Below are 55,518 nucleotides of genomic sequence, written 5' to 3' on the forward strand. Positions count from 1 at the left end.
GCGGCGGTCACGGTGGCGACGGTCGCGGAGCCGGTGGCGACGCGGATCACGACGGCCACGAGCCAGGCGAGCAGCAGCGCCGAGGCGCCGCTCCCCTCCGCGAGCTGGGCGACCACCCCGCCGATCCCGGTGTCGACGAGGACCTGCTTGAAACCGCCGCCCGCGCCGACGATGAGCAGGATGCCCGCGATCGGCGGCAGCGAGCTCGAGAGCGAGGCCTGCAGCTCGGTGCGGTTCATCCGGCCGCCGCGGCCGAGCAGGACCAGACCGGCCAGGAGCGCGATCCCCAGCGCGATGGTCGGCGTGCCGAGGAAGTCGAGGGCCCCCTTCCAGGCGTCCGTGGAGCCCGGGGCCGCGATGTCGGCGATCGCCTTGCCCAGCATCAGCACGACCGGCAGCAGGATGCTCGCGACGGCGGCGGCGAAGCCCGGGCGGTGCTCGCGCGTCTCGCCCGCGCCCTCGCCGAAGAGCGGCGGCGTCTCCACCGGCGCCCAGCGGGCGGCGACCCGGCCGAAGAGCGGGCCGGCGACGACGACGGTGGGGATCGCGACCAGGACGCCGAACGCGAGGGTCACGCCGAGGTTCGCGCCGAGCGCGTCGATCGCGACCAGCGGTCCGGGGTGGGGCGGGACGAGGCCGTGCATCACCGAGAGGCCGGCGAGCGTCGGGATCGCCACCTTCATCAGCGGCAGACCGCTCCGGCGGGCGACCAGGATCACGACCGGGATCAGCAGCACGAGCCCGACCTCGAAGAACATCGGCAGCCCGATCAGCGCGCCGACGAAGCCCATCATCCAGGGCAGCGCGCGAGTGCTCGAGCGGGCGATGAGGGTGTCCACGATGCGGTCCGCGCCGCCCGAGTCGGCGAGGAGCTTGCCGTACATCGCGCCGAGGCCGATGAGGATGCCGACGCCGCCCATGGTGTTGCCGAACCCCAGCGCGAAGCTGGCGACCGCGTCCGCCGCCGCCAGCCCCGCGATCAGGCCCGTCGTCAGCGCTCCGATCAGCAGGGAGACGAAGGGGTGCAGCTTCAGCCAGGTGATCAGCACGACGATCACGGCGATGCCGACGACGGCGGCGAGGATCAGCTGCCCCTGCCCGGCGGTGGTGGCCGGCGCGTCCCCGGCGGCGGCGCGGAGGGCGGGGAGGAGGGTCGGTGTCATGAGCGTCCTTGGTCGAGCCGACGGCCAGCGGCCGGCTTTTGTCCGACATAACCTGCGTGTGTCCCGATCATGCCCGAAGATCGGCCAGGGCGCGACTCCGGCGATGGCAGGATGACCGCATGCCCGCGCCGACGCCCTCACTGCACCACTCGGTGCTGGACGAGCTCGGCTCGCAGATCGTGCGCGGCGAGCTCGCGCCGGGCACCACCTTCAGCGCCGACGAGCGTGCGGAGCGGCGCGGGGTCTCCCGCTCGGTGATGCGGGAGGCGGTGCGCGTCCTCGAGACGCTCGGGCTCGTGACGTCCCGCCGCCGCGCGGGGACGCAGGTCCAGCCTCCGGAGTGCTGGAACGCCCTGGACACGCGGGTCGTCGCGTGGGGACTGGACGGCCCGGACCGGCGGCGCCAGCTGCACCAGCTCAGCGAGCTCCGACTCGGGGTGGAGCCGCTCGCCGCAAGGCTCGCCGCGGCGAACGCGACCGAGGAGCAGCGGCGGGCGCTCACGGAGGCGGGCGACGCCCTCTCCACCCACTCCCGCGCAGCCGACCAGTCCGCCTACCTCGCCGCCGACACCGCCTTCCACCGCTCCCTCCTGGCCGCGTCCGGCAACCGGATGCTCGCGCAGCTGGGCGATCTGGTCGCCGAGGTCCTCGCCGGCCGCACCCGCAACGCGCTCATGCCGCGCGAGGCCGACTCCACCGCGGTGCGGCTGCACCGGGCGGTGGCCGCCGCCGTCGCCTCGGGCGACGCGGACGCTGCGGAGGCCGCGATGCGGGCGATCGTCGAGGAGTCGGACCGGGCGGTGCAGGAGAGCTGACGGGGTTGCACGCCCGCTGCGCCGCGCGCACAGTGGAGCGCATGGTCGAGGGATACACGTCCGCGCAGGTGCGGGCCGCCGAGGCTCCGCACCTGGCCCGGCGGGAGCCGCTGATGCAGCGCGCCGCCGACGGCCTGGCCCGCGAGCTGCGTCTCGTGCTCGCCGGGCGCTCCGACCGCTCCCGTCCGGGCTCGGTGCTCGTCCTGGTCGGTCCGGGCGACAACGGCGGTGACGCGCTCTACGCGGCCGCCGAGCTCTCCTCCTCCGGAACCGACGTCGTCCTCGTCCTCACGGCCGAGCGGGTGCACCGCCGGGGCCTGGCCGTGGCGCTCGACGAGGGCTGCGGGCAGGTGCCGGCCGACGACGCGCCCGGCCTCGCCGCGGCGGTGGCGCGGGCGGACGTCCTGGTCGACGGGATCCTCGGCATCGGAGCGACGGAGCCCGCGCTGCGGGGACGGCCGCGCGTCGTCGTCGAGGCGGTGCTCGACGCGCTGGAGCGGCGGGCCGAGCGCCCGGTGGTCGTCGCGGTCGACCTGCCGAGCGGCATCCATCCCGACGACGGGTCGGTCCCCGATCCCACCGTGCTGCGCGCCGATGTGACGGTCGCCTTCGGCGCGATCAAGGCCGGTCTGCTGCTGCCTCCGGGCGACTCCTACGCGGGCCGTCTGCGCCTGGTCGACCTCGGCCTCGGCCCGGACCTGGCCGGAGTGGAGCCCGCGGTCCGCGAGTGAGCGAGCGGCTCAGGAGGGAGCGAGCAGGTGCGCCTTCTCGGGGTGCTGCTCGAACCACTGCCCGACGTACCAGCACATCGGCACGACGCTCCGCCCGCCGGCGGCCTCGATGTCGTCGACGGCGAAGGAGACCAGCTCGCCGGCGAGCCCGCGGCCTCGGAAGGGCGGGGTCGTGAAGGAGCGGACGAGGGAGACGCTGCCGGGCGCCTCGCGGTAGTCGAGGACGCCCACCAGGGCGCCGTCGAGGTGGAGCTCGTAGCGCGACGCGTCGTCCGAACGGCGGAAGTCCTTGGCCATGCCTCCAGAGTAGGACGGCCCGGACGGATCAGGCCTCGTCGCCGAGCATCTCGCCGTCGACGTAGAGCCAGCGACCGTCCTCGCGCAGGAAGCGGCTGCGCTCGTGCACGAGGCCGGGGCCGGCGGGCGAGCGGTAGGAGGCGCGGAACTCGACCAGGCCCTCCTCGTCGCCCTCCCCGCCGAACGAGGTGTCGACGATCTGGAGCCGGCGCCACTGCACGTCGGGATCGAGGTCGATGCGGCGCGGCCGGGTCGAGGGGTGCCAGCTCGCGAGCAGGTAGGGAGCGCTGCCGAGGACGTTCGCGCTGTAGCGGCTGCGCATCAGGCGCTCCGCCGTCGGCGAGGGCTCCTCGCCGAGGTGGGCGGGGCGGCAGCAGTCGGCGTAGTGGCGGCGGCTTCCGCAGGGGCAGGAGTCGGCGGGGTGCATCCGGCCAGTGTGGCAGGCGATGCGGCGCCCCCGGCCCGGCGCGGCTCCGGCGAGCGCCGCGACTCCCCGGGCCGTCCAGGTGTGCATCCCCTCCACATCCGCTCCGCCGCCTTGAGGGTGCCGCCGGATCCCGGCAACGTGGCCCCCTCATCGACCACGGACGGAAGGAACGACCCGATGCTCACGCTCACCGACAACGCCAGCACCGTCGTCAAGACCATCACCGGGCAGACCGAGACCCCCGTCGAGGGAGGCCTGCGCATCAGCGGCACCGATCTCGACGCCCGCAACTTCGCTGTCGCGGTCGCCGCGGCCCCCGAGACGACGGACGCCGTCGTGGAGCAGGACGGAGCGCGCGTGTTCCTCGACGTCGCCGCCTCCGTCGCTCTCGGCGACAAGGTCCTCGACGCGCAGGTGGACGAGGGCGGCTCCGTCAGCTTCGGGATCGCTCCCCAGGACTGACCCCGTCGACATCGGAGGCCGCCCCCACCGCAGTGCGGGAGGGCGGCCTCCGTCGTCCCAGGATCAGGAGAGGATGTCGCGGGTGGTGAAGCGGCCGATCGCGAGGGACCCGAACACGGCGACGTAGGCGAGCTGGAGCAGCGCGTTCTCGCCGAAGGAGCTCCACGCGATCGGGTCGCGCAGGAGGTCGGCGAAGTCGAACCACCGGTCGGTCAGCAGGAACGGGTGGAGGGCGTCCAGCTGCGAGAGCGAGCCGACGATCTGCGCCGCGATGGAGACGACGACGGTGGCCGCCATGGCGCCGACCGGCACATCGGTCAGCGTCGAGATGAAGAGGCCGATCGCCGAGAGCCCGACCAGCGAGAGCGCCGCGTACACGGCGATCGCCAGGGCCCGGCCGATCGCGTCGCCGAGCGGGACGGTGCTGCCGGAGAGGAGCGTCACCGGTCCCGCCGGGAAGAGCGCCAGGCCGATCAGGATCCCGACCACCATGACAGTGAGTGCTGCGGCGAGGCAGAAGGCGAGGGAGGCGGCGAACTTCACCGCGAGCAGCCGCACGCGGCCGACGGGGCTGACCAGCAGGTAGCGCAGCGTCCCGAGCGAGGCCTCGCCCGCGATCGCGTCGCCGGCGACGACCCCGACCGTGAGCGGGAGGAACAGCGGGACGGCGACCGTGATGGCCGCGAAGCCGGTGAAGAGGCCGTTGCCGGCGATCGCTCCCACGAAGGAGGGCCCGCCTCCGTCGCCGCCCGAGAGCCGCACCGCGACGGCGAGCAGGATCGGGATGGCGGCCAGGGCCGCGAGCAGCGCCCAGGTGCGGCGCCGGCGGAAGAGCAGGGCGAGCTCGGAGGCGAGCAGGGACCCGATCCCCGCGCGGCGGACGGTCGCGTCAGCGCTCGACATCGAAGCCCTCCCCGGTCAGCTCGACGAAGCGCTCCTCGAGCGAGGGGCGGCGGACGGCGAACCCGCGGACGCGGACGTCGGCCCGCACGAGGTCGGCGACCAGCGTCTCGGCCTCGAGCCCGGGCGGCAGAGCGGCGACGACCAGCGGCGGATCGGCGGGGTGCGGGCCCGGCGCGGTGCGCGGCTCCAGACCCCGGGTGTGCAGGGCCACGATCGCGCGCTCGCGGTCGGGCGTCAGCAGCTCGACCGAGGCGGCGTCCCCGCGCAGCTCGTCGAGCCCGCCCTGGGCGACGAGGCGCCCGGTGCGCATGACGGCGGCGTGGGTGCAGAGCTGCTCGATCTCGGCGAGGAGGTGGCTGGAGACGAGGACGGTCGTGCCGTCCTGGTTCAGTCCGCGCACGAGGGCGCGGACCTCGCGGGTGCCCTGCGGGTCGAGGCCGTTCGTGGGCTCGTCCAGCACGATCAGGTCGCGCGGCGAGAGGAGGGCGACCGCGATGCCGAGCCGCTGCTTCATGCCCAGGGAGTAGGAGCCGACCTTCTTGCGCGCCGCGGCCGAGAGGCCGACGCGGGCGAGGGCCTCCTTCGCGCGGGTGTCGCGGGTGCGGGACGAGGTGCCCGCCTCCGCGGCGTCGAAGCGCCGGAGGTTGGCCGCTCCAGAGAGGAACGGGTAGAAGCCCGGCCCCTCGACCAGCGCCCCCACCCGGGGCAGGACCTCGGCCGCGCGCCGGGGCATGGCCTGCCCGAGGACGGTGATGCTGCCCGCGGTCGGCGCGGCGAGGGCGAGCAGCATCCGGATCGTCGTGGTCTTGCCCGAGCCGTTCGGGCCGAGGAAGCCGAAGACGGCGCCGCGGGGAACGGCGAGGTCGAGACCGGAGACCGCCTCCTGGCGCCCGAAGCGCTTGGTGAGGCCCCGCGTCTCGACGGCGAGCTCGCCCGCCGTCACCGAGCGGAGGCCGCGTCGCGGAGCGTCTCGGCCGGGACCGCTCCGGCGAGGACGCGTCCGTCGTCGGTGACGAGAACGGTCAGCAGGGCGGAGGAGAGGACGCGGCCGCCGTCGACCGGCGTGGTGACCGCGTCGAGCGAGGAGAGCGCGTCGGCGTCACCGGCGGGCAGCTCGACGACGCTCGTCCAGCCGGAGCCCGTGGTGACGACGTCGGAGTGCTCGGCCGTGCCCGCGGCGGGCGCGTCGGAGGCGTCCGCCGCGTCGTCGACCGGAGCGGCCTGCTCCGTCACCTCGGCGCCGGCCGGGGGCGTGAAGGAGAAGAGGGACGCGTCGGGCGTCGAGAAGTCGATGCTCGTGTACGCGACGCTGAACGCGGGCGCGGTGCCCCCGCGGGCGGTCACGGCTACCCCGAGCGGGAGGCCCGTCTCGCCGTCGACCGAGACGGTCACGGAGCCCACGAGGGTGCCGCCGTCGCGGGGCGTGAGCACGAGCTCGTACGCATCGCGCCCGGCGACGCTGACGTCCGAGCCGACCGCGACCGTGGTCGTCGGGTCGATCGCGGCGAGCAGCCGCTCGGCGGCCGACGACGGCGTCACGACCTGATCGCCCGGCGAGGCCTCGGGGGCTCCGCCCGCGGGAGGCGCGAGGTGGGTGGCGGTGTTCGCGCTCGAGTCGTAGATCCAGACTCCGTCGGTCGTCGAGGCGACGACGTCGCGCTCGGCCAGCCGGTCGAGCACCTGGAGGCGCGCGCCCTTCTCGGCGTCGACGTACACGCGCGCCTGGTGCGAGCCCGTGGCGAGCTCGACGAGGGAGTCGGCGGGGTCGGCGGACGCCGAGCCGGCCGAGCCGCCGAGCGCCGAGAGGTCGGGCAGGCCGAGGTCCGAGGTCTGCCGGATCTCGCCGGAGAACGCCGTGGCGTCGCTCTCGGCGACGAAGGCGAGGAGGTCGGCGGCGGACTTCTCGGGGAGGTCCCCCGCGGCGCTCGCCGAGAGGGGGAGGGCGACGGCCGCGGCGACGACGACCGCGGGGACGACGGCGACGGGCGTCCAGCGCTTCCAGTCAATGCTCATGCCGGGAACGCTACGCCTCGAACCTCCGCGGCGGGCCCGGAACGTGCCGGTCCACAGCCTTCCGGAAGGGGGTGCGGTCGGAGTCCGCGGCCGGGATGATCAGGGCATGGACCTCCCGTTCGCGCTCCCCCTCGCCCCGATGCTCGCCAAGGCCGTTCCGGCGGTGCCGGAGCAGACCGCCGTCGCGGGCGGATACTCCTACGAGCCGAAGTGGGACGGGTTCCGCGCGATCGTCTCGGTCTCCGGCGGCGAGTGCGAGATCGGGAGCCGCGGCTCCAAGCCGCTGACCCGGTACTTCCCCGAGCTCGTCGAGGCCTTCCTCCGGCTGCTCCCCGACGGCTGCGTGCTCGACGGCGAGATCGTCCTGGCGACCGGCGAGCCGGGAGCGCAGCGGCTCGACTGGGACCTGCTCTCGCAACGCATCCATCCGGCCGCGAGCCGCGTGAGGATGCTGGCGGAGACCACCCCGGCGATGCTCGTCGCCTTCGACCTGCTCGCCGTGGACGGGCGCAGCATGCTCGAGGAGCCGTACTCGGCGCGGCGGGAGGCGCTCGCCGCCGTGATGGCCGGCGTCCCGCATCCGCTGCACCTCGGCCGCGCCACCGACGACGAGGCCCTGGCGCGCGACTGGCTGGAGCGCTTCGAGGGCGCAGGACTGGACGGCGTCGTGGCGAAGCCCCTGGCCGCGCCCTACTCCCCCGGGAAGCGCGCCGTGCTCAAGGTCAAGCACCACCGCACGGCCGACGTGATCGCGATCGGGTACCGCGAGCACGCCTCCAAGCCGGGCGTGGGCTCGATCCTGCTCGGCCTGCACGGCGACGACGGAGAGGTCCGCCAGGTCGGCGGGGTCTCGGCCTTCAGCGACGAGCGTCGCGTGCAGCTGCTGGAGGAGCTCGCACCCGCGGTCGAGCGCGACGCGGGGGGAGCGCCGGTGCGCGGCGAGGGCGAGCGGAGCCGGTTCTCGAGCGGCCGCGACACCTCCTTCGTGCACCTGCGTCCCGAGCTCGTGCTCGAGGTCCGCTACGACCAGCGCGAGGGCGACCGCTTCCGGCACACCGTGCAGTTCGAGCGCTGGCGCCCTGACCGCGACGCCGCCTCCTGCACCATGGAGCAGCTGGAGCAGCCGACCGCGTACGACCTCGGCGACGTCCTCGGCTAGGCCTTCTTCGCGCGGCTGGGCTGCACGCGGGGCGGCTCGCCCGGCATCTTGGGGAAGTCGGGCGGGAACGGCAGCTCGCCGAGGCCGGCGGCGACATCGCGCTCCCACCAGCCGAGCAGGGCGTCGAGGTGACCGGGGGCGTCGTGCATCCGGGCCCACGGATCACCGCGCTCGGCGAGGCGCGCCGGGACCGTGCGGATCGTGAAGGCCCGCGGGTCGACGCCGTCGAGCTCGTCCCAGTCCAGCGGAGTGGAGACGGGAGCGTGCGCGAGCGGCCGCGGGCTGTAGGCACCGGCGATCGTCCGGTCGCGGTTGGCCTGGTTGAAGTCGACGAAGATCCGCTCGCCGCGCTCCTCCTTCCACCACGCCGTCGTGACCTGCTCGGGCATCCGCCGCTCCAGCTCGCGCGCCGCGGCGATCACCGCGTGGCGGACGTCGAGGAACTCGTGCTCGGCGACGATCGGCGCGAAGACGTGCAGGCCGCGGTTGCCGGACGTCTTCACGAACGGGTCGAGGCCGGCCTCCCGCAGGACCTCCCGCAGCGCGTGCGCGGCGACGACCGCGTCGGCGACGTCGGTGCCGGGCTGCGGGTCGAGGTCGATCCGGAGCTGGTCGGGCAGGTCGGGCGCATCGGCGCGAGACGCCCACGGGTGGAAGACGACGGTGTTCATCTGCGCCGCCCAGACGGCGGCCGCGGGCTCGTCGATCACGAGCTGCGGATGCACCCGCCCGCTCGGGTACGTCACCGGGACGGACCGGACGTACTCGGGCGCGCCCTTGGGCGGGTTCTTCGAGAAGAACTGCTCGCCCTCGATCCCGGAGGAGAACCGCTGCAGCGAGACGGGGCGGCCGCCGTTCGCCGCGACGAACGGCTCGCCGACGGCGATCAGGTACTCCGCGACCTCGCGCTTGGTGATGCCCGGCTCCGGGAAGAGCACTCGCTCAGGGCTCGAGATCCGCACCTCCCGGTCGCCGTGCGATCCGGGGACGGTGAGGACGACGGCGTCGCTGCTGGGCATCTGCTGAGGCTAGCCCGCGGCGCCGCCCGGCGACAGGGGTCCGCCGGGGCGCCGCCGCAGCCGGATCGGGCCCTTCGCCCGCGACGGGTCGACGACCTGTCCGCCCTGCACGATGTCGATCTCGCCCCGGTCGACCAGGCGGCGCGCGGCCCGGCGCACGGGCTCCATCAGCGGCCGCCACTCCTCGCCGCCGACTCGGCGCGCGACCTCGGACGGGCACGCCGTCGACGACGCCGCTCGCGCGAGCAGGACGGTGCGGATCTCCTCCTCGAGGCGCGCCTCCTCCGGACCGACTCCGCGACGGCGGCAGGCGTCCGAGCAGTAGCGGACGTCCTCCCAGTCGCGCGCCCACTTCGCGCGCCACTCGATCTCGCGACCGCAGGAGGCGCAGGTCTTGCTCTCGGGATGCGCGGTGGACGTGCGCTGACGGTGGGCCATGCCCTCGAGTCTGCGCGCAGACCGCGGCCGCAGCGACGGGTTGCGCTGAGGGCGAGCGACGGGTGCGCGGACGCCGGCGCCGACGACGCGCACCCGATCCGGCGTGATCGGGAACAGGGAGCGGCGGATCGGCGTTCCCCGAGGTGGCGGCGTCATACTCCGCAATGGGGCGGCCCTCCCCCGGCCGGTGCGCCAGTCTGGAGGAGCCGTGCTGCGGCGCGACGGCGGGCCACCACCCCGTGCCGCACCCTCGATCGATCAGGAGTCTCCGATGAGCCGCGAGAACCTCGCCACCACCCCGGACCGCGAGCCGGAGCACCGCGCCTTCGCCGGACTCTCCCCGGAGGACTTCAAGCTCGCGTTCCGCAACCACGCCGCCGGAGTCGCGCTGATCACCGCCGACCCGGGCACCGGCCCGGTCGCCCTGACCGCGACCTCCGTCTTCTCGGTGAGCGCCGAGCCGCCGCTGTTCGTCTTCTCGCTCTCGTCCGCCTCGTCCAGCTCTCCGGCCATCCAGGCGTCCGAGACGCTGGTCGTGCACCTGCTCGGGGCGGAGCAGCTCGACCTGGCGCGCCTGGGCTCGACCAGCGGCATCGACCGCTTCGCCGACACGTCGCTCTGGTCGCGGCTGCCCACGGGCGAGCCGTTCTTCCCGGGCGCCGCCGCCTGGATCCGCGGCACGGTGATCAACCGCATGGAGGCGGGATCGTCCACCATCGTCGCCGTGCACGCCCTCGAGGCCCACGTGCCCGAGGACTCCGAGACCACGGCGCCGCTCGTCTACCACAACCGCACCTGGCACCACCTCGGCGAGCACTCGCGCCTGAGCTGAGCTCCGCGCGCGATCCGAAGAAGGCGCTTCAGGCCTTCGGGCCGGTCGCCACCGTCCGGCCCGGCGTGCTCGACCACTGCGACCAGGAGCCCGGGTAGAGCGCCGATGCGAAGCCCGCGAGCGTGAGCGCGACGACGTCGACCGCGGCCGAGACGCCGCTGCCGCAGTACACGCCGACGGGGGCGTCCTCCCGCACGCCGAGCGCCTCGAATCCGGCGCGCAGGTCGGAGGCGGGCCGGAACCGCCCCTCGGAGTCGAGCGCCGCGGACACGGGAGCGTTCCGAGCGCCGGGGATGTGGCCCGCCCGCGGGTCGATCGGCTCGACCTCGCCGCGGTACCGCTCAGGGGCGCGGGCGTCGAGCAGGACGCCCGCCGAGGGCAGCGCCGCCGCCTCGTCGATGTCCAGCACCGGGAGCCGACCGTAGGCCAGCTCGACGTCGCCCCGCTCGCGCGGGACGTCGCCCGTCTCGAGCTCCCGCCCCGAGCGGATCCAGCCGGCGAGCGACCCGTCGAGCAGGCGGACGTCCTCCACTCCCGTCGCCCGCAGCAGCCACCAGGCCCGCGCGGCCGGGACGCTCTGCGCGTCGTCGTACACGACGACGGACCGGCCCCGGCGGAGCCCCCAGCCGCGCGCCGCCTCCTGCAGCACCTCGATCGGAGGCAGCGGGTGGCGCCCCTCCTCCGGCTCGCCGTGGGCGGCCAGCTCGTGATCGAGGTCGACGTGCACCGCGCCGGGCAGGTGGCCCGCGAGGTACTCCGGGCGGCCGTCGGGCCGGTCGAGGCGCCAGCGCACGTCGAGGACGAGCGGCGGCTCGGTGGAGGCCATGAGCTCGGCGAGCTCGTCAGGGGTGACCAGCAGGCTCTTGCGGCTGGAGGGGGTCGTCGGGGTCATGGCGTCCTTCCGATCCGCGTCGTCGGCGGAGTCCTGCCCCAGCATGCCGGGTCGCCCGGTGGCGCGGGAGCGGCCGGTGCACCGACCGGCCCCGACCGCCACAGAGGAGGAAAGGAGAGACTCGGAACTCCCGCCCTCTCGATGGGCACGGGTCAGTTCCGGCGGGGTGCGCCTGGAAGATCCTGACAGGGGACGCCGTCCCCGTCCCCATCCAGGTTGCCGGCGTTGGCGTAGGTCTGGAACCAGGCGTTCGCTTCTGCCCAGTTCGAGAATGACCGGCACGTCCTGATCGGCCCATTCGGTCGCGGACCCGGCGCCGGCGCCACGGCCTGCGTGCTCGCCCAGAGTGCGCGGCCCTGCGGCGAGTAGATCACCAGGTTGCCGTCGTTCTGCATGACCATCCGGGAGCCCGGGCTGCCCGCCGTGCCGGACTGCCAGCGCGCTCCGCCGGAGCCCGCGTAGACCACGGCGTTGCCGTCGGACTGCATCTCGAGCCGGTTGCCGCCTCCGGACGTGCCGGCCGCCCAGCGGGCCGAGCCGCGCGAGTAGACGACGAGGTTGCCGTCGCCCTGCATGACCGCCTCGCTTCCTCCGTCGGAGGAGCGCAGCAGCTGACCGGCGGTCAGCCGGTTTCCGGAGGAGAGGGTGTCCCGGACGGCGGGCGCGGGCGGCGCCGGAGGAGTGTCGCTCGCCCACAGCGCGCGGCCCGAGGCGGAGTAGACGACCAGGTTGCCGTCGTTCTGCATCTGCAGGCGGGATCCCGGGTTGCCCGCCGTACCCGAGGCCCAGAGGGGTCGGCCCGAGGCGGAGGTGACCACGGCGTTGCCGTCGGACTGCATCGAGAGCGTCTCGCCCTCGCCCTGGGTGCCGGCGCCCCAGCGGACGTCCCCCCGCGAGTAGACCGCGAGATTGCCGTCGCCCTGCAGGGAGGCACGGGACCGGCCGTCCGGCGATGTGAGCTGCTGTCCCCGGCTGAGCCGCGAGCCGGAGGAGAGGACGTCGCGGATCTCGGGCGCGCGCGAGGTCGAGGTCGCCCAGAGCGGCCGTCCGGAGGCGGCGGTGATCACCAGGTTGCCGTCGTTCTGCATCCGCATCCGCGCGCCCGGGTTCCCGGGCGTTCCCGCCTGCCAGCGCACGCCGGACCCGGGGGCCGAGACCACCGCGTTCCCGTCGGTCTGCATCGCGAGGCGGTTGCCCGCTCCGGAGGTGACGGAGCTCCAGCGCGGCGATCCGTCCACGTAGACGACAAGATTGCCGTCGCTCTGCATCGCGGCGCGCGAGCGGCCGTCGGAGGCGGTCAGCTGCTGTCCCGGAGAGAGCTCGCGCCCGCTGTCGAGGACGTCGGCGATCGGCTCCGGCTCGGGCTCCTGCTCATCGGCCGAGGACCAGGCCGTGTCCCCGTTCGGGCGGACGAGCACGAGCTGCCCGTCGTCCTGGATGAGGGCGAGCGCGCCGGTCTCTCCCGCGGTCCCGGACGCCCAGACGGGCGTGCCGGAGCCGGTCACGACGACGAGGTTGCCGTCCTCCTGCATCCGCACCGTGGTCGCACCGGTGCCCTGGGTCCTGGTGCTCCAGACGGGGCGGCGCCCGGCGTCGTAGATCACGGCGTTGCCGTCCGCCTGCATCTCGAAGCTCGCGGAGTCTCCGTTCGAGAAGATGCGCTCGCCCGCGTCGAGCGAGTCGCCGCCGAGGAGGGCGTTCGTGTAGGTCTGCGATCCGCGCGCCTCTGCGGGCGGAGTCTCCCCCGGGACGAAGGCGGTCGGAGTCTCGGCGACGGCCTGCGTCGCGAGGGCGGACGGCGCCAGAGCGGCGGAACCGCCCGCGGCGAGCAGGCAGGCGAGGGCCATCGCCGCGAGGCGATGAGGAGGTCGTGGCACGGAGAGCCCTTTCGGAGGCGGCGGCGGCGGAAGCCGGGGTCGAGCGGAGCCTGGCACGCGCTCGCCACGGCCGTCCATCCGGGCCGCGCGGAACTACTCAGCCGGAGCGGGCGATCCGCGCCGGGGGCGCGGGCGCCGCCTCCGGGCCACGGAGCCTCCGGCCGGCTCGCGCGCCCCGGTCGGGGGCGGCGGCGATCGACGCGGATCGACGGAGGACGTGCTCCCACGGCCGGAGCGCACCCCGCGCGGGCGCCCCGGGAGGCGGCTCGGACCTCCCGCGGCACGGAGGAGGTCCCCGTTCCTCCTAAAATCGGAGGCATGTCGAAAGTGTTGAGCAGTCTGCCCGTGGGCGAGCGTGTCGGAATCGCATTCTCGGGAGGCCTCGACACATCCGTCGCCGTCGCCTGGATGCGCGAGAAGGGCGCGGTGCCCTGCACGTACACGGCCGACATCGGCCAGTACGACGAGCCCGACATCGAGAGCGTCCCGTCCCGCGCGGCCCAGTACGGCGCCGAGATCTCGCGCCTCGTCGACGCGAAGAGCGCGCTGGTCGAGGAGGGGCTCGTCGCCCTGCAGTGCGGCGCCTTCCACATCCGCTCCGGCGGCAAGACCTACTTCAACACCACCCCCCTCGGCCGCGCCGTGACCGGCACCCTCCTCGTCCGCGCCATGCGCGAGGACGGCGTCGACATCTGGGGCGACGGCTCGACCTACAAGGGCAACGACATCGAGCGGTTCTACCGCTACGGCCTGCTCGCCAACCCCCGCCTGCGCATCTACAAGCCCTGGCTCGACGTGCAGTTCGTCAACGAGCTCGGCGGCCGCACCGAGATGTCGGAGTGGCTGGTCGCCCGCGGCTTCCCCTACCGCGACGCCACCGAGAAGGCCTACTCGACCGACGCCAACATCTGGGGCGCCACCCACGAGGCCAAGCGCCTCGAGGAGCTCTCCAGCGGCCTCGAGCTCGTCGAGCCGATCATGGGGGTCGCGTCGTGGCGCGACGAGGTCGAGATCGCCTCCGAGGTCGTCTCGGTGCGCTTCGAGGCCGGCCGTCCCGTCGCGCTGAACGGCGTCGAGTTCTCGGACGCCGTCGCGCTCGTGCTCGAGGCGAACGCGATCGGCGGACGCCACGGGCTCGGCGTCTCGGACCAGATCGAGAACCGGATCATCGAGGCCAAGAGCCGCGGCATCTACGAGGCCCCCGGCATGGCGCTGCTGCACATCGCCTACGAGCGCCTGCTGAACGCTATCCACAACGAGGACACCGTCGCCCAGTACCACTCGGAGGGCCGCCGTCTCGGCCGCCTGATGTACGAGGGCCGCTGGCTCGACCCGCAGTCGCTGATGCTGCGCGAGTCCATCCAGCGCTGGGTCGGCTCGGCCGTCTCCGGGGAGGTCACCCTGCGCCTGCGTCGCGGCGACGACTACACGATCCTCGACACGACCGGCCTCGCGCTGAGCTACCACCCCGACAAGCTCTCGATGGAGCGGGTCGGCGACGCCGCCTTCGGCCCCGAGGACCGCATCGGGCAGCTCACGATGCGCAACCTCGACATCGCCGACTCCCGCTCGCGGCTCGAGCAGTACGCGGCCGCCGGCCTCGTCGGCGGTCCGACCGCCGAGCTCGTCGGCGAGCTCGAGATCGGCGAGGCCGACGCGATCACCGAGGGCGGCGGGTCCGCAGCGGCCGATGCGCTCGGACGCGCCACCGACCTGGCCTCGGAGGGTGCGGCGTTCGACGCCGGAACCGACTGACCCCGCCCGTCCGACGCACCCGCGCGCATCCCTCCCACCGGGACGCGAGGCGCACGGGGGCGTCGTGCTGTGCGGGCCGACCCGGCGCGCCGGGTGCGAGGGCGGGCCCGGCGCGAGAGCAGTGCTCCGGCGTTCGTCGCGCCGGCCGTCAGGGCGCGGAGGACCGGACGAGCGCGAGCGCGGCGTCCACGGTGGCGAGCGACTGCGCCGGATCGACGCGGGCCAGCACGAGCGCGGCCACCAGGAGCGACACGAGGACGTCCGCCTGAGCCGACGCCCACGCCTGCGCGTCGGGCCAGCGGGCCAGCGCTCCGGCGCGCAGTGCGCCCAGCAGCTCGGCCCGGTAGTCGGCGATCACCTCGCGCACGGCGTCGTCGCGCGCGATCGGCGCGCACGCGGCGTTGAGCAGCAGACAGCCGCTCCTCGCGGAGAGCGTGCGGGAGTCGGCAAGCGCCGCCCGCAGCCCGGTGAAGTACACCTCGAGCGCCGTCGGCGACGCCCCTCCCGGATCGACGAGCGGGGCGAGCCGGGGCCGCACCACCTCGTCGAGGTAGCTCTGCACGGCGGCGTCGAAGAGCCCGCGCTTGCTGCCGAAGGCGTGGTAGAGGCTGGAGCGGCGCAGTCCGGTCGCGGACTCCAGGTCCGGGAGCGACGCCTCCTCGAAGCCGCTCTCCCAGAAGACGGCGCGGGCGGCGCGGACGACCTGCTCGGTGTCGAAGCCCTGCGTGCGACCCACGGTGCTCCTCCTGAGGGGTGACAGCTGCGGCGCCGCACTGGCGCGGACCGCTCGCTCCAGTATATTGTGGACTGGTCGTTACACAATCGGTGCGGAGCCCTCCGCATCACGACCATCGCCTGGAGGCCCGCCGTGATCGTTCTCGGACTGGTGCTCGCCGCTCTCGCCGCGGCGCTGCACGTCTACATCTTCGTGCTCGAGTCGGTCCTCTGGACGACCTCGCGCGCCCGATCGACGTTCGGCACGACCGCCGGCGAGGCGGAGGCGACGAAGGAGATGGCCTACAACCAGGGCTTCTACAACCTCTTCCTCGCCGTCGTCACCGTGGCGGGCATCGTCGCCGTCGCGATCGGCGCCACCGCCGTCGGCGCGGCCCTCGTGTTCGCCGGCGCCGGATCGATGGTCGCCGCAGCACTCGTCCTGCTCCTCTCCGCTCCGACCAAGCGCCGCGCCGCGCTGACCCAGATGACCCCGGGTCTGCTCGCGGTGATCGCGCTCGCCGTCGGCCTCTCACTCTGATCCCCTCCGCTCCACCACCACGAAAGGTCCTATGAGCACCGTCACCAGCACCCAGATCCAGCTCGTCCGCCGCCCCGACGGCTGGCCCGTCGCCGAGGACTTCCGGACCGCGACCGTCGAGTACGGCGACCCGGCCGCGGGCGAGATCCGCGTCGAGAACGCCTTCCTCTCGGTCGACCCCTACATGCGCGGCCGCATGAACGACGTGAAGAGCTACACCCCGCCCTTCGCCCTCGGCGAGACCATGACCGGCGGTGCCGTCGGCCGGGTGACCGTCTCCGACGACCCCGCGTTCCCTGTCGGCAGCGCGGTCCTGCACCAGCTCGGCTGGCGCGACGTCGTGCAGGCCGAGTCGTCGCAGTTCCGCGTCGTCCCCGAGATCCCCGGAGTGCCGCTCTCGCTCCGCCTCGGCATCCTCGGGATGACCGGACTCACCGCGTACGTCGGGCTCACCGCCATCGCGGGCATGAAGGAGGGCGACACCGTCTTCGTCTCGGGCGCCGCGGGAGCCGTCGGCTCGGCCGCCGGTCAGATCGCGCGCCTTCTCGGAGCCGAGCGGGTCGTCGGATCCGCGGGCTCGGCCGAGAAGGTCGCCCTGCTGACCGAGAAGTACGGCTACGACGCCGCCTTCGACTACCACTCCGGCCCGGTCCGCGAGCAGCTGGCCGAGGCAGCGCCCGACGGGATCGACGTGTACTTCGACAACGTCGGCGGCGACCACCTCGAGGCGGCCCTCGACGCCTTCCGCGACGGCGGCCGCGCGGCGCTCTGCGGAGCGATCGCCGGCTACAACAGCACCGAGAAGACGCCCGGCCCCGACAACATGGCGAACATCATCACCCGCGGTCTCACGCTGCGCGGATTCACGCTGTCCGGCTACCTCGACCACGCGCCGGAGTTCAACCGGCTGATGGCCGGCTGGTTCGCCGACGGAGAGATCGCCTACGACGAGACCGTCGTCGACGGCATCGACCACGCCGTGGACGCGTTCCTCTCGATGATGCGCGGCGGCAACACCGGGAAGATGGTCGTCCGCGTCTAGCGCCGACCCCGGTGCGGCGGGCGCGAGGAGGGGCACCTCCGGACGCCCGCCGCATCCGTCCTCCGCCTCCCTGTCCGGGATCTCCGAGCATGCTCGCGCATCCACGGGGCCGATCGGTCCGGGCGGTGGCAGACTGCGGACATGAGCACGTTCTCGCACCGGACCGGCGCCTCCGCGCTGGCAGCAGCAGCACTCGTCCTCGTCCTCACCGGCTGCGCAGGCAGCGGCGGAGCCCCGTCCGCGCGGACGCCGCTCCCGACGCCGACCGCGACCGCGACCTCTTCGCCGACTCCCGCTCCGACGCCGACTCCCACCGTGACCGTGACGGTCACGGCGACCCCCGAGCCCTCGTCGACCGGTTCTCCCGCCGCGGATCCGGCGGCGGCGCGCTGCACGGGCTCCGACCTGACGATGGAGTACCGCCCCGACCCCGACGCGTCGGGTGCCGGGAACAGCGCCTTCGACCTCGTGCTCACCAGCACCTCCTCCTCCGACTGCGCTCTCGCGGGAATCCCCGGCGTCTACGCGACCGACGCCGACGGGAACCGGATCAGCGCGGTCGCCGACGCGTCCGGCCCGAACCCCGACGCTCCCGTGATCCTCGTCCCGGGCGCCCGGGCGGACGTCCGGGTCGCCTGGCACTCCCCCGGCGCCTACGGCTGCACGGTCGGGACCTCCGCGTACCTCGTCGCCGAGGTCCTCGACGCCCCGGACGGCGCGGTCCGCGCCCCCGCCGAGCTCCAGGTGTGCACCGACGGCACCGTGATGATGGACGCCTCCGCCTACACGCTGCTCTGAGCCCTCCCCGAGCGCGCACACCTCCCGCGCGGCCCGCTCGCCGGGCGCGACCCCTTGACCGGGCGCGGCGCAACCGGGACCCTCGCACTACACGTCCCCACCCCACCCCGGAGGTCACCATGAAGGTCGGCTCACTCGTTCTCCGTCTCGCCGTCGGCGGGCTCTTCGTCGGACACGGTCTGCAGAAGCTGCGGGGCTCGTTCGACGGCCCCGGCCTCGACGGCACCGAGCAGATGATGTCGAGCCTGGAGATGCACCCGGCCCGGCGCAACGCCGTCGCCGCAGCGGTGACCGAGACGGCCGGAGGCGCCGCTCTCGCCCTCGGCGCCGCGACTCCGCTCGCCGCCGCCGGACTCGTCGCCACGATGGTCACCGCCGTGCGCAAGGTGCACTGGAGCAACGGCCTGTGGAACGCGGGCGGCGGGTGGGAGTACAACGCCGTCCTCGTCGCGGCGACGGCCGCGATCGTCGCGGACGGCCCCGGCGCGCTCTCGTTCGACGCCCTGATCGGCAAGCGCAAGTGGGGAGCCGGCTGGGCGCTGTTCGCCCTGATCGGCGGAGCGGCTGCGTCGACCGCCCTGATCGAGGCCGGGCGACGCGCCGCGCCGATCGGAGCGGCCACCTCCGGCTCCGACGACGGCGGGTCGGACGACGACGGCGCCGACTCGACCGCCTCGTAGCCCCGCTCCGCCGCACTGTGCGGGCGCGGTAGCGTCGGAGGCGTGATCGAGACACGCGCCTCCGACCCCGACCGCCCCGAGACCGACGCGCTCGCCCTCTGGCTCGCGGCGGTCGAGCGCCTCGACGCTCAGGACGACCCGGACGGCGTCGTCGAGCGGATGCGCGTCCTCGCAGCCCGCTACCCGGGACACGACGGAGTCGCCGCTTTCGAGCTGGGCGGCGCCCTCGACAGCGCGGGACACGAGGCGGAGGCGGCGGTCGAGTACGAGCGCGCCCTCGCAGCCGGCCTGGATGACGAGCGGCGGGCGCGGTTGACGATCCAGTACGCCTCGACACTCCGGAACCTCGGCCGCACCGATGAGGCGATCGACCTCCTCGCCGGCGCTGCTGCGCACCCCGCGGTGGGCTCCGCGCGGGAGGTGTTCCTCGCGCTCGCCCTGCACAGCGCCGGGCGCGTCGACGAGGCCCTGCGGATCGCGCTGGAGGCGCTGGCTCCGGGGCTCCCCCGGTACCAGCGCTCCGTCCGCGCCTACGCCGCCGCCCTCACCGACCCCGAGCAGTAGCGCGGACGGCTCCTCCACATGGAGGCTCGGCGCGGCGAGCGCCGAGCCTCCATGGGCGCCGACTCAGTCCTCGAGCAGGATCGCGTCGATCTGCCCCATCGCCTGGCGGAGTCCCTCCTCCATGCCCATCTGGACCATCTGCTCGAGCTGCTCGACCGACTCGAAACGGCTGCTGAGGACCATCCGCGTGCGCCCCGGCTCGATCTCGTCGAGGGTGACCGTGGCCCGGGTGATCCCCAGCGCGTCGACCGGGTCGCCGCGCTCGTCGGCGAAGCCGTCCTCGAACTCGAACCGCGTCGGCTCCTCCACCCGGGTCACGCGCCACCAGCCGCGCGACTGCTCGCCGTCCGGTCCCGTCATGACGTAGGCGCTCCGTCCGCCCTCGACCGGCTCGTGCCGCTCGAAGGTCGCCGGCCAGGTCGGCGGCCCCCACCAGCGCTCGAGGCGGCGCGGATCCGTCCAGAGGAGCCAGACGCGCTCGATCCCCGCGTCGAACTCGGCGGTCACGGTCAGGGTCAGTTCCTCGATGTCCTTCACGGACTGCAGCACGCTCATCGCGCCTCTCCCTCCAGCAGATCCCGCGCGCCGGTCGGCTCGCGGGTGTCACTCCTCGTCGAGGAGGTCCGACATGCGGTCGATCCTCCCCGCCCACAGCTGCTCGTAGGCGTCGAGCAGGCGCGACGCCCGCCGCACTGCGGCGACCTCGCCCTGCACCAGCTGCTCCCGCCCCCTCCTCCGCTTGCGGACGAGTGCCGCCCGCTCGAGGACGGCCACGTGCTTCTGCACCGCCGCGAACGACATCTCGTAGCGCGCCGCGAGTGCGGAGACGGACTGCTCGCCGACCAGCACCCGGGCGACGATGTCGCGGCGGGTGCTGTCGGCCAGCGCCCGGAAGAGCAGGTCGATGTCGGCGTCCATTCGTACAACCATGTGGTTGCACATTAGGGCCGTCCCCTCCCCCGCGCAAGAGCATCCGTCTCCGGGGCGAGCGCACCGACCGGCGCCCGACCTCAGGCGCTCGCGGCATCGAGGGCCTCGGCAGCGGCCGCGAGCACCCAGTCCGGCAGGGGGCGGGCCGCGAACAGCGAGGCGTAGAGCCGGGCCATCGAGTCGTCGGGGTCGAGCCGCAGCGCCTCGTCGAGGTGGAGCCCGGCGAGGCTCGAGACTCCCCTCGCCCACCAGCACCACGCGAGAACGGTGAGCACGGAGGAGCGCGCCTCCTCCGGCGCCAGCGCGGCGGCACGGGCGAGGAGCCCGGTCGCCCGCGCCAGACGGGCGCGCTCCGGAGCGCGCCCGCTGCCGAGCAGCAGGGCCGACAGCTCGAGGTCGTGGTCGTCGTCCGTTCCGGCGCGGGCCTCGCCCACCGCGCCGGGCGGCACTCCCACTCCCGCCTGCGGGCTCCGCGCGATCTGCACGGTCACCCGGTCTCGGAGGGGCGGCGACTGCAGGGTCCGCACGATCAGTCCTTCGCGGCGGACGTCCCGCGGTCCGCTGAGCCAGCGCTCGACGAGCCGTTCCGTGTCGCCGACCAGGGGCGGCCGGCGGAGCACCTCCGCGACGAGCGCGCGATCCTCCTCGACGACCGGCGGCAGCACGGAGAGCGCGTCGATGTCCAGAGGCTCATCGGCCACCGCTCGGGCGAGGACGCCGGTCTCGCTCCGCTCGATCTCGAGGAGCGGACGTGGCCTGCGGCACTCCTCGGCGTCCGTGTAGCGCCCCCATCCGTCGGCAGCGATGCAGGCCACGGCGATGATGTCCAGGCGCGTGCGCTCCAGGCGCCGGAGCACCGCGCGGCCGAGGTCGAGATGCGGGATCCCCCGCTCCTCGGCGTAGCCCGCACGGGTGCAGACCACCACCAGCACACCGGTGGCCCGCGGCATCGTCTCCATCATGGCCGCGCAGCCGCCCGCCAGCGCCTCCGCCTCCATCCCGCGCAGCGTCTCCGGGAGCGGGATCCGGAAGCCTCCTCCGGCGCGCGTGCCGAGGAACGGCACCACCACGACGGACTCCTCCGGACGGATGCCGATGATGGAGGGGACGGCCGCCAGGAGGTCCTGGATCGCGCTCGCCCGCAGGACTTCGGGATCGCGGCGGCGGGACGGAGGAGCAGGGGTTCGCTGTGTGGATGTCATGTCCGACACCCTGCTCGCGTCGCCGGCGGCGCGAGATCCCGCCGGCCCGGACCGGGGAGAACCGGAGCGGATCGGCGCCTGTGGAGGAGCGCCCGGGGCCGGCGGCTCAGCCGGCCGCGGGAGCCCGCAGCACCTTCGCCATCGGCCGTCCCTTCGCGATCTCGTCGATCAGCTTGTCGAGGTACCGGATGCGCTGCATCAGCGGATCCTCGATCGTCTCGACCCGCACGCCGCAGATCACCCCCGTGATCGCCGAGGCCTGCGGAGGCAGGCGCGCCGCCGCGAAGAACTCCTCGAAGGTCGTCCTGCTCTCGAGGTGCCGGGCCAGCTCCTCGTCCGAGAAGCCGGTGAGCCAGCGGACCGCCTCGTCGACCTCCTCCCTCGTCCGGCCCTTGCGCTCCGCCTTCGCCACGTAGAGGGGGTGCACGTCGGCGAACGCCACGGAGAAGATCCTGCTCATGGCCGGGAAGCGTACTCGCGCGACGCCCGGCGCGGCAGAGGCGCCCGCCCCGCTATCCTCCCCAGTGGCCCTCGCGCCTCCACCCCGCAGCCCACAGAGAGAACCACCGTGAGCCTCCTCCGCACCAAGTCCGTCGAGCAGTCGATCGCCGACACCGATGAGCCCGAGTACAAGCTCAAGAAGTCGCTGACCGCGCTCGATCTCACGGTCTTCGGCGTCGGAGTCGTCATCGGCGCCGGCATCTTCACCCTCACCGGCCGCGCCGCCCATGACATCGCCGGACCGGCGATCGTCCTGAGCTTCGTCGTCGCCGCCTTCGCCTGCGCCCTCGCGGCCATGTGCTACGCCGAGTTCGCCTCCACGGTCCCGGTGTCGGGCTCCGCCTACACCTTCTCCTACGCCTCCCTCGGCGAGCTCTTCGCCTGGATCATCGGCTGGGACCTGATCCTCGAGCTGTTCCTCGGAGCGAGCGTGGTCGCGCAGGGGTGGAGCGCGTACCTCGGGTCGCTGCTGCAGCAGCTGGGAGTGACTCTCCCGCCGGCGCTCACCTACGGCGGCGTGGTCGACGTGCCGGCGATCCTGCTCGTCCTCGTGCTCGGCGCGCTGATGACCTTCGGGATCAAGGAATCGCTGCGCGTCAACCTGGTGCTCGTCGCGATCAAGCTGTTCATCGTCCTGTTCGTCATCATCGCGGGCCTGCAGTTCGTCAACACCGCCAACTACACGCCGTTCGTCCCCGCCGCCGAGCCCTCGCAGTCCGCGTCCGGTCTGACCCAGCCGCTGCTCCAGTTCCTCTCGGGCATCGAGCCGGCCACGTTCGGGGTCGGCGGCATCATCGCCGGCGCCTCCCTGGTGTTCTTCGCCTACATCGGGTTCGACGTCGTCGCGACGACCGCGGAGGAGACCCGCCGCCCCCAGCGCGACCTGCCCATCGGCATCATCGCCTCGCTGATCATCTGCACGGTCCTGTACTGCGCCGTCGCCCTCGTCGTGACCGGCATGGTCCCCTACCGCGAGCTCGACCCGTCGGCCGCGCTCGCCAACGCGTTCGCCTACCACGGGCAGACCTGGATGGCGACGGTCATCTCGGCCGGCGCCGTCGCCGGTCTGACCACCGTCGTGCTGACGCTGCTGATCGGAGCGACGCGCATCATCTTCGCGATGGCGCGCGACGGACTCCTCCCCCGGCGCCTGGCCACCGTCCACCCGCGCCTGCGCACGCCGTGGTTCACCTCCGTGGTCGTGACCATCGTCGTCGCGCTGCTCGCCGGGCTCACTCCGATCGGCGTGCTCGAGGAGATGGTCAACATCGGCACGCTCTCGGCGTTCGTGCTGGTCTCGGTCGGCGTCGTGGTGCTGCGCCGCAAGCGGCCCGACCTGAAGCGCGGCTTCCGGGTCCCGCTGAACCCGTGGCTCCCGCTCCTCTCCGCCCTGATCTGCACCTACCTGATGCTCAACCTCTCGATCGAGACCTGGCTGCGCTTCCTGATCTGGCTGGCAGTGGGCTTCGCGATCTACTTCGCCTACTCGCGCAGCCACGCGAAGATCGGCATGCAGCCCTAGGGGGCCAGGCCCACCTTCGGCCTGGCCCAGGAGCGTCCGCGCGTGTCCTTGAGGATGTCGTACTCCACCTCGACGTGCGGCTCGATCGCGCTGTACTTGTCGTTCGGGGCGCCGATCACGAGCTGGAAGCCGAGACCGCGCCACGCACCGATCGCCCGCTTGGTGAAGTGGGCGTCGGCCTTGATCAGCGCCTCGTCCATGAAGACCGGCGCGTACCGGGGGCGGTCTGCTCCCGCGTCGCCGAGCTGATAGCGCAACGCCGCTCCGACGATGAAGGCGATCAGCTCCTGCGACTCCCCGCCGGACTTCTCGCCGATGTGGTCGTACAGCGCCACGTGCGCTCGGGTGACGGCGTCCACGCGCTCGGCGCTGACCCGGACGTGGTTGCGGACGTCGACGAGGTCGCCGAAGTCGGGCGCGGTGCGCCGCAGCCGCTGGATGAGCCGGGACATCCGCCGGTAGACCTGCTCGCGCTCCTCCTCCGCGGACACGGCCTGGATCTGCGCGCGCACCTCGCGGAGCTCGCGGCGGAAGCGACGGCGCACCTCCGACTGGTTCTCGCGCGTCGTGATCTGCAGGCGGTGGCCGTCGTCGTAGAACGGCAGATCCTGCATGATCACGTTGATCGGCTCGATCCGCTCGCGGATCTCCCGCAGCGAGCGGCCGAGCGTGGAGTCGAAGCTCGTGAGGTCGTTGCCGGAGAGCGTGAGCAGGCTGTCGCGCCACTCGGTCTCGAGCCGGTGCAGGCCGCTGGTCTCGAGGGCGTCGAGCAGCCGCTCGAAGTCGCCCGCGGACGCCTCGGGGTCCGCGAGCAGGTTGGGGTTCGGCCAGCGGTCGAGGAAGCCGTCCATGATCCGGCCGGCGCTCTCGCGCTGCTGCTCGTGCGCCTCGGCCGCGGAGCGACGGTCCTCCGCCAGTCGCTGCGCCGCCGTGGCGAGCGCCGCGTCGAAGCGGACCAGGACGTCCGAGGCGCTGCCGGACGCCGCGGCCTCGGTCAGCGTGAACCGGGCGTCCAGGAAGGCGCGCTGGTCGTCGTCGAGCTCGCGTCCTGCGCGCTCCGCCGCATCGAGAACCGCCTGGCTCGCGTCGACGTCGTCGACCACGACGGCCCACTCCGCCTCGATCCGCTCGCGCTCCACACCGGCGCGCGCGATCTCCTGGCGGAGGCGCTCGAGGCGGCCGCGCAGCCCGTCGATCTGCTCCTGCAGCCCGGCGAGCTCGGGGTTCGCCTCCGCCGCCTCGGCGCCGACCGCCTCCCAGCGCTCCTGCTCGGCGAGCAGCGACTCGACGTCGACCGTCTCCCAGCTCACCAGCGCGAGGCGGGCGTGGCGCGTCATCCGGTCGTCGAGCGCATCGAGGGCCTCCTCCGCCGCCGACGCCGCCGAGACGGCCGCCGCGCTGCGGGCCCGGGCCGCCTCGACCAGGGCGTTCAGCTCGCGGAGACGACGGGTGTTGGAGAAGCCGAGGACGTTCGCGGCGCCGTGGCCGCCGTGCGCACCGCGCTGCCCCTGCGAGAGCTGACCGGTGAGGGTCAGGGCGAGCCGATGGCGTCCGAGCTCCGCAGCGCTGTCGACGCACACGTAGCCGAAGCGGTCCTCGAGCCGGTCCTGCAGCCAGCCGGTGAAGGCGGTGGCGCGGTAGTCGAGGCGCCCGGGCAGCGTCTGCGGGTCGAGGCCCCGCACCTCCTCGAGCCCGGTCTCCACGCCCTCGTAGCGGATCCGGACCGGGAGCCGGAGGGAGTCGATGGTGCGGCGGAAGCGGTCGAGGTGGGCGGAGTCGATCATCAGCGTCGTCGCGAAGCCGCCGAGGGCGAGCGTGAACGCCTCGCGCCAGGGCTCGAACTCGGCACGCACCTCGACCAGCTCGCCGACGAAGGGCAGGTCGTCGGCGGTGAGGCCGGCTGCCTCCGCGATCCGCTCGCGCGCCTCGTGCAGAGGCCGGGGGATGCTGTCCCGACGGTCCGAGGCCGAGCGCTGCTCCGCCTCGAGCTCGGCGAGATCGCGCGCCGCGGCCTTCCGCTCGGCGACCGCGTCCGACCAGGCCGCACGGGTGCTGCGCTTGGCGTCGGCCGCGCTCGCCGCCCGGGCGAGCACCGCCTCGAACCGCTCGCGGGTGGTCTCCGGCTCGCCGAGAGCGCGCAGGTCCTCCTCGAGCCGGGCGCGGTTCTCGCGCGCCGCGCCCAGCCGCCGCTCCACCTCGCGGAGCTCGCGCTGGGCCGTCTCGAGGCGGTCGCCGCCGGAGGCCCGCAGCACCTCGGCGAGCCCGTCCCGCTCCGACTCCGCCGCCTCGGCGAGGGCCCGCTTCTCGCGGAGCACGGCGTCGACGGCGCGGGTGCGCTCGCGCAGCTCGACCTCGACGTCGCGCAGCAGGCCGAGGCGCTGCTCAGCGCGCCACAGGGCCGCCGGCGACACCGGGGCGTCGAACTCCCCGAGCGCATCGATGAGGCGCACGCGCTCCGCTGACGCGGCGATGCGCAGGCGCAGGCCCCGCAACGGCTCGAGTGCCGCGACCTGCTGGCGCGCGGTGAGCATCCGCTGCCGGGTGCTCTCGAGCTCGTCGAAGTGGGCGACGACCGCGTCGGCGGAGGCCAGGGTCTCGGGCTCCTCAAGCACGAGCCGCTTGTAGAGGTCGTCGACGGTCGTGATCTGCTGACCGGCCTGGATGCGGGCGAGCAGGCTCATCGCCTTCGATCCGGCTCCCGCCGCTCCGATGCCGAGCACCGCGTGCAGACGCGCCGAGAACTCGCGGTCGGTGCCGAGCGGATCCAGGCCCGCCGCGCGCAGCGACGCGTCGGAGAAGCGGTGCGCCGCCGCCCGGTCGAGCGCGGCGAGGTCGACCGGGCCCTCGGCGCTCGCGCGGATCCGCACGGTCTCCTCGAGCACCCGGGAGCCGGCCGGGACGTACCAGGCGCGGACCGCGCTGAAGCGCGAGCCGTCGTGGTCGACCCAGGTCATCGCGACGGCGGTCCAAGTGTCGACTCCGTCGCCGCGCAGGACGCGCATGGTCGTGCCCTCGTCCGTGCGCGACTCGTCGAGCTTGCCGCGCGCGTAGGAGAGGATGTTGCGCTGGTCCTCGCCGCGCGGACGGCCCGTCACTCCGCCGTTCGAGGCGCCGTTGAACGGCGTGGTGTGCGGCATCATCAGGGCGATGTAGGCGTCCATCAGCGTGGACTTGCCGGAGCCGGAGCCGCCGCAGAGGAGCGTGGCGCCGGGCGAGAAGCGGACCCGGTGCGCGCCGTCGTAGCCGCCCCAGTTGACCAGCTGCAGGTCCTCGGCGAGCCACTGCTGACCGCGGGAGGCGGCGGGGATCAGGCCGAAGAGGGTGTCGAGCATCGTCATCGGGGGTCGTCCTCCGGGTCGGGGGTGTCGTCGTCGGTCGGCTCGTCGTCCAGCGGCTCGTCGTCCGTCGGCTCGTCGTCCGCGACATCGGCTCCGCGCAGGACGCCGTCCGTGGGCGGGTCCGCGTCCTCGTCGAGGCCGTCGTCCTCGAGCGCGTCGTCGTCCGCCTGCTCCGGATCGTCCGAGCCGGGCTCCTCGGCGAGCGCCGCGTCTGCGACCACCGAGGAAGCGGCCTCGCCCGCCCGCCCGCGCAGCCAGTCGCTCAGCTCCCGCAGCTTCGGCGCGCTGAGCACCATCTCCACGATCGGGCTGATCCGGTACCGCCCTGCGGACTCCTCGTCGACGATGCCGTCGCGGCCGAGCCGCTCCAGCGCCTTGCGGACCATGCGCTGCCGACGGGCGGTGTCGCGCTCGGCGTCGGCGAAGTAGCTGAGCACCGTCTGCTCGACCTCCTCGACGTCCACGCGCGCCGACGCCTCGCCGGCCGCCGACTCCCGCTGATGGACCGTGCGCAGGTGCACCAGCACCAGCGTCTCGGCGCGGGTGTAGGGGAGGTCGCGCAGCAGCACCGGCATCTCCACCTCGTCGGAGCGCACCTGCTGCTTGTAGGCGACCCCGCGCTCGTGGTCGACGACGAGCCGCACGAACAGGTCGTTCAGCCGCGACTCGATCAGCTGCCGGTGCTCCTGGAGCACGGCCCACTGCTCGCGGTGGCGGTCGGCGAGGAGGAAGCGGCGCTGCAGCACGTGCACGAGCACCCGGCGCACCTCGGTGTCGAGGACGCCGCGGTCGCCGGGGAAGAGCTCGTCGGGGTCCTCCTCCATCGACACGGACGCGATGAACGGATCGGCGGCGGTCCCGTCGGTCGCCAGGGTGTCACTCATCGTCGGTCTCCTCCTCGGTGCGGGCGGTCACGGATCCGAAGGCGAAGCGGCGCACGGTCCCGTCGGGTCGGCGCGTGCTCACGACGGAGTAGCCCTCGCGGTCGACGAGGCCCGTCCGGTGCGCGATCTCGAGCAGCCCGAGCAGGTCGACGGGCCGTCGCGTGTCCTCCGGAGCCGCGCTGAACGCGTCCGCCAGATCGAACTCGTCGCCGAGCTCCGCCACGTAGGCCTCCAGCTCCGCGTAGCGGGGACCGCCCCAGGCCCGGCTGTCGTCGCCGACGAACTCGGCGCCGCCGTCGTCTCCGGCCAGGGGCGCCGGCCCGCCGGCCGGGCGCACGTCGCCGAGGGTCTGGCGCAGGTGGCCGATCCCGGCGACGGGCAGGTGCCGCAGCGGCGTGACCGGCGCGTCCGGCGAGATCCCGCCCGTCCACTCCTGGAGCCCCGCCATCACGTCGCGCAGCAGCTCGTCCACCTGGCGGTCGCGAGCGGGATCGTGGGTGCGGACCTGGCCCGTGATGACGTGGGACGCGCGACGCTGCGCGGTCAGGACCTCCTGCACGCCCAGCTCCACCCGGCGGCCGATCGCGGCCAGCTCCCCGCGCTGGGCCGGGTCCATCAGGCGGGAGAACGGCTGCACGAGCACGGTGTGCAGCTGATCGGCGAGCGCATCGATCCGCTCGGGGTCGCCCAGGAGGCGGAGGGCTCCGGCGAACGCACGGCCCTCGCTGGTGGCCTGCATCACGTGCTGACCGCGCTCGAGGTACTCCCGCAGCACCTCGCCGGTCGGGCGGACGTCGCGGCGCAGGTCCGCGACCACGTCGCGCTGCATCGCCTTGATCGACTCCGCCACCCGCGCGAAGTCGGCCGGCAGCTCGCGGGCGAGGTGCACCACGTTCTCAGCCTCCTCCAGGAGCTGCTCGTCGTCGGCCGGCTCGAGACCGGCGCCCTCCTCGAGTGCGGCGATCTCGGCGTCCAGGCGCGCCCGCTCCTCGCGGAGCCGCGAGAGGCGGGCCTCCGGGTCGGGATCGACGTCCGCGGCCAGCCGCTCGACCGCCTCCAGCAGGGTGCGCACCCGCGAGTTCGAGACGCGCGTGCGTCCACCTCCGGTGCGCCCGGTGATCTCGAGGGCGCTCACGGCGTGGGCGCTCAGCCGGTAGACCTCGGCCTCGCCCTCGATCTGCGGCACGAGCCAGCCGACGCGGACCCAGTAGCGGCACACCTCGCGCGCCGTGCCGCTCGGCAGCGCGCGCTCGCCCTCGTCGTACCCGGCCGAGCGCAGCTCCTCGAGCAGCTCCCCCACCTCGGCGTGCGCGTCGGCGACCGCCACGGCCTGCCGGTCGACGGTGAACACGAGCGACAGGGCGGCGACGACGAACGGCGCGTAGCGGCCGTGGAGGAGATCGAGGGTCGGCGTCCGGAAGGCGCCGAGGGAGCGCAGGTAGGCGGCCTCGGCGCGGGAGTTCGACATCGCCCTCAAGGATAGGCGGCGGGTCGGGCGCCCGAGGACGGCCGCGCCTGGGCCGCAATCCGACCAGCGCCTTCAGGCGCCGTCGGGGCGGAAGCCTTTGTAGAGCGTGAGCGCGAGGGCGGTGCGGTCGCGGAGGCCGAGCTTGCGCAGCAGCGCCGAGACGTGGTTCTTCACGGTGCCCTCGGCGAGCACGAGGGCGGCCGCGATCTCCCTGTTGTTCCGCCCTTCGGCCACCAGCTCGGCGACCACCCGCTCGCTCCGCGTGAGCAGCGTCAGCGGGCTCTCGCCGGTGCGACCCGGCTGGACGGCCGGCCGGGCGACGCGCGGATCGATCACCATCCCGCCGGCGATCACCGCGTCGAGGGCCACGACGAGACCCTCCACCGAGGTGTCCTTCAGGAGGAATCCGGAAGCGCCGGCCGAGAGGGCCGCCTGCACGAGCGCGTCGTCGTCGAAGGTCGTCAGAAGGAGGACGGGCAGACGCGGATGGAGCTGCGCACACTCGGCGGCGAGCTCCACGCCGCCCATGACCGGCATCCGCGCGTCGGTGACGACGACGTCCACCTCCGTCGTGCGCAGAATGTGCAGAGCAGCCTGTCCGTTCTCGGCCTGGGCCGAGACCACGACACCCTCGACCGTCGAGAGGAGCATGACCAGCCCACGGCGGATCATCTGCTGGTCCTCCACCAGCAGCACTCGCCTCGGTGTCGTCTCCGTCACGAGGCGCGGCTCTCCCGTTCCCCGTCGGCGCCTCCGAGAGGGATCGAGAGGCGCAGGAGGAACCGGTCGCCGATGCGCCGCGCCGTCAACCGACCTCCGCGAGCCGTCGCGCGATCGTCGAGGCCGCGCAGCCCGAACCCCAGCACAGGCTCGCCGTCGCTGATCCCGTTGCTCCTTCCCGCGCCGATGTCGCTGAGCAGCGAGAGCTCGAGCCGGACGTCGTCCGTCTCGATATCGATGCGGACTCTGCGGGCAGCGCCGTGCCGCAGAGCGTTCGTCAGCCCTTCCTGCACGCCTCGGTAGACGACGAGCGCGGTCTCATCGTCGCTGGTGAGCACACGGTCCGACGCCTCGTCGCCGACCACATCCACGGTCACGCCCGTGCCGCGGAAGGACTCCGCGATCAACTCCAGCGCAGCCAGGCCGCGGGCGCCCGCGTCCCGGAAGGGACTGAGCGCTCGTACCCACATCCGCATGTCCGCGAGAGCCTCGCTCGACGTGGATCGGGCGGTGCGGACCTCGGCCCACGCCTGCTCGGCATCGGCGGAGCGCAGGCGATCAGCGAGCTCGAGACTCATCGAGACGAGGGTCAGCTTGTACCCGAGGCCGTCGTGGAGCTCGCGAGCGCTCCGGGCGCGCTCGTCCGACAGCAGCAGCTCCTTCTCCGTCTCGGAGGCGCGATGCAACCGCCTGATCACACGCTGGTCGGCGGATCGCTCGCTCTCGAAGCCGCGAAGAGAGAGTCCCAGGGCGATCCCGAAGCACATCAGCACGGCCACGGGCACCACGTTGAGCAGACCGTCGAGCACTCCGGAGAGCAGCGCCCTCCCCGAGCCGACGGCGCCCCCGACATGGAGGGCCAGTCCGACGGAGGCGATCCAGATCATCGCGTGCGCCCCTGCGCGGAGCGAGACGTCGACCACCGCGAACGCCACGACGAGGAGGAGGACCGGGATCGTGAAATCGAGCCGGCCGAAGACGACGACCGGCGTCGCCGCGACGATGGACACCGTCGTCACGGCGGCCCCGTGTCCCGCTCGGATCAGTCGGGGCCGGACGGCCCAGAGCCCGGCGATCACAGGCACCAGCGCGAGCCATGTGACCGCGACCGCTGCACCCGTGCCTCTCTGCGCGGAGTCCACGACGCCCAGGATCCCTGCCAGGACGAGGCAGCACAGGGCGATCGCCTGAAGTGCGATGACGGTCCTGTCCACGGTGCTCGACGGGGACGGCGCGACCGCGACCCGCTCGTGTCCTGCCGCTGACGGCGCGGAGATCTCCGCCGCCGTCTCCGGAGTTGAGCCCATGTCGACAACTGTAGCTCCGACTCCGGGATGCCGACCCGTGACCGCAGTCACGCCCTCACCGTGACTCCGGTCATCCTCATCCGTGACTTCGGCGGGAGGTGGTCGACTGCGGACCTTCCTAGCCTTGAAGTCAGCGCCGGGAGCCGCATCCCGCACCGCGAGACAAGTCGGACAGGAAAGGGAAGCGATGCCGCTCGACCTCGAATATCTCCGGTACTGCCGCCCGGGCAACCCGTTCTACGCGGTCGCCGAGGAGGGGGACGACATCGATGGCGACGCCTTCGACGTCGCGTCCTTCGCTCCGGAGGACTGGCAGGTGAGGGAGTCGCGGCCGTGGCGGAACTGGATGCCGGACGGTTGCCTCCTCCCTCGTCAGGGATGGAAGCTCCACCTCTCGTCGACACTCGATGACGCGGAGAAGGTCCTCGCCGCTGCTGCACGCTACTGCTTCGCCTCCCGACTGCCTTTCAAGCATCTTTCGACCACCTCTCACCTTCTGATGCAGAACGGCAAGTACGCCGATCGAGCGGGAGCTGGGAAGTTCATCACCGTGTATCCCGGTTCGGACGACGAGTTCGCCCGAGCGCTGGAGGACCTCGACGTCCGTCTTCGCGGGTTCAGAGGCCCGTACGTACTGTCCGACCGGCGGTGGAAGTCCGGGCCTGTGCACTTCCGTTACGGCGCCTTCGTCCCGTCCGAGACGGAGAGCGGCTTCGTCTCGACGGTGCTCGACCCGGACGGGAACGAGGTGGAGGACGTCCGGCGGCCGACGTTCACACCTCCCCCGTGGGCTTCACTACCGGAGTCCGTCACTGTCGGGGCGGAGAACGAGGAAGAGGTCGCCTTCGGCTTCACGATGCTCTCAGCGCTGCACTTCTCGAACGGTGGTGGTGTCTATCTCGCTGAAGCGACGACCGACGAATTCGTGCCGATCGGGACGATCGTGGTCCTCAAGGAGGCGCGCCCGCACGCCGGGTTGGACGCCGACGGAGTCGACGCCGTGACTCGCCTGGCTCATGAGGAGGAGGTGCTCGTCGATCTGCAGTCCCTGGACTGCGTACCCGTCTTCTACGGATCCTTCACGGCCTGGGAGCACCGATACCTGGTCATGGAGCACATCGAGGGGAACGATCTGAAGCGCGAATGGATGACGAGGACTCCGCTGCTCCGACCAGCACCGTGGCGCGTCGGTGACCCTCCATACACCTCCTGGCTGACCACGACCGTCGCTCGCCTCGACGCCGCTCTCGCCTCCGTGCACCGCGCAGGATGGCTGCTCGGCGACATCCACCCGAAGAACGTCATCATGCGGAACGGCACGCACCCGTGCTTCCTCGACTTCGAGTTCGCGCATCGAATGGATCCGGAGTGGCGTTGTCGCCAGGGAGCGCCCGGCTACGAGCCCCTGGAAGGCCTGAAGGGGACGGAAGCGGACGAGTGGTCGCTCGGCATCCTCGAACTCGATCTCCTCTTCCCCCAAGCGACGATCGCCGACCAGGGCAACGTCGCGAAGATCGAGCAGCTCCTCCGAGCAGCCGCAGACGATCTCGCGGTTCCGCCCGCCGTGCTGCGGTCGATCAGGACCTCCACCCTCGACGTACTCCCCGCCTCCGGTCAGAGGTCGATCGACGAAGACGTCGGTCGACTCGCCGCCCTCTCGGACGACCAGCTGCGCGGTCAGATCGCCCGCGGTGTCGCATCGGTGCTTCAGTGGACGGACGACTCGCCGGTCGTTCCCGGAGACATCCCTGTCCTCGCCCGCGACAGCGCGGACCACCGTGCCGGATTCCCCTACGGCGCGGCTGGAGTCGTCGCTGTCTTAGGACGATCCGGAGATGTCGACCTCGAGGCCGCCGATCACTGGCTCGCCGCTCGCGTGGCCCAGGTGCGGTCGCGTGGTCTCTGCGGACGCGAGGGAATTCGCTACGCGGCTCGCCAGGCAGGACTCGCGCGCACACTCGAGGTCCTCGACCGCAGGCCCTCGGCCGCCCCTTCAGGTCCGACGCTGTGGTCGGGGTGGGCCGGTGCAGGGCTCGCCGAGCTCGCAGACGGAGGGGAACCGTCGGAGGCGGCCCACCATCTCACCACGCTGCTCGATGAGGACGTCCGAGGAGCCTCCGTCGGCCTCCTGCACGGATGGTCTGCGGCCGCGATCCTGTTCGCCCGACTCCACGAAGCCACTGGCGACGACTTGTACATCACGCTCGCGATACGAGCCGTCGACGCCGATCTGGCGCGCTGTGCGATCACCCGGAACAACACTCTCGAGTTCGATGAGGGATGGAGGACTCTTCCTTACCTGGGGATCGGCTCGACCGGGCCCGGCCTGGCGATCCTGGAGCTGCGGCGGGTCACGGGCGAGGAGCTCTTCGCCGATCCCCTCGCGTCCATCGACGCCGCCGCGTCCTACCAGCAGTGCGCGCAGGCCTCACTCGCCCACGGTCTGTCCGGATTCCTCGTCTACCTCCGCCGCCGCGTACTGCACCGCCCGAGCGCGGAACTCGAGGAGGTCCTCCGCTCGCACGTCCGGTCGCTGCGCCTGCACGCCGTGCTCGACGACACCGGCGTCTTCTTCCGCGGCAACCAGAACCTCCGACTCTCGTCGGACTACCTGACCGGCTCGCTCGGAGTGCTCGCAGCGCTCGACGAGCTCGAGACCGGACGCTCCGCCCTGCCGTTCGGACTCTGACCGAGTCGGCCCGAGACGAGGAGAGGAGGTGATCACATGAACCGGATCCTCGATTTCCAGACCCTCGAAGGTGAGGCCGACGCGCACGACGCCGCGCGCGTCAGCACCTTCAGCGTCATCTCGCCGTGCCCGGGCTGGCCCAGCTCGATCACGTGGGGCAACTGCTGATAGTCGCTACCGGGCGCCCGCGATCCAGCATGACGTGGATCGCGGGCGTCTCACGAGTAAGACGTCCCCACCTTCGTCGAGGAGAAACGCTCATGATCCCCACCCTCCAGGCTCGAGCCGTCGAGCAGGTCATCACCGTAGGCCGGCAGCGGACGACCGTCCTGCGGGGCTGCGACATCGATCTGGAAGGGGGCGGGCTCACCGCTGTCGTCGGCCGCTCCGGCTCCGGCAAGTCCTCTCTCCTGATGTGCCTCAGCGGACTGGACCGGCCGACGTCCGGCGTCGTCGAGGTCAACGGCCGGGACGTGAACAGGCTGTCAGCGGCCGATCGCGCTCGCATGCTCCGCGCCCAGATCGGGTTCGTGTTCCAGCAGTACAACCTCGTGCCCTTCCTCGATGTCGAGGAGAACATCGCGCTCCCCTTCAGGCTCGACCGATCACCCGTGCCGCACGACCTGATCGGTGGACTCGTGGAATCGTTCGGCCTGCGCGACCGGCGCCGTGCGCCGGCGCGAACGCTCTCGGGAGGTGAGCAGCAGAGGACCGCTCTCTGCCGCGCCCTAGCACGGCGGCCCGGCATCGTCTTCGCCGACGAGCCGACCGGCGCCCTCGACTCGCAGAGCTCGCGGGTCGTCCTGTCGACTCTGAGGACGATGGCGGACGAGGGCCAGATGATCGTGATGGTCACGCACGATCTCGACGCCGCAGCCCTCGCGGACACGGTCGTGGTGATGCACGATGGTCGGACCGTGCGGACGACCGGACGCTGCACCAGCCATGAGCTGCTGAGCATCCTCGAAGAGGCCGGGGCCTGACTCGTGTCCCGTTACGTCGTACGCCTGTTCGCCGACGAGTGGCGCCGATGGTCTCCCGCGATCGCTGTGGTCGCCCTGATGGCGACGCTGATCGGGTTGTGCGTTCAGCAGTTCGCCTGGACCGGCGACCCTGCATTCACCGCCGCTGTCACGGAGGCCGGCGTCGCGCTCGGTGAGTTCCGGATCCTCTCGATCACGATCTACACTGTCGTGGCGCTCGTCGGCTGGGTCGCCCTGACGATCGTCGGCCGAGCGAGCGTTCTGGCCACAGGACGCACGCACGCGCTCTGGCTCCTGCTGGGCGCCTCCCGAGCCCAGGTATTCGTCGTCACTCTCCTCGTGCTCGGCATCGTGAGTCTCCTCGGCGCCGGCATCGGAGCGCTCCTCTCGACACTGCTGGCGTTCTGGGCGGTTCCCGCATTCAACGGTGCCGTCTCGTCCGAGGTCGATCTTCCGAGCTTCTCGCTCGCGCCCTGGGCTCCGGTGGTCACGCTGGCGCTCGGCACGCTCACCGCTCTGGCGGGCGGAGTCCTGCCCGCGTGCCGCGCCGCCCGCACGCCGCCGAGCGCCGCGCTGCGTGAAGTCGGGAGCGGTCGACCGGGTACGGCGATGCGCGCGGTGCGGATCGGCTGCGGCATCGCCCTCCTCCTCATCGCCTCCGGCCTTGTCACGGCATCCGCCTCTGCTCGAGAACTCGGAGCGACCGGACCGGCGCCGATGTTCAACCTGGCCGTCGACGTAGGAGGCAGCGTCCTCGTGGCCGTCTACCTCCTCTGCCCGGAGGTGATCGCGCTCGTCTTCCGGGCTCTGCACGCGCTCTCCGCCCGATCGGGTCTCGTCGTCGCGGCTCTCGGAATCCGCGCGGCAGCAGCCCGGGTGCAGGTCAGCACCGCCACGATCGCGCCGCTCACGGCAGGGCTGGGGGCGATCGCCGTGCTCCTGTGCGCGGTGGAGTCCGTCGTCGCCATGACGACGGCGGTCCGGCCCGGGACCCGCGCCGATCTCACCGATGTTCTGACGATCGTCGCAGTCGTAGCCGTGTCGATGCTCGCCACCAGCGCCACTGTCGTCGCTCTCTCTGCGCAGAACCGCGAGCGCGAGATCGCCCTGCTCCAGGCAGCGGGCCTGCAGCGCCGACAGATCATCGGGCTCGTCGTCTCCGAGAGCCTCGCGATGTCCCTCGCCGCTTCCACAGCAGCTGCCGCACCCGTCGCCGCCACCGGCGCGGTCTGCTGGCTCGTCAGTCGCGCAGCACTGGGCGAAGGGGTAGTGATCTGGCCGGTCCCGAGCGTCGTTCTCGGCCTCATCGGCTCGTGGATCGTGCTCTCGCTGATCCTCCTGATTCCCGCGCAGGCTCGGCTTCGCCGTCCCCCTGGACCGAGGTTGCGTGAGCAGGGTGTCTGACGTGATCACGGGTCGCGACGCACTGCCGCCTCGGGTTTCTGCGATCGCCGGACGGCTGCGACATCTCGCAGCTCTGCAGCCGTCGAGCGCAGCCGCGGAGCCGACAGGCCCCCGGCAGGTGCTCCTCCGGGATCCCGACGGGCGCCCCGTGCAGCACACCCTCGTCATCGCACCGCAGGAGTCTCTGGTGCTCTCGCCGGGCGCCGCCGCTTTCGCACTTGTGAGCGATCAGGACGGTGATGAGCATCACCGCATCCGCGTCGCCGTCGCGACCAGGAGCGGAGCCGTCGAGATCGTTCAGGACGAGCGCCCCGTCTCCCCGCGCATCCGATCGTTCTCGGACGGATTCCTCTGGATAAGGCGGAACGACGCGGGTCGGCCCTGGCAGGCGGTCTGGTGGCATCGCAGCCTGACGACTCCCCACGTGCTGCTCGAAGAGCCCGATCAGGCTCGGAGGCTCGATCTGCGCAGCGTCGCCGGGGCGATCGCCGTACTCGCATCGAGAGGGGCGCGCGACTCCCGGTACTGGGTGCTGACCGGAGAGGAGAGCAGTCCCCCGACGTGCCGTCGCCTCGACCTCGGCACGGAGAACGCGGATGTCTCCGCCTGCAGGGGCGGCCTCGCGGTCCTGTATCGACGGCACGGAGTCGTCCGGATGACCGGCTCGACGCGTCCTCTCGAGGTTCCCGTTCCGAAGGCCCTTCAGGCGGAGCACCTGCAGGAGGCCCAGGGTGAGCTCTTCGTACTCGGTCGGTCGTCCGGCAGGAGAGCGGTGTGGCTGCCCGGCGGCGGGGCAGACGCGCTCTGGCTCGCGCCGGCGGCCGGGACCCTTGTTCCCGCCGTCGATCCGATCACCCGCCACCCGATCATGCTCGTCTCCTCCCCTGCTCACCGCGCCCACTGCGTCACCCCTGTACCGGGTAAGGCACTCGCCACCGAGGTCACAGAACGGATGAAGGTCACGTCACTCACTGCGCCGAGCCGGGACGGCACCCTCGTCCCGCTCACCCTGATGACTCCTGACGGCGCCGACAGCTGTCCCGTCGTCGTCCACGTCTACGGCGCCTACGGCATCAGCCTCGAGGGGCCGTTCGATCCCTTCACGGACGACCTCCTCGCGCGCGGAGCCGCGATCGCCTACTGCCATGTCCGCGGGGGCGGAGAGAACGGCCCGGAGTGGCATCGGCAGGCGACCGGCCTCGGCCGCGAGCGCCCGATCGAGGACCTCCTCGCCTGCCTGGCGTTGCTTCGTGAGCTTCCAGGGATCGACTCGCACCGGCTCCTTCTCACCGCGGCGAGCGCGGGCGCGCTGGTCGCTGCGACGGTCTGCCTCCGTCGCCCCGCAGAACTCCGTGGCCTCCACCTCGTGCATCCCTTCCTCGATCCCGTCGGCGCGCTCGATGATCGCTCCGCAGCCGCGGCGGCGTCCGACCGTGAGGAGTTCGGTGACCCTGACTGGATCCTCGCGAGCGGGCTCTCTCCACTCGCGACGATCGCCACAATGGTGGGGCGGAGCCGACCGCTTCCGCGCGCGTGGATTCGAGCCGGTCTCCGCGATGCCCGAGTCGACGCGTCGGCGATCGCGGAATTCGCAAGCGCCTACCGGGCAGTGGCTGAGCGCGATGATCCCGCGCACGTCGTCCTCCGTGCGACCTCGGGCGGTCACCTCAGCGGACTGACGCCCGAGGAGTCCCACCAGGAGAACGTCCTCGCTCACGCCTGGACGCTCGACCTCCTCGGCCTGGCCTGACCCGTCGAGCGCAAGGACGAGGGCGATCGTTACGGCGGGAGCCGATCTCGTCCAGGCGAGAACTGCCCTACGGCGTCACTGGCCGGCACCCGACACCCCGCCCGCCGAGCCGTGCGGCATCGCCACGCACCGCCACAACGAGAACCCGGTGACCGCGGAGGCGTGCTCTCCCGACTCCGTCGCCGCCGGCCCCCACTCCTGCAGCTGTGTGCATCCGTCCGCCACCACGGCCTTCCGCACCGACTCGGTCGGTGGCGCCGAGTTCTTCAGAACCAGCAGAGGCGTGCGTCCTGCCGCGATCATCCCGGCGACGTCCTGCTCGGTGAAGACCCGCGCCTGGCCGGAGTAGCCGCCGTCGGTGAGCACGCTCGCGCCGGTCGCCGTGATGATCGGCGCCGAGATCGCCCAGGAGTCGGTGAGGAACAGGGGCGCTCCGTCCACCCCGCCGCCGGCGGCACGAGCAGCGGCGACCAGTGCGGTCTCGTCGGCGGTCATCGAGTCGTGCCCGCCGACCGCGTCCGGCGACGAGACCGCGAACGGAGCCGAGGTCTCGGCCCTCTGCGGGAAGCGCAGGCCGACGAGCGCGTCCCCGCCCGACCCGTCGAGGGACGCGTCGAGCACCTGGAGGCTGAACGCGATCGGCCCTGCCAGGATCACGACGGCCGCTGCGAGCGCGATCGAACGATGCCGGGCCGCGCCTCTGCTCGCCGCCGCACCGCCCCTACTCCACCGGGCCGCCACCGCGACCACGACGAGCCCTGCTCCGGCGAGCACCGCGAGCGGCAGGCCCAGCACCGACGGCAGCTGCCCGCCCACGGCGAGCGCCGCGCTCCACGCCGTCTGCCCGACCAGGAGGAGCGGCAGCACCAGCCGCGCGCCGACCCGGGGCGACGCGAGCAGCCGCACCCCCTCCGCCCAGCCCAGCGCGGCGAGGAGCGCCAGCTGCACGCCGATCGCCGCGACGTACGCCATGTGCGGCACCGTCGCCACCGAGAGCACGCCCGCCGCTGTCACCAGCCACACCGCGAGGCAGACCAGGAGGGCGAAGGCACCGCGGGCACCTCCCCGCCTCCCCCGCCGCGGCCACCAGCGCACGGCGCCGAGCACCAGCCCGGCGAGCGCCGCGGGATACAGCCAGCCGACCTGCGTCGCGTACTGCGCCAGCAGCAGCTTGGCCGGCGAAGACCCCGCTGCTCCGCCCATCGTCGCCACGTGGGCGGAAGCGACGACGGCGCCGGGCACCGCTCCCGGGATCAGCCGGTCGAGCCCGTTGAACCCGAACACCATCGCGAAGACGTCGTTCCCCGTCGACCCGTCGATGTAGGGCCGGTCCCCTGCCGGCACCGCCTGCATCGCGACCATCCACGCCACCGAGGCGCCCACCGCGACGGCCAGGAGCCCGCCCGCCCAGGCGAGCGCTCGGCGCCACCCGCGCACCCCGACGAGAGTCGCCACTACGAGGGCGGGCAGGACGAACCAGGCCTGCATCATCTTCGCCTGGAAGCCGATCCCGATGAACGCTCCGGCCAACAGGAGAGGCCACCACCGCTCCGTCAGCACCGCGCGCTGCCACCACATCAGCGCGACGGCGAGCGCTGCCGTCAGCAGGCCGTCCTCCATCGGGTGCCCGAACATCGACACGAAGATCGGCGTGCTCGCCGCCGCGGCCGCCGCGACCAGCCCGAGCCCCCGGCCGCCCCATCGGAGCCCGACGACCGAGCACGCCGCGACGGTGATCAGCCCCTCGAGCAGCTGCGGCAGCGCGATCGACGACGTCGACATCCCGAACAGGCGGATGCTCAGCGCCTGCGGCACCGCGAATCCCGCGAGCTTGTCCAGCGTCACCGACGCGGCGGGATCGAAGGCTCCGAACGCCAGCGCGTGCCACGACTCCGACATCGACCGCGCCGCCGCCTCGTAGAAGACGGCGTCTCCGCCCCGGGCGAGATTCCAGCCGGTGAGGACCGTCGATCCGCACAGGATCGCGAGGAGGGTGAGCCGCGCCCACCAGGGTTCGCGCCACCAGCGGGCGAGCGGAGCGGAGTGGGTCACGTCCACCGACGCTAGGGAGCCGGCCTGCCGCCGCCCTTGCGGGCGGTCGGGGAGACGCCGTGCATGCCGCTCCGGCCTCTCAGTCCGGACGCCGCCGGCACGGCCGACGACCAGGAAGGGTGCCGCGCCGCCCCGGTCACCCTCCAGGGTGCGGACATGCCCCGCTCCATGGCCGACCTCTCCTTCCGCCGCGCCCAGTGGGAGCAGCGCTACTCACCGCACGTGGCTCCCGTGAACCGCTGGATCGACGAGCTGCGGAACCCCTACGGACGCGGCTGGCTGCCCTACGTCGCTCCCCTGCACGGCGGAGTGGAGGCGCGCGTCGTCAGCGTCCTCAGCGATCCCGGCCCCGCCACCCAGGACGGCGTCGGAAGCGGCTTCCTCTGCACCGAGAACGACGACCGACGGCGGAGCTCATGGCCGGGCTGATGGACGAGGTGGGCCTCGCCCCCGCCGACCTGCTGCCGTGGAACGCCTACCCCTGGTACATCAACCAGGCGCCGAACGCCGAGCAGCTCGACGCCGGCGTCGAGACCGTCCTGCATCTGCTCGCGCTCGCCTCCGACGTCGAGGTGGTCCTCCTGCAGGGCGGCGACGCCGATCACGGCTGGCGGCGCCTCCTCAGGCGGCACCCGGCGATCGAGCGCGAGCGCTGCCTCACGGTGATCCGCACCTTCCATCCGTCCCGACAGGCGCTCTGGGCACGGGATCCCGCCGAGCGGGAGGCGCGCTCCGCTCGACGTCGCGAGGCCTTCGCCGAGGTCGCCGCAGCGCTCCGGTGAGCGACCCGCAGCCTCACGACGAGGCCCGGAAACGACGGAAGCCCTGACGACGACCAGTGGTCTCATCAGGGCTTTCCGTCGGGCTGACAGGATTTGAACCTGCGACCCCTTGACCCCCAGTCAAGTGCGCTACCAAGCTGCGCCACAGCCCGTGGCAGACCGGGCCGAGGCCCGGGCAACTCGACTACCTTAGCGGATGCCGACGCCGGAAGTGAAAACGAGCGGGCCCCGTAGACTCGCTGCGCGGAACGCGTCGGCACGGGTCGACGCGCCGTCGGCAGCTCGGGAGGCGTCAGCAGTGGATGCGCGGCAGAAGCGATCACAGGTGGCCCTGCACCGGGCCATCATCGAACTCGCGACCGGCCGCGACGTCGCCACCCTCACCGTCTCCGAGATCACGGATCTCGCCGGCGTGAACCGCTCCACCTTCTACGCCCACGCCTCCTCCGCCGCAGAACTGCTCTGCGCCGCCCTGCAGGACGAGCTCGACGCGATCCGCGAGGGCTACCTCCAGCAGCTCCGGAGCGGCGCCGCGACCGACGCGAGCATCCGCGAGGGCACCTCCCGCGTCCTCGGCCACCTGGACGGTCACCGCGACCTCTACCTCCGCGCCTTCGACGCCCCCGGCGGCGACTCGGGCCTCCGCGCGATGCTCGCGGGGCACTTCCGCACCGCCGTCTCCGCGACGCTCGACACCGGGATCCTCGACGTCCCGGCCGCGGAAGCACCGCTCGGGTTCCTCGAGGACGCGACGGCCTCGTTCCTCGCGGCGGGCTCCGTCGGCCTGATGGAGCAGTGGCTCCGCCTGCCCGCGCCCCGCGATCCCGGCAGCTACCTCGCCGCCTACCGACGGCTCCTGCCGCCGTGGTGGCCCTTCGCCACCGGCGACTGACCGGCCTCCCGGCCCTGCCGACGCCCGCTCGGAAAGACGACCGCCCGGTTCGAGGGAGGCCGCCGTGTAGGCGGCAGCGCCGCGCCGCCCGTGACTCCCGCTCGCGACGAGGCCGACCTGCTCGATCGGGCCGCATCGGAGCGGCATCCGCCCCCTCGTCTCGACGACCGCTCCTCCCGGAGACGCGGACGGCCCGCGGGAGGAGCTCCCACGGGCCGGACACGGTGCGGCTGGGCTCAGCGCGCGCGCTTCTCGCGGACGCGCATGTTGACGTTCACCGGCGAACCCTGGAAGCCGTAGATCTCGCGCAGGCGGCGTGCGATGTAGCGGCGGTAGCCAGGGTCGAGGAACCCGGTCGTGAAGAGGACGAATGTCGGCGGGCGCGACGAGGCCTGCGTGCCGAAGAGCACGCGGGGCTGCTTGCCTCCGCGGAGGGGGTGCGGGTGCGCCGCGGTGAGCTCGGCGAGGAACGCGTTGAACTTGCCCGTCGGGATGCGCGTGTCCCACGACTCGAGGGCGAGCTCGAGCGCCGGCACGAGCTTCTCGAGGTGTCGGCCGGTGCGGGCCGAGATGTTGACGCGGGGCGCCCACGCCACGTGGGCGAGGTCGGTCTCGATCTCGCGCTCGAGGTAGCGGCGGCGCTCGTCGTCGAGGAGGTCCCACTTGTTGAAGGCGAGCACGAGAGCCCGGCCCGACTCCAGCACCAGGTCGATGATGCGGACGTCCTGCTCCGAGATCGGCTGCGAGACGTCGAGGACGACGACGGCGACCTCGGCCTTCTCGAGCGCGGTCGAGGTGCGCAGCGACGCGTAGAAGTCGGCGCCCTGCTGGAGGTGCACGCGGCGGCGGATGCCCGCGGTGTCGACGAAGCGCCAGACCTTGCCGGCGATCTCGACCTGCTCGTCGACCGGGTCGCGCGTGGTGCCGGCGAGCTCGTTGACGACGACCCGCTCCTCCCCCGCGGCCTTGTTGAGCAGGCTGGACTTGCCGACGTTCGGGCGGCCGAGGATCGCGACGCGGCGCGGTCCGCCGACCTCGCGCTTGGCGACGGCCGACTCCAGAGGGAGCTTCTCGAGCACCGCGTCGAGCAGGTCGGCGACGCCGCGGCCGTGGACCGCCGAGACGGGGCGGGGCTCGCCCAGGCCGAGCGACCACAGCGAGGCGGCGTTCGGCTCCTGGCGGGCGTCGTCCACCTTGTTGGCGGCGAGGAAGACCGGCTTCTTCGTCTTGCGCAGCAGCTTCACGACGTGCTCGTCGGTCGCGGTCGCGCCCACGTTCGCGTCGACGACGAAGATGACGGCGTCGGCGAGGTCGATGGCGATCTCGGCCTGCATGGCGACGGAGGCGTCGATGCCGCGGGCGTCGGGCTCCCAGCCGCCGGTGTCGACGATGGTGAACGCCCGGTCGATCCACTCCGCCTTGTAGGACACGCGGTCGCGCGTGACGCCCGGGGTGTCCTCGACGACGGCCTCGCGGCGGCCGAGGATGCGGTTCACCAGCGCGGACTTGCCGACGTTGGGGCGGCCCACGATCGCCACGACCGGGAGGGCGGGGAGGTAGCGGACCTCGTCCGAGTCCTCCCCGGCGAACTCGAGGAGGTCGAGGTCCTCCTCGTCGAGGTCGTAGTCCTCGAGTCCGCTCCGGAGCGCCTGCGCGCGTGAGGAGGCGAGCTGCTCGTCGAGGTCGCCGAGGCGCTCGACGAGGTCGTCGTCTCCGAAGTTCAGCTCGTCGTCACCGACGTGCGTGTCCTGTGCCATGACCGGCCCTTGCTCTCGAAGTTCGGACCTCGGCGACGACCGCGTCGACGGTCTGCTCGAAGTCGAGATGAGTGGAGTCGAGAAGAGTGACTCCTTCTGCGGCGTTCATGAAGTCGACCACCTGCGAGTCGGCGCGGTCCCTCGACCGCAGCGCCTGACCCGTCGCCTCGGCGGATTCCGTGGTGACCTCGCGCGAACGCCTGGCCATTCTAGCCTCTTCGCTCGCCGTCAGCAGGATCCGGACCGGAGCGGTCGGTGCGACGACCGTCGTGATGTCGCGGCCCTCGACGATGATGCCCTCCCGACGCGTCTCGCCGATGATCCTCCGGAACAGCAGTGTGATCCTCCGACGGACCTCGGGGACCTTCGCCACGGCCGAGACGCGCGCGGTCACCCGGGGCTCGCGGATGGCGGCGGTCACCTCGGTCGGACCGACCCACACCGAGTACGACTCGGGGTCGGTGCCGATGGAGTAGTCGAAGCCGTCGAGCGCGTCGACGATCGCGTCCTGGTCCTCGAAGTCGAGGCCGCGGTCGAGCCCGTGCCAGGCGAGCGCGCGGTAGGCCGCTCCCGTGTCGAGGAACTCGAAGTCGAGGCGGCGGGCGGCAGCCCTCGACACACTGGACTTGCCGCTGCCGGCCGGGCCGTCGATGGCGACCACGACGGCCTCGCCGAAGTCGCCCTGCTCGGCGGCCTCGGAGCGCGCCTCGCGCTCGGGAGCCGCGCCCCCGTCCTCCGGGATGCTCTGCTGTGCCCGGCGGGCGGGCGTCATCCTGTTCAGGCCGCCCTCCTGCCTGTTCTGCTCGGTGCTCATCCGGCGATCCTCCAGCCGCGTATGGTCAGTTCTTCGGTCAGCGGCGCGACCGCCTCGGGCACGACCGAGATCTCGGCGAGACCCACTCGGCGCCCCTGCGCGTGCTCGAGGCGCACGTCCTCGAGGTTGACGCCCGCCTCGCCGATCTCCACCAGGAGCCGCGCGAGGGTTCCGGGAGAGTCGTCGACGAGGACGATCAGGGTCGAGAAGCGCTGGTCCTGGCCGTGCTTGCCGGGCAGGCGCGCCACTCCGGCGTTGCCCGCGGCGAGGTGCTCGGCGAGCACGCGGCGCGAGCCGGGCGCCTCGAGGTCGCGAAGCGCGTCGGCCACCGCGGCGACGTCGTCGCGGAAGGCGTCGAGCACCGCGACGACGTGCTCGCGGTTCGCGGCCAGGATCTGCATCCAGAGCTCGGGGGCCGAGGCCGCCAGGCGCGAGACGTCGCGGACGCCCTGCCCGGCGAGGCGGAGCGCCGCGTTCGGGGCGTCGAGGAGGCGCTGGCCGAGCAGTGACGAGATCACCTGCGGGGCGTGCGAGACGAGGCCGACCGACAGGTCGTGCTCCTCCGGGTCCATCTCGACGATGGTGCCGCCGAGGTCGAGAGCGAGGCCCTCCACCCTTGCGAGCGCGTCGGGCGCGGTCTCGCCGTCGCGGCAGATCACCCAGGGTCTGCCGACGAAGAGGTCTCCCCGCGCGGCGACCGGTCCGCCGCGCTCGCGGCCGGCCATCGGGTGCGAGCCGATGTAGCGGGCGAGGTCGACGCCGCGGGAGCGCAGCTCGCGCAGCGGCTGGGTCTTGACGCTCGCCACGTCGGTGACGACGGCTCCGGGGTGCGCCGCGAGCTCGCGCTCGACGACGCTCGCGGTGACGTCAGGAGGGACGCAGACGACGACGACGGAGGGCCGGTCGTCGGCGGAGGCGGCGCGGCCGGCCCCGTAGTCGATGGCGAGGGAGAGGCTCGCGGGCGAGGCGTCGTCGAGGACGACGTCGATCCCGCGGGAGGCGAGGCCGAGGCCGATGGAGGCGCCGAGCAGTCCGGAGCCGACCACCCGCACCGTCCCGGTCGTCCGCATCGCGGGCGGCGCGGGGTGCAGGAGCTCGTTCACCCCGACAGCCTAGCGATCGGCGCGGCGCTGCTTGTCGGCGCCGGACCGGCGCGGAGGACCGTCACTCCGCCCGCCGCCGGCGGAGGAGCCGCCGCGATCGGACGACCGTCCCGCCGAGCCGCCGCGGTCGGACGACCGTCCCGCCGAGCCGCCGCGATCCGAGGATCGCCCGGCCGAGCCGCGCTCCGCCGGGGCGACGCGCTCGCCGCTGTCAGGCCGGGGCCGCCGCGCACCCGCGCTCGCCTTCTTCGAGGGGACCGCGGGAGCTGCCGCCACCGCCTCGCCGCCCTGCCGCGCGATCGTGAGCAGCGCGCCCAGCTCCTCCCGGGTCAGGTCGCGCAGATCGCCCGAGCGCAGGGTGCCCAGGTGCAGCGGCCCGAACTGGCGCCGGACGAGCTCGATCACCGGGTGGCCGACCGCCGCCATCATCCGGCGGACGACCCGGTTGCGACCGGAGTGCAGGGTGATCTCGACGAGCGAGGCGTTCGAGCGGCCCTCCGGCCGGCCGAGGAGACGCGCCTTGTCGGCGGCAACCGGTCCGTCGTCGAGCTCGATCCCGGAGGTCAGCGTCGCGATCGTCTGCGGGAGGACCTGCCCGTGCACCTTCGCGATGTAGGTCTTCGTCACTCCGAACGACGGGTGCGCGAGGACGTGGGCGAGCTCGCCGTCGTTGGTCAGCACCAGCAGGCCCGAGGTCTCGGCGTCGAGGCGCCCGACGTTGAACAGCCGCTCCTCGAAGTTCTTCGTGTAGAGGCTGAGGTCGGTGCGTCCGTTCTCGTCCGCCAGCGAGCTGACGACGCCGATCGGCTTGTTGAGCATGACGTAGCGGCGCGAGGTGTCCAGCTGCACCGCGACCCCGTCGACCTCGATCCGGTCGGTCGCCGGATCGATGCGGCGGCCGAGCTCGTCCGCCACCTCGCCGTTGACGCGGATCCGCCGCGCCACGATCATCTCCTCGACCACTCGTCGGGAGGCGACCCCCGCTGCCGCGAGGACCTTCTGCAGTCGTTCGCCGTCGGGGCCGCTGTCAGGCGCGCTCATCGAATCCGTCTCTTCCGTCGCTCAGTAGGGGGGAGATCTTCGGCAGCTCGTCGAGCGAGGTGAGGCCGAGGTGCACGAGCAGCTGCTCGGTGGTGCCGTAGAGGACCGCGCCCGTCTCGGGGTCGTGGCCGACCTCCGCGATGAGGCCGCGGCCGAGGAGGGTGCGCGCGACGGAGTCGACGTTGACCGCGCGGATCTGCGCGACCTGACCGCGCGAGACCGGCTGCTTGTAGGCGATCACGGCGAGCGTCTCGAGAGCCGCCTGCGAGAGCCGCGTCGGGTTCTGCGTCAGGACGAAGTCCTTGACCACCGGGTCGTACTCGCGGCGCACGTAGATCCGCCAGCCGGCACCGACCTCGCGCAGCTCGAAGCCCCGGCGGGTCGGCCCGTCGGCGCCGTCGTAGTCGGCGACCAGGCGCTCGATCGACTGGCGGACCACGGCGATCGGCCTCGACAGCGCGGTCGCGAGGGAGGCGAGCGGCTGCGGCTCGTCCGCGACCATCAGGATCGCCTCGATCGCCCGGTCGATCTCGAACGCGACGGTCCCGGGGCCGGCGTCAGGAGTCATAGTCGGCTCCGAGCGCGGCGAGGCTCGCATCGCTCCACTGCTCGGCGACCCAGCGCAGCGTGAGCTCGCCGAGCGGCTCCGGCTGGTCGAACGAGATCGCGGCGTGCCGGTAGAGCTCGAGCACGGCCAGGAAGCGCGCGACGATCACGCCCTTCTCGTCGGCGTCCGCGATCAGCTCGCCGAAGGTGGCCCTCCCGCGGGCGCGCAGCACCGCCACGACGTGGGCGGCCTGCTCCCGGATGCTGATCTGCGGGGCGTGCAGGTGGTCCAGGCCCACCGTCGGCAGCTCGCGCGGAGCGAGGGCGACGGTCGCGAGGGCGGCGAAGTCGGCGGGCGACAGGGTCCAGACGAGCTCCGGCTTCGCGGACCGGTACTCCTCCTCCAGAGGCACGTCCCGCACGTGGCGGGCGGTCTCGATCGCGATCCGCTCGGCGAACCACGACGACACCTGCTTGAAGGCGCGGTACTGCAGGAGCCGGGCGAACAGCAGGTCTCGCGCCTCCAGCAGCGCCGCGTCCTCCGCGTCCACGAGCTCGCCCTGGGGCAGGAGCCCGGCGATCTTCAGGTCGAGGAGCGTCGCGGCGACGACGAGGAACTCCGACGCGCGGTCCAGCCCCTCGAGCGAGTCGATCCCGTGCAGGTACGAGAGGAACTCGTCCGTCACGGCGCTCAGCGCGATCTCGGTGATGTCGACCTGCTGCTTCGCGATGAGGCTCAGCAGGAGGTCGAACGGACCCTCGAAGTTGGTCAGCGCGAGGTGGAACCCGGTGGGAGCGGCGCGCTCCTCGAGGAGGACCTCAGGCGACCGCGCCACGCGAGATCAGCTCCCTGGCGAGCTTGCGGTACGCCTTCGCGGCGTTGTGCTCGGGCGCGAACTGGGTGATCGGGACGCCGGACACGCTGGCGTCCGGGAACTTCACCGTGCGGCCGATCACCGTCTCGAGCACGCTGTCGCCGAAGGCGTCGACCACCCGGTCGAGCACCTCCCGCGAGTGCAGGGTGCGGGAGTCGTACATCGTGGGCAGGATGCCGTCGAGCTCGATCACCGGGTTGAGCCGGTCGCGGACCTTGTCGATCGTCTCGATCAGCAGGGCGACGCCGCGCAGCGCGAAGAACTCGCACTCGAGCGGGATGAGGACGCCGTGGCTCGCGGTGAGCGCATTGACCGTGAGCAGGCCCAGCGAGGGCTGGCAGTCGATCAGGATGACGTCGTAGTCCGCGCTCACCTTGCGGAGCACCCGGGCGAGGATCTGCTCGCGCGCGACCTCGTTGACGAGGTGGACCTCGGCGGCGGAGAGGTCGATGTTGGCCGGGATGACGTCCAGGCCCGGCACGCGGGTCCTCCGGATCGCCTCGGCCGGGTCCTTCACGGTGCCGAGGAGCAGGTCGTAGATCGTGATGGCGTCGTAGGTGGTGACCCCGAGGCCGGCCGAGAGGGCGCCCTGCGGGTCGAAGTCGATGGCCAGCACGCGGCGGCCGTACTCGGCGAGGGTCGCGCCCAGGTTGATGGTCGTCGTCGTCTTGCCGACGCCGCCCTTCTGGTTGCAGAGGGAGATGATCCGAGCGGGGCCGTGACCGGTGAGCTCCACCGGCAGCGGGAAGCCGCGCAGGGGGCGGCCGGTCGGGCCGAGCGTCGGGGCTTCGAGACCGGTGAGCTCGGCCTTGTCGTCCGTCTTGCGTGTCACCTGCGTCGTCCTCGCTTCCGTGGCGGCGTGCGCTCCCGCGCGGCCTCCGACGAGTGTACCGGCGCCCCGCTCCCCGGCCGCCGCGCCCCGCCGCGCGGGTCCGCGGCTCTAGCGCCGCGCTCGCGGGTGCGCGGACGTGTAGACGTCCCGGAGCGTGTCCGCCGTCACCAGCGTGTAGATCTGCGTCGTCGCCACTGAGGCGTGCCCGAGGAGCTCCTGCACCACGCGGACGTCGGCGCCGCCCGCGAGCAGGTGGGTCGCGAAGGAGTGCCGGAAGGTGTGCGGCGAGATCTCCCGGTCCAGCCCGGCCTTCTCGGCGACGGCGCGGATGACCAGCCAGGCGCTCTGCCGCGACAGGCGGCTCCCGCGGACCCCCAGGAAGAGCGCCGGCGTCGCGCGCCCCCTCCGCGAGAGCTCGGGCCGCGCACGGACGAGGTACTCGTCGACCGCCTCGCGGGCGAAGCGGCCGAGCGGCACCATCCGCTGCTTGGACCCCTTGCCCGTCAGCCGCACCACCTCCGCGGCGACCACGTCGTCGACGTTCAGGTCCACCGCCTCCGAGATGCGCGCGCCCGTCGCGTAGAGCAGCTCCAGCAGGGCCCGGTCCCGCAGGTCCGCGAGCTCCTCGCCGCGCGCCGCGTCGAGCAGTGCCGCCATCTGCTCGACCGTGACCGCCTTCGGCAGGGTCATCGGGATCTTCGGCGGCACCACGTCCCGGGCCACGTCGTCCGCGACGACCCCCTCCTCGAGGGCGAAGCGGTGCAGCCCTCGGACGCTCGAGAGGATCCGTGCGCGCGAGCTCGCCGCGAGCGGCCGCTCCGGGCGTGCGGCCAGCCAGGAGGAGAACTCCCCCACGTCGACCCGTCCGAGCTGCGCCAGATCGACGGTCCCGCGCTCCTCGAGCCAGCCGAGGTAGAGCTCCAGGTCGCGCCGGTAGGCCGCGAGCGTGTGCCCCGAGAGCCCGCGCTCCACGCTCGCCTGCCGGAGGTACGCCTCGGCGCAGGCGCGGGGGCTCACCCCCGGGGGTGGCGGACCCGCGGGTGGCGCGTCCACGGCGAGGACGCGTCGCCCAGCCCGTCCCAGTCGCGCGAGCGGAACGCGTGCGCCGCGAGCACCGCGATCGTCAGCGAGGGGTTCTGCACCCGGCGGGCGAGGACCGCCTCGACCGCCTCGTCCAGCGGCACCCACCGCAGCTCCATGTCGGCCTCCTCCGCCTCGCGGTCGAAGGCGGAGCCGGTGGACGAGAGCCCGCGGGCCAGGTAGATCCGGATGACCTCGTCGCTGCCGCCCGGCGAGGTCGCGAACTCCGAGAGCAGGTCCCAGCGCTCGGCCTGCAGGTCCGTCTCCTCGCCCAGCTCCCGCTGAGCGGCGACCAGCGGATCCTCGCCCTCCACGTCGAGCAGGCCGGCCGGGATCTCCCACTCGCGGGTGCGGACCGGGTGCCGGTACTGCTTGATCAGGGCGACGCGGTCCTCGTCGTCGAGGGCCAGCACCGCGACGGCTCCCGTGTGATCGAGGAACTCCCGGCGCAGCTCGCCGCCGCCGTAGCGGAACGTCTCCGCGCGGACGCCCCAGACCATCCCGTCGAAGACGCGCTCACTGGTCAGGACCTCCGGCTCGACGAGCTCGTCCGACAGCGGCTCACTCATCGGCGCCCGCCTCCGATGCCGGGAAGAGGCGCGAGGCCTCCTGGCGCTCGAGGGCGGCGGTCACGAGGCCGCGGAAGAGCGGGTGCGCGGCGTTCGGGCGCGAGCGGAGCTCCGGGTGCGCCTGCGTGCCCACGTAGTAGGGGTGCTTCTCGCGGGGCAGCTCGACGTACTCCACGAGGTGGCCATCGGGCGAGAGGCCCGAGAACCAGAGCCCCGCCTCGGCGATCCGGTCGCGGTAGCGGTTGTTGACCTCGTAGCGGTGACGGTGGCGCTCGGCGGCCTCAGGTGCGCCGTACACCTCGGCGACGATCGAGCCCTCGGCGAGCTCGGCCGTGTAGAGGCCGAGGCGCATCGTGCCGCCCATGTCCCCGGACGCGAGGATCTCGACCTGCTCGGCCATGGTCGCGATGACAGGGAACTCCGTCTCCGGGTCGAACTCCGACGACGAGGCCCCCTCGAGGCCGGCCTCGTTGCGGGCGTACTCGATGACCATGCACTGCAGGCCGAGGCAGAGCCCGAGGGTCGGGATCCCGTTCTCCCGCGCGAAGCGCAGCGCGCCGAGCTTGCCCTCGATGCCGCGGATGCCGAAGCCGCCGGGCACGCAGATGCCGTCGAGCTCGGAGAGCGCCTTGGCCGCAGCCTCGGGGTCCTCGAGCCCGTCGGAGGCGATCCAGCGGATGGCGACCTTCGTCTGCTGCGCGAAGCCGCCGGCTCGCAGAGCCTCCGTCACGGAGAGGTAGGCGTCGGGCAGGTCGATGTACTTCCCGACCAGGCCGATGGTGACCTCGTGCTTGGGCTCGTGCACGGCCTCGAGCAGTCGCGACCAGCCGTCCCAGACGACCTCGCCGGCCGGGAGGCCCAGCTGGTCGATGATGTAGGCGTCGAGGCCCTGCTCGTTGAGCATCTGCGGGATCTCGTAGATCGACGCGACGTCCTTCGCGTTGACCACGGCCTGCTCGTCGACGTCGCACATCAGCGCGATCTTGCGCTTGTTCGACTCCGACACGGGCCGGTCGCTCCGCAGCACCAGCGCGTCCGGCTGGATGCCGATCGAGCGCAGCGCCGCGACGGAGTGCTGGGTGGGCTTGGTCTTCTGCTCGCCGGAGGCGCCCATGAAGGGCACCAGCGAGACGTGCACGAAGAAGACGTTGCGGCGGCCGAGCTCGTGGCGGACCTGGCGGGCCGACTCGATGAACGGCTGGCTCTCGATGTCGCCGACGGTGCCGCCGATCTCGGTGATGATGACGTCCGGCTGCGGGTCGTCCTCCGACTGGAGGCGCATGCGCCGCTTGATCTCGTCCGTGATGTGCGGGATGACCTGGACCGTGTCGCCGAGGTACTCGCCGGCGCGCTCGCGCGCGATGACCCGCGAGTAGATCTGGCCGGTCGTGACGTTCGCGGCCTGGTTCAGGTTGATGTCGAGGAAGCGCTCGTAGTGACCGATGTCGAGATCGGTCTCGGCGCCGTCGTCGGTCACGAAGACCTCGCCGTGCTGGAACGGGTTCATCGTCCCCGGGTCCACGTTGAGGTACGGGTCGAGCTTCTGCATGACGACGCGCAGCCCGCGCGCGGTCAGCAGGTTGCCCAGGCTCGCGGCCGTGAGTCCCTTGCCGAGCGAGGAGACGACACCGCCGGTGACGAAGATGTGCTTCGTGATCTTCGAGGGGGCGTCCTGCCCGGCCGTCGAAGCGCTCCGGGTCGAGGACCCGGAGGAGCCCTCGGGATCCGAGGGAGAAGAAGAGGAAAGGCCCGCGTTCGTAAAGTCCACCACGGGGTTCCACCGTAACAGCAGAACGGCGGCGGCGGACCGCCCGGGACGGATCGATGTCGTCCCGGGCCGCTCGCGATCAGCCCCGCCGACTCGATTCGAGGAGCTCCCGCGCATGAGCGAGAGCGTTGGCGGAGTCGGTGAGCCCCGAGAGCAGGCGCGCCATCTCGGACACCCGCTCCTCGGAGTCGAGCTGCGTCACGGCGCTCGAGGTCACCGCGCCGTCCGAGCCCTTCTCGACGCGGAGGTGGTTCGTGGCGAATGCGGCGACCTGCGCGAGGTGGGTCACCACGATGACCTGCGACGTCTCGGCGAGCCGCGCGAGCCGTCGGCCGATCTCGATCGCCGCCGCTCCGCCGACCCCTGCGTCGACCTCGTCGAAGACGAACGTCGGCACGGGGTCGGTGGCGGCGACCACGACCTCGATCGCGAGCATCACCCGCGAGAGCTCGCCTCCCGAGGCTCCGCGGGCGAGGGGCCGGGGTGCGGCCCCGGTGTGCGGCTGGAGCAGCATCTCGACGGAGTCGCGCCCGTGGACGCTCGGCTCCCCCGCGGCCGTCACCTTCACGTGCAGGTGCGCATCCGCCATGGCCAGCGCGGTGAGCTCGTCGCTGACCCGCTCCCCCAGCTCGGCGGCCGCCGCGGTCCGCAGCTCGGTCAGCCGGGTCGCGAGGCGGTCGACGAGGTCCGCGTCGGCAGCGGTGTCTGCCTCGAGAGCCGCGATCCTCTCGTCGTCGCCGTCGAGCTCGAGCAGGCGGAGTCCGGAGGAGTCCACCAGGTCGAGCACGTCGTCCAGCGTCGGTCCGTAGGTGCGGGCGAGCAGGGACAGCTCCGCCCGCCGGTTCTCGATCAGCTCCAGGTCGTGTGCGCCGTCGAGGTCGAGCTCCGCCAGGTACGAGGAGAGCCCGCCGGCGGCGTCGACGAGGAGCACCGCCGCCTCGCCGAGCGTCTGGACCGTCGGCTGCAGGGCGGCGTCGTGCTCGGCCGCCCGCTCCAGCACGCGCCGCGCCGTCTCGAGGAGCCCGAGCGCGTCCCGCCCGTCCAGCTCCTCGGACGAGATCGCCTCGCGGGCCTCGCCGGCGGCGAGCCGGAGCTGCTCGATGCTCCCGAGCCGGGCGGACTGCGCCGCAAGCTCGACGTCCTCCCCGCGCTGGGGGGCGACCACCTCGATCTCGGCGAGGGCCGAGCGGAGCCGTTCGGCTTCGCGGGCGCGCGTCTCCCGGGCCTCGGTGAGCGAGTCGAGCTCCTCCCGGTTGGCACGCCAGCGCTCGAAGGCGCTCGCGTAGTCGCGGACGGCGTCGGCGAGACCGGGTCCGCCGAACCGGTCGAGCGCCTCGCGCTGCGCCGCGGCGGAGCGGAGGCGGATCTGGTCCGACTGCCCGTGCACGACGACCAGCTGATCGGCGAGCTCGCTCAGCACGCTGACCGGTGCGCTCCGGCCGCCGACGACGGCTCGCCCGCGTCCCTCCGCCGAGACCGAGCGCGCGAGGAGCAGCTCCGGGCCGTCGAGATCGCCGCCGGCGTCGTGGACCCGCTCGGCGACCGGGCCCTCCTCGGGGACCAGCCAGCGCCCCGACACCCAGGCCTGCTTCGCTCCCGAGCGCACCGCGGACGCGTCCGAGCGCGCGCCCAGCACGAGGCCGAGCGCCGTGACCACCATCGTCTTGCCGGCGCCGGTCTCGCCGGTGACCGCGGTGAAGCCCGGCCCGAGCGGGAGCGTCGCCTCGGCGATCACTCCGAGGTCGCGGATCTGCAGCTCTTCGAGCATCGGGCCTTACTCCGTCTCCGCCGACCCCCGCCATCCGCGGATGGGGAGACCGAACTTGTGCACGAGTCGATCGGTGAAGGGGGCGTCGTGCAGGCGTGCGAAGCGCACGGGCACGGGCGAGCGCCGGTAGACGACGCGCGCTCCCGGCGGCAGCTCGTAGGCGCGCCGGCCGTCGGCCCAGAGGACGCCGACGCCGTCGGTCCTCTCCTTGACTTCGACGGCGAGGCTCGACGACGGGCCCACGACGAGGGGCCGCGCGAAGAGCGCATGGGCACTGAGCGGAACGAGGAGCATCGCCTCGACGGTCGGCCACACGACGGGGCCGCCCCCGGAGAAGGCGTAAGCGGTGGAACCGGTCGGAGTGGACACGACGATGCCGTCGCAGCCGAAGCTCGACAGCGGACGTCCGTCGACGCCCACCATGACCTCGAGCATCCGCTCGCGGCTGCCCTTCTCGACCGTGGCCTCGTTGAGCGCCCAGGTCTCGTAGACGACGGCCTCGTCGATCTTGACGCGCACCTGCAGGGTCATCCGCTCCTCGACCGCGTAGTCGCCGTCGAGCGCACGGGCGACGGCGTCGTCGAGATCGTCCCGCTCGCTCTCGGCGAGGAACCCGACGTGGCCGAGGTTCACGCCGAGCAGAGGGGCCGTCCCGGACCGGACGATCTCCGCCGCGCGGAGGATGGTACCGTCGCCGCCGAGCACGAACACGAGCTCGATGGACTCGAGCGGTACGTCGGACCCGAGCACGGCGACGTCGCTCAGATCCGGAGCGACCGCGACGATGTCGCCCTTGTCGTCGGCGCAGAGGACGGGGTGGGCGCCCGAGTTCCGGAGGCGCTCGACGACGAGGACCGCCGCATCGAGGGAGTCCGCCCGTCCGGTGTGGGCGACGACGAGGATGTTGCGCTCGTCACGAGGGGACTGCATCGAGGGTGTGTCCTTCTGGTCGGTCGACAGCGGCGGACACGATCGCGTCATCCGGAGGTGAGCGCGGTGACCGCGTCCTTCCATTCTGTCGGAATCGATCCGCGGTCGCGGTGGAGGTGCGTCAGATACTCGCGATTCCCAGCGCCCCCCGGGAGTGGCGACTCGGCCAGCCCGACGACGCCGAGCCCCAGGTCCCACGCCGACCACAGGACGTCCGAGAGGGCCTCGCGACGCAGCTCCGGATCCCGGACGATCCCCTCCCGCACTCCCAAGCGGCCGACCTCGAACTGCGGCTTCACCAGCACCACGAAGTCGGCGAGCGGATCCACGGAGGCGGCGACGGGAGGCAGAACCATCCGCAGGGAGATGAAGGACACGTCGGACACGACCAGGTCCGGGACGATCTCCGTCCTGGCGGCTTCGGCGAGCCGGGCGGCGGTGAGATCCCGCGCATTGAACCCCTCCACCACGTGGACGCGATCGTCGGACCGGATCCGCGGAGCGAGCTGGGCATGCCCGACGTCGAGCGCGATCACCGAGGCGGCGCCGCGCTCGAGCAGGACCTGCGAGAACCCGCCCGTCGACGCCCCGACGTCGAGAGCGTTCCGGCCGGCGACTCGCACCGTCACGAAGGTGTCGAGGGCGGCGAGCAGCTTGTGGGCGGCCCGGCTGACGTAGTGGTCGAGGCCGGCGACCGCGACGTCCTGATCGTCGCGGACGCGGATCGAGGGCTTCAGTGCAGGGACGCCGTTTACCGTCACCAGACCGTCGGCGATCATCCGAGCGGCATGGGTGCGGGACCGGGCGATGCCCCGTTCGGCGAGAGCCGAGTCGAGTCGCGAGTCGTCGGTCATCGGTCGCGGTCCGCGTTCTCGAGTCGGATGCGCAG

At 72.9% G+C, this 55,518-nt stretch carries 54 protein-coding genes, 1 tRNA gene and 1 pseudogene (2 of these 56 only partly in view); 20 read left to right on the forward strand and 36 right to left on the reverse strand.

The genetic code is table 11. The features are described 5' to 3' along the window. Positions 1–1,163 carry the 5' portion of a GntP family permease gene (locus C5C39_RS08010; RefSeq protein ID WP_104273301.1) on the reverse strand. The gene continues 244 nt to the left of window position 1, outside the view, so only the first 1,163 of its 1,407 coding nucleotides appear in the window; it begins with the start codon at positions 1,161–1,163; its stop codon lies off the left edge, out of view. A 119-nt stretch (positions 1,164–1,282) separates the two neighbouring features. Here C5C39_RS08010 and C5C39_RS08015 point away from each other — a divergent pair, with 119 nt between their 5' ends. Both C5C39_RS08015 and C5C39_RS08020 read left to right on the forward strand, forming a co-directional pair. Then, positions 1,283–1,978 carry a FadR/GntR family transcriptional regulator gene (locus C5C39_RS08015; protein ID WP_104353087.1) on the forward strand — a complete coding sequence of 232 codons (696 nt, stop codon included), beginning with the start codon at positions 1,283–1,285 and terminating at the stop codon, positions 1,976–1,978. A gap of 41 nt (positions 1,979–2,019) precedes the next feature. After that, the gene (locus tag C5C39_RS08020) at positions 2,020–2,709 is read left to right on the forward strand and encodes an NAD(P)H-hydrate epimerase (protein ID WP_104353088.1); all 690 of its coding nucleotides are present in this window, start codon (positions 2,020–2,022) and stop codon (positions 2,707–2,709) included. Between the two features lie 9 nt (positions 2,710–2,718). Here the strand turns inward: C5C39_RS08020 and C5C39_RS08025 are convergent, their stop codons facing one another. Next, positions 2,719–3,006, reverse strand: a complete 288-nt coding sequence (locus tag C5C39_RS08025; RefSeq protein WP_104353089.1) for a GNAT family N-acetyltransferase — start codon at positions 3,004–3,006, stop codon at positions 2,719–2,721. Between the two features lie 28 nt (positions 3,007–3,034). After that, entirely contained in the window at positions 3,035–3,520 is a 486-nt protein-coding gene (locus C5C39_RS08030) for a YchJ family protein (RefSeq protein WP_258069404.1), read from the reverse strand. A 90-nt stretch (positions 3,521–3,610) separates the two neighbouring features. Between C5C39_RS08030 and C5C39_RS08035 the strand changes: the two genes are divergently transcribed. Continuing rightward, positions 3,611–3,895, forward strand: coding sequence for a hypothetical protein (locus C5C39_RS08035; RefSeq protein WP_104222553.1), 285 nt, complete (start codon positions 3,611–3,613; stop codon positions 3,893–3,895). A gap of 63 nt (positions 3,896–3,958) precedes the next feature. On the opposite strand, the gene C5C39_RS08040 is transcribed toward C5C39_RS08035, so the two are convergent. The 3 genes from C5C39_RS08040 to C5C39_RS08050 are packed head-to-tail and all read right to left on the reverse strand — an operon-like array spanning position 3,959 to position 6,811. Further along, on the reverse strand, positions 3,959–4,798 hold the full coding sequence (locus C5C39_RS08040; RefSeq protein ID WP_104247161.1) for an ABC transporter permease: 840 nt from the start codon (positions 4,796–4,798) through the stop codon (positions 3,959–3,961). Beyond that, positions 4,785–5,741, reverse strand: coding sequence for an ABC transporter ATP-binding protein (locus tag C5C39_RS08045; protein ID WP_104238593.1), 957 nt, complete (start codon positions 5,739–5,741; stop codon positions 4,785–4,787). The genes C5C39_RS08040 and C5C39_RS08045 overlap by 14 nt, the downstream gene beginning before the upstream one ends. Then, entirely contained in the window at positions 5,738–6,811 is a 1,074-nt protein-coding gene (locus C5C39_RS08050) for a DUF2092 domain-containing protein (protein ID WP_104353090.1), read from the reverse strand. Before C5C39_RS08050 ends, C5C39_RS08045 begins: the two co-directional genes overlap by 4 nt. Positions 6,812–6,917: 106 nt before the next feature. Between C5C39_RS08050 and C5C39_RS08055 the strand changes: the two genes are divergently transcribed. Beyond that, positions 6,918–7,970 (forward strand): ATP-dependent DNA ligase, encoded by a 1,053-nt coding sequence (locus C5C39_RS08055; protein WP_104353091.1) that lies wholly within the window; start codon positions 6,918–6,920, stop codon positions 7,968–7,970. On the opposite strand, the gene ligD is transcribed toward C5C39_RS08055, so the two are convergent. Together ligD and C5C39_RS08065 are read right to left on the reverse strand one after the other, a co-directional pair. Next, on the reverse strand, positions 7,967–8,989 hold the full coding sequence (gene ligD / locus C5C39_RS08060; RefSeq protein ID WP_181136349.1) for a non-homologous end-joining DNA ligase: 1,023 nt from the start codon (positions 8,987–8,989) through the stop codon (positions 7,967–7,969). The genes C5C39_RS08055 and ligD overlap by 4 nt on opposite strands. Positions 8,990–8,998: 9 nt before the next feature. Continuing rightward, entirely contained in the window at positions 8,999–9,427 is a 429-nt protein-coding gene (locus tag C5C39_RS08065) for a DUF2256 and DUF3253 domain-containing protein (RefSeq protein WP_104233370.1), read from the reverse strand. A 271-nt stretch (positions 9,428–9,698) separates the two neighbouring features. Here C5C39_RS08065 and C5C39_RS08070 point away from each other — a divergent pair, with 271 nt between their 5' ends. Next, positions 9,699–10,259, forward strand: a complete 561-nt coding sequence (locus tag C5C39_RS08070) for a flavin reductase family protein (protein ID WP_104222547.1) — start codon at positions 9,699–9,701, stop codon at positions 10,257–10,259. 28 nt (positions 10,260–10,287) lie between these two features. Here the strand turns inward: C5C39_RS08070 and C5C39_RS08075 are convergent, their stop codons facing one another. Both C5C39_RS08075 and C5C39_RS08080 read right to left on the reverse strand, forming a co-directional pair. Next, positions 10,288–11,151, reverse strand: a complete 864-nt coding sequence (locus tag C5C39_RS08075; protein ID WP_104353114.1) for a sulfurtransferase — start codon at positions 11,149–11,151, stop codon at positions 10,288–10,290. Between the two features lie 152 nt (positions 11,152–11,303). Further along, the gene (locus C5C39_RS08080; protein ID WP_181136350.1) at positions 11,304–12,998 is read right to left on the reverse strand and encodes a hypothetical protein; all 1,695 of its coding nucleotides are present in this window, start codon (positions 12,996–12,998) and stop codon (positions 11,304–11,306) included. Between the two features lie 348 nt (positions 12,999–13,346). On the opposite strand from C5C39_RS08080, the gene argG reads away from it, so the two are divergent. Beyond that, complete coding sequence (gene argG / locus C5C39_RS08085; protein ID WP_104353093.1) at positions 13,347–14,783, forward strand: argininosuccinate synthase; 1,437 nt, start codon at positions 13,347–13,349, stop codon at positions 14,781–14,783. 148 nt (positions 14,784–14,931) lie between these two features. On the opposite strand, the gene C5C39_RS08090 is transcribed toward argG, so the two are convergent. Continuing rightward, a complete protein-coding gene (locus C5C39_RS08090; RefSeq protein WP_104353094.1) occupies positions 14,932–15,519 on the reverse strand; it encodes a TetR/AcrR family transcriptional regulator in 588 nt (195 codons plus the stop codon). A gap of 132 nt (positions 15,520–15,651) precedes the next feature. Between C5C39_RS08090 and C5C39_RS08095 the strand changes: the two genes are divergently transcribed. From C5C39_RS08095 to C5C39_RS08115, 5 genes are all read left to right on the forward strand, one after another. Beyond that, positions 15,652–16,038: a DUF1304 domain-containing protein gene (locus tag C5C39_RS08095; RefSeq protein WP_104222543.1), complete on the forward strand. Its 387-nt coding sequence runs from the start codon at positions 15,652–15,654 to the stop codon at positions 16,036–16,038. 31 nt (positions 16,039–16,069) lie between these two features. After that, on the forward strand, positions 16,070–17,080 hold the full coding sequence (locus C5C39_RS08100; protein WP_104222542.1) for an NADP-dependent oxidoreductase: 1,011 nt from the start codon (positions 16,070–16,072) through the stop codon (positions 17,078–17,080). Positions 17,081–17,221: 141 nt separating this feature from the next. Beyond that, positions 17,222–17,878, forward strand: a complete 657-nt coding sequence (locus C5C39_RS08105; RefSeq protein WP_104273309.1) for a DUF4232 domain-containing protein — start codon at positions 17,222–17,224, stop codon at positions 17,876–17,878. A 119-nt stretch (positions 17,879–17,997) separates the two neighbouring features. Continuing rightward, the gene (locus C5C39_RS08110) at positions 17,998–18,558 is read left to right on the forward strand and encodes a DoxX family protein (protein ID WP_104353095.1); all 561 of its coding nucleotides are present in this window, start codon (positions 17,998–18,000) and stop codon (positions 18,556–18,558) included. 42 nt (positions 18,559–18,600) lie between these two features. Next, positions 18,601–19,122, forward strand: a complete 522-nt coding sequence (locus C5C39_RS08115; protein ID WP_258063453.1) for a tetratricopeptide repeat protein — start codon at positions 18,601–18,603, stop codon at positions 19,120–19,122. Between the two features lie 63 nt (positions 19,123–19,185). On the opposite strand, the gene C5C39_RS08120 is transcribed toward C5C39_RS08115, so the two are convergent. From C5C39_RS08120 to C5C39_RS08135, 4 genes are all read right to left on the reverse strand, one after another. Next, positions 19,186–19,677 (reverse strand): SRPBCC domain-containing protein, encoded by a 492-nt coding sequence (locus C5C39_RS08120; protein WP_104353096.1) that lies wholly within the window; start codon positions 19,675–19,677, stop codon positions 19,186–19,188. A 48-nt stretch (positions 19,678–19,725) separates the two neighbouring features. Next, on the reverse strand, positions 19,726–20,052 hold the full coding sequence (locus C5C39_RS08125; protein ID WP_104222609.1) for a metalloregulator ArsR/SmtB family transcription factor: 327 nt from the start codon (positions 20,050–20,052) through the stop codon (positions 19,726–19,728). A gap of 80 nt (positions 20,053–20,132) precedes the next feature. Further along, a complete protein-coding gene (locus C5C39_RS08130) occupies positions 20,133–21,254 on the reverse strand; it encodes a DUF4192 family protein (RefSeq protein WP_146083902.1) in 1,122 nt (373 codons plus the stop codon). A 106-nt stretch (positions 21,255–21,360) separates the two neighbouring features. Then, positions 21,361–21,714, reverse strand: a complete 354-nt coding sequence (locus C5C39_RS08135) for a DUF2200 domain-containing protein (protein ID WP_104225408.1) — start codon at positions 21,712–21,714, stop codon at positions 21,361–21,363. A gap of 108 nt (positions 21,715–21,822) precedes the next feature. On the opposite strand from C5C39_RS08135, the gene C5C39_RS08140 reads away from it, so the two are divergent. Beyond that, positions 21,823–23,277 (forward strand): amino acid permease, encoded by a 1,455-nt coding sequence (locus C5C39_RS08140; RefSeq protein WP_104353098.1) that lies wholly within the window; start codon positions 21,823–21,825, stop codon positions 23,275–23,277. On the opposite strand, the gene C5C39_RS08145 is transcribed toward C5C39_RS08140, so the two are convergent. The 5 genes from C5C39_RS08145 to C5C39_RS08165 form a co-directional block, all read right to left on the reverse strand. Further along, positions 23,274–26,615: an ATP-binding protein gene (locus tag C5C39_RS08145; protein WP_104353099.1), complete on the reverse strand. Its 3,342-nt coding sequence runs from the start codon at positions 26,613–26,615 to the stop codon at positions 23,274–23,276. The two genes, C5C39_RS08140 and C5C39_RS08145, sit on opposite strands and share 4 nt — an antisense overlap. Next, positions 26,612–27,499 (reverse strand): DUF4194 domain-containing protein, encoded by an 888-nt coding sequence (locus tag C5C39_RS08150; protein WP_104353100.1) that lies wholly within the window; start codon positions 27,497–27,499, stop codon positions 26,612–26,614. The genes C5C39_RS08145 and C5C39_RS08150 overlap by 4 nt, the downstream gene beginning before the upstream one ends. Further along, positions 27,492–28,967 (reverse strand): DUF3375 domain-containing protein, encoded by a 1,476-nt coding sequence (locus C5C39_RS08155; RefSeq protein WP_104353101.1) that lies wholly within the window; start codon positions 28,965–28,967, stop codon positions 27,492–27,494. Before C5C39_RS08155 ends, C5C39_RS08150 begins: the two co-directional genes overlap by 8 nt. Before the next feature lie 72 nt (positions 28,968–29,039). After that, positions 29,040–29,687, reverse strand: coding sequence for a response regulator transcription factor (locus tag C5C39_RS08160; protein ID WP_258063688.1), 648 nt, complete (start codon positions 29,685–29,687; stop codon positions 29,040–29,042). Next, positions 29,684–30,994, reverse strand: coding sequence for a sensor histidine kinase (locus C5C39_RS08165; RefSeq protein WP_104353102.1), 1,311 nt, complete (start codon positions 30,992–30,994; stop codon positions 29,684–29,686). Before C5C39_RS08165 ends, C5C39_RS08160 begins: the two co-directional genes overlap by 4 nt. An 82-nt stretch (positions 30,995–31,076) precedes the next feature. On the opposite strand from C5C39_RS08165, the gene lanKC reads away from it, so the two are divergent. The 5 genes from lanKC to C5C39_RS08185 all read left to right on the forward strand — a co-directional run bounded on the left by lanKC (position 31,077) and on the right by C5C39_RS08185 (position 37,820). Further along, a complete protein-coding gene (gene lanKC / locus C5C39_RS08170) occupies positions 31,077–33,683 on the forward strand; it encodes a class III lanthionine synthetase LanKC (protein ID WP_181136351.1) in 2,607 nt (868 codons plus the stop codon). A gap of 36 nt (positions 33,684–33,719) precedes the next feature. Further along, positions 33,720–33,851 (forward strand): hypothetical protein, encoded by a 132-nt coding sequence (locus C5C39_RS17850; protein ID WP_258059251.1) that lies wholly within the window; start codon positions 33,720–33,722, stop codon positions 33,849–33,851. Positions 33,852–33,943: 92 nt separating this feature from the next. Then, complete coding sequence (locus C5C39_RS08175; protein ID WP_104225415.1) at positions 33,944–34,666, forward strand: ABC transporter ATP-binding protein; 723 nt, start codon at positions 33,944–33,946, stop codon at positions 34,664–34,666. Between the two features lie 3 nt (positions 34,667–34,669). Next, positions 34,670–36,070, forward strand: a complete 1,401-nt coding sequence (locus C5C39_RS08180) for an FtsX-like permease family protein (protein ID WP_104353104.1) — start codon at positions 34,670–34,672, stop codon at positions 36,068–36,070. Between the two features lie 148 nt (positions 36,071–36,218). Next, complete coding sequence (locus C5C39_RS08185; RefSeq protein WP_146078818.1) at positions 36,219–37,820, forward strand: prolyl oligopeptidase family serine peptidase; 1,602 nt, start codon at positions 36,219–36,221, stop codon at positions 37,818–37,820. Between the two features lie 75 nt (positions 37,821–37,895). On the opposite strand, the gene C5C39_RS08190 is transcribed toward C5C39_RS08185, so the two are convergent. After that, positions 37,896–39,872: a glycosyltransferase family 39 protein gene (locus C5C39_RS08190; protein ID WP_104353115.1), complete on the reverse strand. Its 1,977-nt coding sequence runs from the start codon at positions 39,870–39,872 to the stop codon at positions 37,896–37,898. 156 nt (positions 39,873–40,028) lie between these two features. Here C5C39_RS08190 and C5C39_RS17735 point away from each other — a divergent pair, with 156 nt between their 5' ends. Together C5C39_RS17735 and C5C39_RS17740 are read left to right on the forward strand one after the other, a co-directional pair. Continuing rightward, a complete protein-coding gene (locus C5C39_RS17735; protein WP_219813323.1) occupies positions 40,029–40,301 on the forward strand; it encodes a hypothetical protein in 273 nt (90 codons plus the stop codon). Then, positions 40,289–40,654: a hypothetical protein gene (locus C5C39_RS17740; RefSeq protein ID WP_219813324.1), complete on the forward strand. Its 366-nt coding sequence runs from the start codon at positions 40,289–40,291 to the stop codon at positions 40,652–40,654. Before C5C39_RS17735 ends, C5C39_RS17740 begins: the two co-directional genes overlap by 13 nt. A gap of 78 nt (positions 40,655–40,732) precedes the next feature. Here C5C39_RS17740 and C5C39_RS08200 read toward each other — a convergent pair. Continuing rightward, a tRNA-Pro gene (locus C5C39_RS08200) sits at positions 40,733–40,806 on the reverse strand. A 146-nt stretch (positions 40,807–40,952) separates the two neighbouring features. On the opposite strand from C5C39_RS08200, the gene C5C39_RS08205 reads away from it, so the two are divergent. Then, positions 40,953–41,546, forward strand: coding sequence for a TetR/AcrR family transcriptional regulator (locus C5C39_RS08205; protein WP_181136352.1), 594 nt, complete (start codon positions 40,953–40,955; stop codon positions 41,544–41,546). A 236-nt stretch (positions 41,547–41,782) separates the two neighbouring features. On the opposite strand, the gene der is transcribed toward C5C39_RS08205, so the two are convergent. The 14 genes and pseudogenes from der to C5C39_RS08275 all read right to left on the reverse strand — a co-directional run. Beyond that, positions 41,783–43,303: a ribosome biogenesis GTPase Der gene (gene der, locus C5C39_RS08210; RefSeq protein WP_104222506.1), complete on the reverse strand. Its 1,521-nt coding sequence runs from the start codon at positions 43,301–43,303 to the stop codon at positions 41,783–41,785. Then, entirely contained in the window at positions 43,278–44,117 is an 840-nt protein-coding gene (cmk, locus tag C5C39_RS08215) for a (d)CMP kinase (protein ID WP_244229618.1), read from the reverse strand. Before cmk ends, der begins: the two co-directional genes overlap by 26 nt. Next, positions 44,114–45,187 carry a prephenate dehydrogenase gene (locus tag C5C39_RS08220; protein WP_104222605.1) on the reverse strand — a complete coding sequence of 358 codons (1,074 nt, stop codon included), beginning with the start codon at positions 45,185–45,187 and terminating at the stop codon, positions 44,114–44,116. The genes cmk and C5C39_RS08220 overlap by 4 nt, the downstream gene beginning before the upstream one ends. 303 nt (positions 45,188–45,490) lie before the next feature. After that, positions 45,491–46,261 (reverse strand): annotated as a pseudogene (locus C5C39_RS08225) (pseudouridine synthase); the annotation flags it as partial. Next, complete coding sequence (scpB, locus tag C5C39_RS08230) at positions 46,248–46,829, reverse strand: SMC-Scp complex subunit ScpB (RefSeq protein ID WP_104353107.1); 582 nt, start codon at positions 46,827–46,829, stop codon at positions 46,248–46,250. The gene scpB and the pseudogene C5C39_RS08225, both read right to left, overlap by 14 nt. Next, positions 46,819–47,643, reverse strand: a complete 825-nt coding sequence (locus tag C5C39_RS08235; RefSeq protein ID WP_104353108.1) for a ScpA family protein — start codon at positions 47,641–47,643, stop codon at positions 46,819–46,821. Before C5C39_RS08235 ends, scpB begins: the two co-directional genes overlap by 11 nt. Continuing rightward, positions 47,627–48,514, reverse strand: coding sequence for a ParA family protein (locus C5C39_RS08240; protein WP_104353109.1), 888 nt, complete (start codon positions 48,512–48,514; stop codon positions 47,627–47,629). Before C5C39_RS08240 ends, C5C39_RS08235 begins: the two co-directional genes overlap by 17 nt. Positions 48,515–48,622: 108 nt before the next feature. Further along, positions 48,623–49,531: a site-specific tyrosine recombinase XerD gene (xerD, locus tag C5C39_RS08245; RefSeq protein ID WP_104353110.1), complete on the reverse strand. Its 909-nt coding sequence runs from the start codon at positions 49,529–49,531 to the stop codon at positions 48,623–48,625. Continuing rightward, on the reverse strand, positions 49,528–50,163 hold the full coding sequence (locus C5C39_RS08250) for an NUDIX hydrolase (RefSeq protein ID WP_104233392.1): 636 nt from the start codon (positions 50,161–50,163) through the stop codon (positions 49,528–49,530). Before C5C39_RS08250 ends, xerD begins: the two co-directional genes overlap by 4 nt. Further along, positions 50,156–51,820: a CTP synthase gene (locus C5C39_RS08255; protein ID WP_104222604.1), complete on the reverse strand. Its 1,665-nt coding sequence runs from the start codon at positions 51,818–51,820 to the stop codon at positions 50,156–50,158. Before C5C39_RS08255 ends, C5C39_RS08250 begins: the two co-directional genes overlap by 8 nt. 190 nt (positions 51,821–52,010) lie before the next feature. Then, positions 52,011–53,699: a DNA repair protein RecN gene (gene recN, locus C5C39_RS08260; RefSeq protein ID WP_104353111.1), complete on the reverse strand. Its 1,689-nt coding sequence runs from the start codon at positions 53,697–53,699 to the stop codon at positions 52,011–52,013. Positions 53,700–53,705: 6 nt separating this feature from the next. Continuing rightward, positions 53,706–54,629, reverse strand: a complete 924-nt coding sequence (locus C5C39_RS08265; protein WP_104336014.1) for an NAD kinase — start codon at positions 54,627–54,629, stop codon at positions 53,706–53,708. Positions 54,630–54,676: 47 nt separating this feature from the next. Further along, entirely contained in the window at positions 54,677–55,483 is an 807-nt protein-coding gene (locus tag C5C39_RS08270) for a TlyA family RNA methyltransferase (RefSeq protein ID WP_104353112.1), read from the reverse strand. Further along, positions 55,480–55,518: the 3' end of a hypothetical protein gene (locus C5C39_RS08275; protein WP_104353113.1), read on the reverse strand. Its footprint extends 156 nt past the window's final position; the window shows 39 of its 195 coding nt (coding positions 157–195); the start codon falls outside the window, past its right edge; its stop codon occupies positions 55,480–55,482. Before C5C39_RS08275 ends, C5C39_RS08270 begins: the two co-directional genes overlap by 4 nt.

The sequence above is a fragment of the Rathayibacter sp. AY1F3 genome, assembly GCF_002931975.1.
Lineage (GTDB): Bacteria > Actinomycetota > Actinomycetes > Actinomycetales > Microbacteriaceae > Rathayibacter.

Bases quoted from the DNA above. Each gene is read 5' to 3' on its own strand.
- C5C39_RS17735 (WP_219813323.1), top strand. From the start codon at position 40,029: ATGCCCCGCTCCATGGCCGACCTCTCCTTCCGCCGCGCCCAGTGGGAG.
- C5C39_RS08100 (WP_104222542.1), top strand. From the start codon at position 16,070: ATGAGCACCGTCACCAGCACCCAGATCCAGCTCGTCCGCCGCCCCGAC.
- C5C39_RS17850 (WP_258059251.1), top strand. From the start codon at position 33,720: ATGAACCGGATCCTCGATTTCCAGACCCTCGAAGGTGAGGCCGACGCG.
- C5C39_RS08155 (WP_104353101.1), bottom strand. From the start codon at position 28,967: ATGTCGAACTCCCGCGCCGAGGCCGCCTACCTGCGCTCCCTCGGCGCC.
- recN (WP_104353111.1), bottom strand. From the start codon at position 53,699: ATGCTCGAAGAGCTGCAGATCCGCGACCTCGGAGTGATCGCCGAGGCG.
- C5C39_RS08145 (WP_104353099.1), bottom strand. From the start codon at position 26,615: ATGACGATGCTCGACACCCTCTTCGGCCTGATCCCCGCCGCCTCCCGC.
- C5C39_RS08025 (WP_104353089.1), bottom strand. From the start codon at position 3,006: ATGGCCAAGGACTTCCGCCGTTCGGACGACGCGTCGCGCTACGAGCTC.
- C5C39_RS08120 (WP_104353096.1), bottom strand. From the start codon at position 19,677: ATGAGCGTGCTGCAGTCCGTGAAGGACATCGAGGAACTGACCCTGACC.
- C5C39_RS08150 (WP_104353100.1), bottom strand. From the start codon at position 27,499: ATGAGTGACACCCTGGCGACCGACGGGACCGCCGCCGATCCGTTCATC.
- C5C39_RS08135 (WP_104225408.1), bottom strand. From the start codon at position 21,714: ATGAGCAGGATCTTCTCCGTGGCGTTCGCCGACGTGCACCCCCTCTAC.
- C5C39_RS08270 (WP_104353112.1), bottom strand. From the start codon at position 55,483: ATGACCGACGACTCGCGACTCGACTCGGCTCTCGCCGAACGGGGCATC.
- C5C39_RS08030 (WP_258069404.1), bottom strand. From the start codon at position 3,520: ATGCACACCTGGACGGCCCGGGGAGTCGCGGCGCTCGCCGGAGCCGCG.
- C5C39_RS08165 (WP_104353102.1), bottom strand. From the start codon at position 30,994: ATGGGCTCAACTCCGGAGACGGCGGCGGAGATCTCCGCGCCGTCAGCG.
- C5C39_RS08065 (WP_104233370.1), bottom strand. From the start codon at position 9,427: ATGGCCCACCGTCAGCGCACGTCCACCGCGCATCCCGAGAGCAAGACC.
- C5C39_RS08080 (WP_181136350.1), bottom strand. From the start codon at position 12,998: ATGGCCCTCGCCTGCCTGCTCGCCGCGGGCGGTTCCGCCGCTCTGGCG.
- C5C39_RS08125 (WP_104222609.1), bottom strand. From the start codon at position 20,052: ATGGTTGTACGAATGGACGCCGACATCGACCTGCTCTTCCGGGCGCTG.
- C5C39_RS08070 (WP_104222547.1), top strand. From the start codon at position 9,699: ATGAGCCGCGAGAACCTCGCCACCACCCCGGACCGCGAGCCGGAGCAC.
- cmk (WP_244229618.1), bottom strand. From the start codon at position 44,117: ATGAGCACCGAGCAGAACAGGCAGGAGGGCGGCCTGAACAGGATGACG.
- ligD (WP_181136349.1), bottom strand. From the start codon at position 8,989: ATGCCCAGCAGCGACGCCGTCGTCCTCACCGTCCCCGGATCGCACGGC.
- C5C39_RS17740 (WP_219813324.1), top strand. From the start codon at position 40,289: ATGGCCGGGCTGATGGACGAGGTGGGCCTCGCCCCCGCCGACCTGCTG.
- C5C39_RS08250 (WP_104233392.1), bottom strand. From the start codon at position 50,163: ATGAGTGAGCCGCTGTCGGACGAGCTCGTCGAGCCGGAGGTCCTGACC.
- C5C39_RS08055 (WP_104353091.1), top strand. From the start codon at position 6,918: ATGGACCTCCCGTTCGCGCTCCCCCTCGCCCCGATGCTCGCCAAGGCC.
- C5C39_RS08020 (WP_104353088.1), top strand. From the start codon at position 2,020: ATGGTCGAGGGATACACGTCCGCGCAGGTGCGGGCCGCCGAGGCTCCG.
- der (WP_104222506.1), bottom strand. From the start codon at position 43,303: ATGGCACAGGACACGCACGTCGGTGACGACGAGCTGAACTTCGGAGAC.
- C5C39_RS08175 (WP_104225415.1), top strand. From the start codon at position 33,944: ATGATCCCCACCCTCCAGGCTCGAGCCGTCGAGCAGGTCATCACCGTA.
- C5C39_RS08265 (WP_104336014.1), bottom strand. From the start codon at position 54,629: ATGCAGTCCCCTCGTGACGAGCGCAACATCCTCGTCGTCGCCCACACC.
- argG (WP_104353093.1), top strand. From the start codon at position 13,347: ATGTCGAAAGTGTTGAGCAGTCTGCCCGTGGGCGAGCGTGTCGGAATC.
- C5C39_RS08105 (WP_104273309.1), top strand. From the start codon at position 17,222: ATGAGCACGTTCTCGCACCGGACCGGCGCCTCCGCGCTGGCAGCAGCA.
- scpB (WP_104353107.1), bottom strand. From the start codon at position 46,829: ATGACTCCTGACGCCGGCCCCGGGACCGTCGCGTTCGAGATCGACCGG.
- C5C39_RS08130 (WP_146083902.1), bottom strand. From the start codon at position 21,254: ATGACATCCACACAGCGAACCCCTGCTCCTCCGTCCCGCCGCCGCGAT.
- C5C39_RS08035 (WP_104222553.1), top strand. From the start codon at position 3,611: ATGCTCACGCTCACCGACAACGCCAGCACCGTCGTCAAGACCATCACC.
- C5C39_RS08075 (WP_104353114.1), bottom strand. From the start codon at position 11,151: ATGACCCCGACGACCCCCTCCAGCCGCAAGAGCCTGCTGGTCACCCCT.
- C5C39_RS08015 (WP_104353087.1), top strand. From the start codon at position 1,283: ATGCCCGCGCCGACGCCCTCACTGCACCACTCGGTGCTGGACGAGCTC.
- C5C39_RS08110 (WP_104353095.1), top strand. From the start codon at position 17,998: ATGAAGGTCGGCTCACTCGTTCTCCGTCTCGCCGTCGGCGGGCTCTTC.
- C5C39_RS08040 (WP_104247161.1), bottom strand. From the start codon at position 4,798: ATGTCGAGCGCTGACGCGACCGTCCGCCGCGCGGGGATCGGGTCCCTG.
- C5C39_RS08220 (WP_104222605.1), bottom strand. From the start codon at position 45,187: ATGCGGACGACCGGGACGGTGCGGGTGGTCGGCTCCGGACTGCTCGGC.
- C5C39_RS08050 (WP_104353090.1), bottom strand. From the start codon at position 6,811: ATGAGCATTGACTGGAAGCGCTGGACGCCCGTCGCCGTCGTCCCCGCG.